Source organism: Halomicrobium sp. HArcht3-1, from assembly GCF_058933345.1.
The window spans coordinates 1-54,736 of record NZ_JBZYDM010000016.1; the positions used below are offsets into that span (position 1 = coordinate 1).

Annotated in this window: 59 protein-coding genes (1 of these 59 cut by a window edge); 38 read left to right on the forward strand and 21 right to left on the reverse strand. The window is 65.6% G+C overall.

Annotated features, from left to right (window positions below; all coding sequences use genetic code 11):
• The coding region (locus AC5FRW_RS18375) for an integrase core domain-containing protein (RefSeq protein WP_493569381.1) at positions 1-119 on the forward strand (119 nt) is incomplete at its 5' end.
• Positions 120-162: 43 nt separating this feature from the next.
• Here the strand turns inward: AC5FRW_RS18375 and purH are convergent.
• Positions 163-1,773 (reverse strand): bifunctional phosphoribosylaminoimidazolecarboxamide formyltransferase/IMP cyclohydrolase, encoded by a 1,611-nt coding sequence (gene purH, locus AC5FRW_RS18380; RefSeq protein ID WP_493569917.1) that lies wholly within the window; start codon positions 1,771-1,773, stop codon positions 163-165.
• Positions 1,774-1,903: 130 nt separating this feature from the next.
• Here purH and AC5FRW_RS18385 point away from each other — a divergent pair, with 130 nt between their 5' ends.
• From AC5FRW_RS18385 to purB, 3 genes are read left to right on the forward strand one after another with little or no spacing between them, the layout of a single operon-like run.
• Positions 1,904-2,467 carry a hypothetical protein gene (locus AC5FRW_RS18385; RefSeq protein WP_493569918.1) on the forward strand — a complete coding sequence of 188 codons (564 nt, stop codon included), beginning with the start codon at positions 1,904-1,906 and terminating at the stop codon, positions 2,465-2,467.
• A 42-nt stretch (positions 2,468-2,509) separates the two neighbouring features.
• Positions 2,510-3,607, forward strand: coding sequence for a PrsW family intramembrane metalloprotease (locus AC5FRW_RS18390; RefSeq protein WP_493569919.1), 1,098 nt, complete (start codon positions 2,510-2,512; stop codon positions 3,605-3,607).
• A gap of 38 nt (positions 3,608-3,645) precedes the next feature.
• Positions 3,646-5,028, forward strand: a complete 1,383-nt coding sequence (gene purB / locus AC5FRW_RS18395) for an adenylosuccinate lyase (RefSeq protein WP_493569920.1) — start codon at positions 3,646-3,648, stop codon at positions 5,026-5,028.
• Between the two features lie 29 nt (positions 5,029-5,057).
• On the opposite strand, the gene AC5FRW_RS18400 is transcribed toward purB, so the two are convergent.
• Entirely contained in the window at positions 5,058-7,121 is a 2,064-nt protein-coding gene (locus AC5FRW_RS18400; protein WP_493569921.1) for a right-handed parallel beta-helix repeat-containing protein, read from the reverse strand.
• Positions 7,122-7,412: 291 nt separating this feature from the next.
• On the opposite strand from AC5FRW_RS18400, the gene AC5FRW_RS18405 reads away from it, so the two are divergent.
• From AC5FRW_RS18405 to AC5FRW_RS18415, 3 genes are all read left to right on the forward strand, one after another.
• Positions 7,413-8,741: an MFS transporter gene (locus AC5FRW_RS18405; protein ID WP_493569922.1), complete on the forward strand. Its 1,329-nt coding sequence runs from the start codon at positions 7,413-7,415 to the stop codon at positions 8,739-8,741.
• Positions 8,742-8,839: 98 nt separating this feature from the next.
• The gene (locus tag AC5FRW_RS18410; protein ID WP_493569923.1) at positions 8,840-10,648 is read left to right on the forward strand and encodes an L-aspartate oxidase; all 1,809 of its coding nucleotides are present in this window, start codon (positions 8,840-8,842) and stop codon (positions 10,646-10,648) included.
• A gap of 153 nt (positions 10,649-10,801) precedes the next feature.
• Positions 10,802-11,419: a phosphoribosyltransferase gene (locus AC5FRW_RS18415; RefSeq protein ID WP_493569924.1), complete on the forward strand. Its 618-nt coding sequence runs from the start codon at positions 10,802-10,804 to the stop codon at positions 11,417-11,419.
• 3 nt (positions 11,420-11,422) lie between these two features.
• Here AC5FRW_RS18415 and AC5FRW_RS18420 read toward each other — a convergent pair whose 3' ends face one another.
• The 7 genes from AC5FRW_RS18420 to dapA all read right to left on the reverse strand — a co-directional run bounded on the left by AC5FRW_RS18420 (position 11,423) and on the right by dapA (position 17,470).
• The gene (locus tag AC5FRW_RS18420) at positions 11,423-12,526 is read right to left on the reverse strand and encodes a M20 family metallopeptidase (RefSeq protein WP_493569925.1); all 1,104 of its coding nucleotides are present in this window, start codon (positions 12,524-12,526) and stop codon (positions 11,423-11,425) included.
• A gap of 5 nt (positions 12,527-12,531) precedes the next feature.
• Entirely contained in the window at positions 12,532-13,785 is a 1,254-nt protein-coding gene (gene lysA / locus AC5FRW_RS18425) for a diaminopimelate decarboxylase (RefSeq protein WP_493569926.1), read from the reverse strand.
• Positions 13,786-13,838: 53 nt separating this feature from the next.
• The gene (locus AC5FRW_RS18430) at positions 13,839-14,228 is read right to left on the reverse strand and encodes a PIN domain-containing protein (RefSeq protein WP_493569927.1); all 390 of its coding nucleotides are present in this window, start codon (positions 14,226-14,228) and stop codon (positions 13,839-13,841) included.
• A complete protein-coding gene (locus AC5FRW_RS18435) occupies positions 14,225-14,473 on the reverse strand; it encodes an antitoxin VapB family protein (RefSeq protein WP_493569928.1) in 249 nt (82 codons plus the stop codon). Before AC5FRW_RS18435 ends, AC5FRW_RS18430 begins: the two co-directional genes overlap by 4 nt.
• 382 nt (positions 14,474-14,855) lie before the next feature.
• Positions 14,856-15,686, reverse strand: a complete 831-nt coding sequence (locus tag AC5FRW_RS18440) for a 2,3,4,5-tetrahydropyridine-2,6-dicarboxylate N-succinyltransferase (protein ID WP_493569929.1) — start codon at positions 15,684-15,686, stop codon at positions 14,856-14,858.
• Positions 15,687-15,770: 84 nt separating this feature from the next.
• Positions 15,771-16,529, reverse strand: coding sequence for a 4-hydroxy-tetrahydrodipicolinate reductase (gene dapB / locus AC5FRW_RS18445; RefSeq protein ID WP_493569974.1), 759 nt, complete (start codon positions 16,527-16,529; stop codon positions 15,771-15,773).
• A gap of 14 nt (positions 16,530-16,543) precedes the next feature.
• Complete coding sequence (gene dapA / locus AC5FRW_RS18450) at positions 16,544-17,470, reverse strand: 4-hydroxy-tetrahydrodipicolinate synthase (protein WP_493569930.1); 927 nt, start codon at positions 17,468-17,470, stop codon at positions 16,544-16,546.
• Between the two features lie 421 nt (positions 17,471-17,891).
• Here dapA and AC5FRW_RS18455 point away from each other — a divergent pair, with 421 nt between their 5' ends.
• The 3 genes from AC5FRW_RS18455 (at position 17,892) to nagZ (ending at position 21,582) form a co-directional block, all read left to right on the forward strand.
• Positions 17,892-18,806, forward strand: coding sequence for a polysaccharide deacetylase family protein (locus AC5FRW_RS18455; RefSeq protein WP_493569931.1), 915 nt, complete (start codon positions 17,892-17,894; stop codon positions 18,804-18,806).
• A 62-nt stretch (positions 18,807-18,868) separates the two neighbouring features.
• A complete protein-coding gene (locus tag AC5FRW_RS18460; protein WP_493569932.1) occupies positions 18,869-19,873 on the forward strand; it encodes a GNAT family N-acetyltransferase in 1,005 nt (334 codons plus the stop codon).
• Positions 19,874-20,004: 131 nt separating this feature from the next.
• Positions 20,005-21,582: a beta-N-acetylhexosaminidase gene (gene nagZ / locus AC5FRW_RS18465; RefSeq protein ID WP_493569933.1), complete on the forward strand. Its 1,578-nt coding sequence runs from the start codon at positions 20,005-20,007 to the stop codon at positions 21,580-21,582.
• A 74-nt stretch (positions 21,583-21,656) separates the two neighbouring features.
• Here the strand turns inward: nagZ and AC5FRW_RS18470 are convergent, their stop codons facing one another.
• A complete protein-coding gene (locus tag AC5FRW_RS18470; RefSeq protein ID WP_493569934.1) occupies positions 21,657-22,034 on the reverse strand; it encodes a RidA family protein in 378 nt (125 codons plus the stop codon).
• A 180-nt stretch (positions 22,035-22,214) separates the two neighbouring features.
• Here AC5FRW_RS18470 and AC5FRW_RS18475 point away from each other — a divergent pair, with 180 nt between their 5' ends.
• Genes AC5FRW_RS18475 through AC5FRW_RS18495 form a run of 5 tightly spaced genes read left to right on the forward strand, consistent with a single transcriptional unit; the run spans position 22,215 to position 27,833 of the window.
• The gene (locus tag AC5FRW_RS18475) at positions 22,215-23,459 is read left to right on the forward strand and encodes a BMP family lipoprotein (RefSeq protein WP_493569935.1); all 1,245 of its coding nucleotides are present in this window, start codon (positions 22,215-22,217) and stop codon (positions 23,457-23,459) included.
• 48 nt (positions 23,460-23,507) lie between these two features.
• Positions 23,508-25,094: an ABC transporter ATP-binding protein gene (locus AC5FRW_RS18480; RefSeq protein WP_493569936.1), complete on the forward strand. Its 1,587-nt coding sequence runs from the start codon at positions 23,508-23,510 to the stop codon at positions 25,092-25,094.
• Entirely contained in the window at positions 25,091-26,221 is a 1,131-nt protein-coding gene (locus AC5FRW_RS18485) for an ABC transporter permease (protein ID WP_493569937.1), read from the forward strand. The genes AC5FRW_RS18480 and AC5FRW_RS18485 overlap by 4 nt, the downstream gene beginning before the upstream one ends.
• Positions 26,218-27,276 (forward strand): ABC transporter permease, encoded by a 1,059-nt coding sequence (locus AC5FRW_RS18490; RefSeq protein WP_493569938.1) that lies wholly within the window; start codon positions 26,218-26,220, stop codon positions 27,274-27,276. The genes AC5FRW_RS18485 and AC5FRW_RS18490 overlap by 4 nt, the downstream gene beginning before the upstream one ends.
• A gap of 59 nt (positions 27,277-27,335) precedes the next feature.
• The gene (locus AC5FRW_RS18495; protein WP_493569939.1) at positions 27,336-27,833 is read left to right on the forward strand and encodes a LabA-like NYN domain-containing protein; all 498 of its coding nucleotides are present in this window, start codon (positions 27,336-27,338) and stop codon (positions 27,831-27,833) included.
• Between the two features lie 25 nt (positions 27,834-27,858).
• Here AC5FRW_RS18495 and AC5FRW_RS18500 read toward each other — a convergent pair whose 3' ends face one another.
• The gene (locus tag AC5FRW_RS18500) at positions 27,859-28,041 is read right to left on the reverse strand and encodes a hypothetical protein (RefSeq protein WP_493569940.1); all 183 of its coding nucleotides are present in this window, start codon (positions 28,039-28,041) and stop codon (positions 27,859-27,861) included.
• A 178-nt stretch (positions 28,042-28,219) separates the two neighbouring features.
• On the opposite strand from AC5FRW_RS18500, the gene AC5FRW_RS18505 reads away from it, so the two are divergent.
• The 3 genes from AC5FRW_RS18505 to AC5FRW_RS18515 all read left to right on the forward strand — a co-directional run bounded on the left by AC5FRW_RS18505 (position 28,220) and on the right by AC5FRW_RS18515 (position 29,906).
• A complete protein-coding gene (locus tag AC5FRW_RS18505) occupies positions 28,220-28,705 on the forward strand; it encodes a PUA domain-containing protein (RefSeq protein WP_493569941.1) in 486 nt (161 codons plus the stop codon).
• Between the two features lie 63 nt (positions 28,706-28,768).
• The gene (locus AC5FRW_RS18510) at positions 28,769-29,161 is read left to right on the forward strand and encodes a nascent polypeptide-associated complex protein (protein WP_493569942.1); all 393 of its coding nucleotides are present in this window, start codon (positions 28,769-28,771) and stop codon (positions 29,159-29,161) included.
• 10 nt (positions 29,162-29,171) lie between these two features.
• Complete coding sequence (locus tag AC5FRW_RS18515) at positions 29,172-29,906, forward strand: tRNA (adenine-N1)-methyltransferase (protein WP_493569943.1); 735 nt, start codon at positions 29,172-29,174, stop codon at positions 29,904-29,906.
• Positions 29,907-29,921: 15 nt separating this feature from the next.
• Here the strand turns inward: AC5FRW_RS18515 and AC5FRW_RS18520 are convergent, their stop codons facing one another.
• The 3 genes from AC5FRW_RS18520 to AC5FRW_RS18530 all read right to left on the reverse strand — a co-directional run bounded on the left by AC5FRW_RS18520 (position 29,922) and on the right by AC5FRW_RS18530 (position 32,097).
• Complete coding sequence (locus AC5FRW_RS18520; protein ID WP_493569944.1) at positions 29,922-30,536, reverse strand: DUF6517 family protein; 615 nt, start codon at positions 30,534-30,536, stop codon at positions 29,922-29,924.
• Between the two features lie 48 nt (positions 30,537-30,584).
• Entirely contained in the window at positions 30,585-30,908 is a 324-nt protein-coding gene (locus tag AC5FRW_RS18525; RefSeq protein ID WP_493569945.1) for a transcription factor S, read from the reverse strand.
• A gap of 151 nt (positions 30,909-31,059) precedes the next feature.
• Complete coding sequence (locus AC5FRW_RS18530) at positions 31,060-32,097, reverse strand: cell division protein CdpA domain-containing protein (protein ID WP_493569946.1); 1,038 nt, start codon at positions 32,095-32,097, stop codon at positions 31,060-31,062.
• Positions 32,098-32,515: 418 nt separating this feature from the next.
• On the opposite strand from AC5FRW_RS18530, the gene AC5FRW_RS18535 reads away from it, so the two are divergent.
• The 4 genes from AC5FRW_RS18535 (at position 32,516) to AC5FRW_RS18550 (ending at position 34,312) form a co-directional block, all read left to right on the forward strand.
• The gene (locus AC5FRW_RS18535; protein WP_493569947.1) at positions 32,516-32,719 is read left to right on the forward strand and encodes a hypothetical protein; all 204 of its coding nucleotides are present in this window, start codon (positions 32,516-32,518) and stop codon (positions 32,717-32,719) included.
• A gap of 90 nt (positions 32,720-32,809) precedes the next feature.
• The gene (locus AC5FRW_RS18540; protein WP_493569948.1) at positions 32,810-33,499 is read left to right on the forward strand and encodes a hypothetical protein; all 690 of its coding nucleotides are present in this window, start codon (positions 32,810-32,812) and stop codon (positions 33,497-33,499) included.
• A 44-nt stretch (positions 33,500-33,543) separates the two neighbouring features.
• On the forward strand, positions 33,544-33,825 hold the full coding sequence (locus AC5FRW_RS18545; RefSeq protein WP_493569949.1) for a DUF5789 family protein: 282 nt from the start codon (positions 33,544-33,546) through the stop codon (positions 33,823-33,825).
• 46 nt (positions 33,826-33,871) lie between these two features.
• Positions 33,872-34,312, forward strand: coding sequence for a DUF302 domain-containing protein (locus AC5FRW_RS18550; RefSeq protein ID WP_493569950.1), 441 nt, complete (start codon positions 33,872-33,874; stop codon positions 34,310-34,312).
• Here AC5FRW_RS18550 and AC5FRW_RS18555 read toward each other — a convergent pair.
• Genes AC5FRW_RS18555 through nreA form a run of 3 tightly spaced genes read right to left on the reverse strand, consistent with a single transcriptional unit; the run spans position 34,309 to position 36,130 of the window.
• On the reverse strand, positions 34,309-34,566 hold the full coding sequence (locus AC5FRW_RS18555; protein ID WP_493569951.1) for a preprotein translocase subunit TatA: 258 nt from the start codon (positions 34,564-34,566) through the stop codon (positions 34,309-34,311). The genes AC5FRW_RS18550 and AC5FRW_RS18555 overlap by 4 nt on opposite strands.
• Before the next feature lie 31 nt (positions 34,567-34,597).
• The gene (locus tag AC5FRW_RS18560) at positions 34,598-34,798 is read right to left on the reverse strand and encodes a hypothetical protein (protein ID WP_493569952.1); all 201 of its coding nucleotides are present in this window, start codon (positions 34,796-34,798) and stop codon (positions 34,598-34,600) included.
• A gap of 48 nt (positions 34,799-34,846) precedes the next feature.
• On the reverse strand, positions 34,847-36,130 hold the full coding sequence (gene nreA, locus AC5FRW_RS18565; RefSeq protein ID WP_493569953.1) for a DNA repair protein NreA: 1,284 nt from the start codon (positions 36,128-36,130) through the stop codon (positions 34,847-34,849).
• 190 nt (positions 36,131-36,320) lie between these two features.
• Between nreA and AC5FRW_RS18570 the strand changes: the two genes are divergently transcribed.
• Entirely contained in the window at positions 36,321-36,701 is a 381-nt protein-coding gene (locus tag AC5FRW_RS18570) for a hypothetical protein (RefSeq protein ID WP_493569954.1), read from the forward strand.
• Between the two features lie 71 nt (positions 36,702-36,772).
• Here AC5FRW_RS18570 and AC5FRW_RS18575 read toward each other — a convergent pair whose 3' ends face one another.
• Positions 36,773-37,693 carry a M48 family metallopeptidase gene (locus AC5FRW_RS18575; RefSeq protein WP_493569955.1) on the reverse strand — a complete coding sequence of 307 codons (921 nt, stop codon included), beginning with the start codon at positions 37,691-37,693 and terminating at the stop codon, positions 36,773-36,775.
• A 97-nt stretch (positions 37,694-37,790) separates the two neighbouring features.
• Between AC5FRW_RS18575 and rnhA the strand changes: the two genes are divergently transcribed.
• Complete coding sequence (gene rnhA, locus AC5FRW_RS18580) at positions 37,791-38,384, forward strand: ribonuclease HI (RefSeq protein ID WP_493569956.1); 594 nt, start codon at positions 37,791-37,793, stop codon at positions 38,382-38,384.
• The gene (locus tag AC5FRW_RS18585; protein ID WP_493569957.1) at positions 38,377-39,024 is read left to right on the forward strand and encodes a DUF7108 family protein; all 648 of its coding nucleotides are present in this window, start codon (positions 38,377-38,379) and stop codon (positions 39,022-39,024) included. The genes rnhA and AC5FRW_RS18585 overlap by 8 nt, the downstream gene beginning before the upstream one ends.
• Positions 39,025-39,042: 18 nt before the next feature.
• On the opposite strand, the gene AC5FRW_RS18590 is transcribed toward AC5FRW_RS18585, so the two are convergent.
• Positions 39,043-39,402 (reverse strand): PadR family transcriptional regulator, encoded by a 360-nt coding sequence (locus AC5FRW_RS18590; protein WP_493569958.1) that lies wholly within the window; start codon positions 39,400-39,402, stop codon positions 39,043-39,045.
• Between the two features lie 244 nt (positions 39,403-39,646).
• Between AC5FRW_RS18590 and AC5FRW_RS18595 the strand changes: the two genes are divergently transcribed.
• The 3 genes from AC5FRW_RS18595 (at position 39,647) to AC5FRW_RS18605 (ending at position 41,950) form a co-directional block, all read left to right on the forward strand.
• The gene (locus AC5FRW_RS18595) at positions 39,647-40,180 is read left to right on the forward strand and encodes an inorganic diphosphatase (RefSeq protein WP_493569959.1); all 534 of its coding nucleotides are present in this window, start codon (positions 39,647-39,649) and stop codon (positions 40,178-40,180) included.
• Between the two features lie 198 nt (positions 40,181-40,378).
• On the forward strand, positions 40,379-40,531 hold the full coding sequence (locus AC5FRW_RS18600; RefSeq protein WP_493569960.1) for a hypothetical protein: 153 nt from the start codon (positions 40,379-40,381) through the stop codon (positions 40,529-40,531).
• 75 nt (positions 40,532-40,606) lie between these two features.
• Entirely contained in the window at positions 40,607-41,950 is a 1,344-nt protein-coding gene (locus AC5FRW_RS18605; protein ID WP_493569961.1) for an alkaline phosphatase family protein, read from the forward strand.
• 626 nt (positions 41,951-42,576) lie between these two features.
• On the opposite strand, the gene AC5FRW_RS18610 is transcribed toward AC5FRW_RS18605, so the two are convergent.
• Positions 42,577-43,653, reverse strand: a complete 1,077-nt coding sequence (locus AC5FRW_RS18610; protein ID WP_493569962.1) for a tubulin/FtsZ family protein — start codon at positions 43,651-43,653, stop codon at positions 42,577-42,579.
• Between the two features lie 80 nt (positions 43,654-43,733).
• On the opposite strand from AC5FRW_RS18610, the gene AC5FRW_RS18615 reads away from it, so the two are divergent.
• From AC5FRW_RS18615 to AC5FRW_RS18630, 4 genes are read left to right on the forward strand one after another with little or no spacing between them, the layout of a single operon-like run.
• Complete coding sequence (locus AC5FRW_RS18615; protein WP_493569963.1) at positions 43,734-44,306, forward strand: DUF7310 family coiled-coil domain-containing protein; 573 nt, start codon at positions 43,734-43,736, stop codon at positions 44,304-44,306.
• Positions 44,303-44,758: a DUF7311 family protein gene (locus AC5FRW_RS18620; protein ID WP_493569964.1), complete on the forward strand. Its 456-nt coding sequence runs from the start codon at positions 44,303-44,305 to the stop codon at positions 44,756-44,758. Before AC5FRW_RS18615 ends, AC5FRW_RS18620 begins: the two co-directional genes overlap by 4 nt.
• Positions 44,759-44,780: 22 nt before the next feature.
• Complete coding sequence (locus tag AC5FRW_RS18625) at positions 44,781-46,631, forward strand: ATPase, T2SS/T4P/T4SS family (protein ID WP_493569965.1); 1,851 nt, start codon at positions 44,781-44,783, stop codon at positions 46,629-46,631.
• A complete protein-coding gene (locus AC5FRW_RS18630; protein WP_493569966.1) occupies positions 46,628-48,322 on the forward strand; it encodes a hypothetical protein in 1,695 nt (564 codons plus the stop codon). Before AC5FRW_RS18625 ends, AC5FRW_RS18630 begins: the two co-directional genes overlap by 4 nt.
• Before the next feature lie 5 nt (positions 48,323-48,327).
• Here the strand turns inward: AC5FRW_RS18630 and AC5FRW_RS18635 are convergent, their stop codons facing one another.
• Entirely contained in the window at positions 48,328-49,248 is a 921-nt protein-coding gene (locus tag AC5FRW_RS18635) for a calcium/sodium antiporter (protein WP_493569967.1), read from the reverse strand.
• Positions 49,249-49,333: 85 nt separating this feature from the next.
• Between AC5FRW_RS18635 and AC5FRW_RS18640 the strand changes: the two genes are divergently transcribed.
• The 6 genes in view from AC5FRW_RS18640 to AC5FRW_RS18665 are tightly spaced (at most 33 nt apart) and all read left to right on the forward strand, a layout consistent with a single transcriptional unit that may run on beyond the window.
• On the forward strand, positions 49,334-49,798 hold the full coding sequence (locus tag AC5FRW_RS18640; protein ID WP_493569968.1) for a DUF7283 family protein: 465 nt from the start codon (positions 49,334-49,336) through the stop codon (positions 49,796-49,798).
• Entirely contained in the window at positions 49,779-50,168 is a 390-nt protein-coding gene (locus AC5FRW_RS18645) for a DUF7285 family protein (protein WP_493569969.1), read from the forward strand. The genes AC5FRW_RS18640 and AC5FRW_RS18645 overlap by 20 nt, the downstream gene beginning before the upstream one ends.
• Positions 50,165-51,046, forward strand: a complete 882-nt coding sequence (locus AC5FRW_RS18650; RefSeq protein WP_493569970.1) for a DUF7284 family protein — start codon at positions 50,165-50,167, stop codon at positions 51,044-51,046. The genes AC5FRW_RS18645 and AC5FRW_RS18650 overlap by 4 nt, the downstream gene beginning before the upstream one ends.
• Entirely contained in the window at positions 51,046-54,165 is a 3,120-nt protein-coding gene (locus AC5FRW_RS18655; protein ID WP_493569971.1) for a DUF7286 family protein, read from the forward strand. Before AC5FRW_RS18650 ends, AC5FRW_RS18655 begins: the two co-directional genes overlap by 1 nt.
• Before the next feature lie 33 nt (positions 54,166-54,198).
• A complete protein-coding gene (locus AC5FRW_RS18660; RefSeq protein ID WP_493569972.1) occupies positions 54,199-54,630 on the forward strand; it encodes a DUF5791 family protein in 432 nt (143 codons plus the stop codon).
• On the forward strand, positions 54,627-54,736 hold the 5' end (the start) of the coding sequence (locus AC5FRW_RS18665) for an SDR family oxidoreductase (protein ID WP_493569973.1). Its footprint extends 784 nt past the window's final position; 110 of the gene's 894 nt are visible here — the first part of the coding sequence; its start codon is at positions 54,627-54,629; the stop codon falls past the right edge of the window. Before AC5FRW_RS18660 ends, AC5FRW_RS18665 begins: the two co-directional genes overlap by 4 nt.

Sequence of the window (54,736 nt, forward strand, 5' to 3'; positions counted from 1 at the left end):
GGCGGGGCAGTCAATCCAGCGCCAGACGGTGGTTACAACGCTTCAAACACCATTACAACCACGAACGACCCAATCAAGCGCTCGACGGACGAACGCCGGCTCAGGAGGTCCAGAACTAGACAGTGCCTCAGAACGAGTTCTGACGTACTGTAGACACTCCTTTCAGTCGTGTCTAAAGGACCGCTGGCCGGTCATGACCATCGCGATGTCGTGTTCGTTGGCGGCCTCGATCACCATGTCGTCGTTCTTCGAGCCGCCGGGCTGGATGACCGCCTCGATGCCGGCCTTGGCGGCTTCCTCGACGCCGTCAGGGAAGGGGAAGAAGGCGTCGGAGGCCATCACGGCACCCTCGGCGTTCTTGCCTTCGGCGTGCTCGTCGGCCTTCATCGCGGCCAGTCGGACGGCGTCGACGCGGGAGACCTGACCCATGCCGATGCCGACCGTCTCCGTCCCTTTGGCGAAGAGGATACCGTTCGATTTCACGTGTTTGAGCGTGTGCCACGCGAACAGCATCGACTCGATCTGCTCGTCCGTTGGCTCGCGCTCGGTGACGACTTCGAGGTCGTCGGCCGTGAGGTACTGTGTGTCTCGTTGCTGGACGAGTCGGCCCCCGACCAGCGGCTTCTCGGTGAGTTCCTCGGTCACGTCGTAGTTGCTCGGCCGCCCGGACTCGTCCGTCCGGCCGTCTCCGACATCGAGCACTCTGAGATTCTCCTTCTCGAAGAGCACGTCGAGCGCGTCGTCGGTGTAGCCGGGCGCGACGACGACCTCCTTGAAGGAGTCGATGATCTGCTCGGCGGTGGCGGCGTCGCACTCGCGGTTGAGGGCGACGATGCCGCCGAAGGCGCTCATCGGGTCCGTCGAGAGAGCTTTCTCGTAGGCGTCGGCGACGGAGTCGCCCGTCGCACAGCCCGCGGGGTTGGTGTGCTTGATGACCGCGGCGGCTGGCTCCTCGAACTCCTTGATCAGATTCAGCGCGCCATCGGCGTCGTTGTAGTTGTTGTACGACAGGGCTTTCGCCCCCTCGTTTAGCTGGTCGGCGTGGACGACACTGGCCTCCTCGGTCGTGCGGTCAGCGTAGACGGCGGCGTCCTGATGGGGGTTCTCGCCGTACCGCAGGTCGGCGGCGCGGTCGTTGCTGACGAGACGGCGAGCGGGGAACGAGCCGCCGTCGTCACCCTCGATGTCGACGCTGTGGTCGTCCCAGTCGATGGTGACGCGGTCCTCGGCGAACCACTCGACGGCACGGGGGTACGCGGCGAACTCGCCCTCGTAGAGGACGCGCTCTTTCAGATCGGACACGTCGTCGCCATCGTAGACGGGGATCGGTTCCTGCGTGACGATGGGGCCGTTGTCCACTTCCTCGTCGACGACGTGGACGGTACAGCCAGTGGTCTTGACGCCGGCGTCCAGCACCTGCTCGTGGGCGTCCATGCCGGGGAAGGCAGGCAGCAGCGACGGGTGGACGTTGATCGTCGTCGGCACGTCGCCGAGGAAGGTCTCGGTGAGGATTCGCATGTAGCCGTCCAGACACACCAGTTCGAAGTCGTAGTCCTCGATGGCGTCGAGGATACGAAGCTCGTGGGCCTCGCGTTCCTCCTCGTCGTCGCGCTCGACGACTTCGGTCGGAATGCCGCGCTCCTCGGCGGCGTCGAGGACGGGCGCGTCGGCGTCGTTCGTCAGGACGACGGCGAGTTCGGCCCCACCGGGCGCACGGTCCGCGATGTTCATCAGATTCCGGCCACGGTTGCTGGCTAAACCGGCGATTTTCATAGTCGAGACCGGGCGGGCGGCGCGCAAAGTAATTGCGATGTTGGGTCGACACAATCGACACTACCTGGCGGCAGGCGAGCGCGCGCCACCGACAGTAACGTTTTCACCGCGGGGGACCCAGCGACGAGATATGACTGACGACGAGCGGCCATGGGCACAGGCGACGCTCGCAGTGGGTGGGCTTGGCTGGATCGGCTGGTGTCTGGCGATGTTCACCAGCGGACAGACCGACGGTCTCGTCCGCCTGCTCGTCGGTGGCTCGGGGTTCGTCCTCGCGGTCGGCCTGCTGGGTATCGTCTTTCGGCTCCCGTGGATCTATCAGTTTCCGGGCGGCGAGGGCAGCGGCATCGCGATGCTCGGCGGTCTCGTCTTCGCCGTCGGCCAGTGGCTGACGCTGCCTCTGTCGGTCGACAGCGTCGTCACGCAGACCATCGTCGGCATCGGCGTGCTCGGACTCGTCGGCGGCACCCTCCTGCTCGCCGTCGGAATGGTGCGGGCGCGCCGGACGCCGCCGTGGCTCGGGGTCGCGCTGGTCGTCGGAACCCTCCTGTTTCTGGGCTTTGGCGACGGTGGCGGGCTGCAGACGCTGCTCGCACTCCCGCTGGGACTGGCGTGGCTCGCCGTCGGCGGCTATCTCCTGCGCTTTCCCGAGCAGCCGACGGGCCACCTCGAACCGAGTGCCATCAGTCGATAAAGTGACAAAAATCACTCCACCGAGGGGGGCGTTGGCACGTTCATGTCGGATCGCGACCCCGTCCAGCAGGGGCTGAGTGACGAAGACCTCTACGACGTGGCCGACTGGAACCCCCGGTCGGCACTCGACGGCGTCGCAGTGTCGCTCGCCGGGCTGTTGCACGCGAGCAAGCGCTGGGTGTTGATCCTGTTTGCCCTCTTTCTGTTCGTCGTCCAGTTGAGCTTCGCCGGACTGCTCGTCGTCCGACGACCAGCGCTCGGTATCCTCGCGCTGCTCTCTGCCGTGCCCGCCGTCGCGCTGGTCGCCTACGTCTGGTACGGCGATCCGACGCGTCGGGAACCGATCGATACGCTGGCGGTCACGTTCGTCCTCTCGGTACTCTTTGCCGCGATCGCTGCACTCGTCAACACGCTGCTTGGCGGTCTCTTTCAGCTGATTCCCGTCGTCGGGACGGCACTGTTCTTCTTCCTCGTCGTCGGTCCCATCGAAGAGACCGTCAAGTGGCTCTCGATCCGCGTCCACGCCTACGGAACCGGTCACTTCGACGCCGTGATCGACGGGGCGGTCTACGGTGCCGTCGCCGGACTGGGCTTTGCGACCATCGAGAACACCCTCTACATCGCGCAGGGCTACATGCAGGCCGCGAGCATGGGTGATCTGGCACAGCTCCAGCAGGCGATCGGCACGTCCCTGAGTCGCGCACTCGTCGGGCCGGGCCACGTGCTGTACTCCGCGTTCGCGGGCTACTACCTCGGACTGGCGAAGTTCAACCCCGACAACAGGGGACCCATCGTGGTGAAGGGCTTGCTCGTCGCTGTCCTGATCCACGCCACGTACAACACGCTGGTCTCGACGCTCCCGGCCGTGCTGCCGGTCTGGAACGTCGCGACGCTGCTTGGCTTCGTCCTCGTCTTCGACGGGGTCGTCGGCTACCTGCTGTATCGGAAGCTCTCGCGCTACCGCTCGTACTACAGACGGGCGGGCGGGGATACCGCCGCTGCACCGGTCGGCGACGCCCCAGTCGACGAAGAGACGACCGATGCCACGGGAACGACGGAGACCCCGAACGCCACCATCGAGCAGTCCGACGAGGGAGATGCCGAAACGGCCGACGAGAAGCCGGACAGCGGCGAGAACTGATCGACACGCTTTTTCGCCGGCCTCGCACATCCACGGACATGACCGACCGGGGACCACTCGACGCCGTTTCACCGCTCGACGGGCGCTATGCTCGGTACACTGAGTCGCTCGTTCCGTACGCCAGCGAGCGGGCGCTAATGGGCGCCCGCGTGGAAGTCGAAGTCGAATACCTGCTGGCGCTGGCCGACTTGGACGAGACGCCACTGGTGATCGATTCGGAACAGCGTGAACAGCTTCGGGGACTCTACCAGGAGTTCGACAGCGATGACGCGAGCGTCGTCAAACAGCTCGAAACCGAGGGCTACGGGGAGTACAGCGCGACGAACCACGACGTAAAGGCAATCGAGTACTTCATTCGACTCCACCAGCCCGACGATCTGGACGCGGCCAACTGGATTCACTTCGGACTGACCAGCGAGGACGTGAACAATCTCGCGCATCGACTGCTCGTCAAGCCCGCCGTCGAGGAGGTTCTCGTGCCGGAACTGCGCGAGATCAGGGACCAGCTCGTCGCGTTCGCCCACGAGTACGACGACCTCCCGATGCTGGCTCGCACGCACGGCCAGCCCGCGACGCCGACGACGTTCGGCAAGGAGATGGCCGTCTACGCCGCCCGCCTCGGGAAAGCCATCGCCCGGATCGAAGCGGCCGCCGAGGACCTCTCTGGGAAGCTGGCCGGGGCCTCCGGTACCTATGCCGCCCACCACGCCGCCTACCCGGACGTGAACTGGCCGGCCTTCGCTCGGCTGTTCGTCCGCGATCTGGGTCTCTGTCACGAACCTCTGACGACGCAGGTCAACCCCTGTGACGACCTCGAAGCCGTCTTCGACGCGCTCCGCGGGGCCAACAACGTCCTGCGCGACCTCGATCTGGATATCTGGCTCTACGTCTCGGATCGCTACCTCGGCCAGCAGGCCGTCGAAGGTGAGACTGGGTCCTCGACGATGCCCCACAAGGTCAATCCGATCGACTTCGAGAACAGCGAGGGCAATCTCACGAAGGCCAACTCCGACCTCGTCTTCCTCGGCGACTACATCACGACCTCCCGACTCCAGCGCGACCTCTCGGACTCGACGGTCAAGCGCAACATCGGGTCGGCCTTCGCCTACTGTCTCATCGCCTACCAGAAGTGCCAGAACGGTCTCGACAAGGTCGTCCCCAACGAACAGGTCATGCGCGAGGACCTCGACGCGACCCCGGAGATCATCGGCGAAGCCGTCCAGACGATCCTCCGCCGGGAGGGCCACGACGACGCCTACGAACAGGTCAAGAAGGCCACCCGCGGAAAGTCCGTCACCATCGACGACTTCCACGAGATGATCGAGGACCTCGACGTGAGCGAGTCGGTTCGTGAGGAACTGCTCGCGCTGACGCCTGCAGGCTACACTGGCGTCGCCGACAGGCTGACCGACGAAGTCTGATCGACGGGCAGTCCCCCAGAGACCACCGCTTATCTGTCGAGTCGTCGCCAGCCGAACAGACCGGCCAGCACCGCAGCAGCCAGCGTCGTCAGCGGGCCGAATCCGGGACCGCTCCCGCTGGTGGTCGCCGTCGGCGTTTCTGTGGGCGTGATCGTTGACGTGGGGGTCGCTGTGGGCGTAGGCGTGATCGTTGCCGTCGGCGTTTCTGTGGGCGTAGGCGTGATCGTTGCCGTCGGCGTTTCTGTGGGCGTAGGCGTGATCGTTGCCGTCGGCGTTTCTGTGGGCGTAGGCGTGATCGTTGCCGTCGGCGTTTCTGTGGACGTGCCAGTGTGACTGTCACCGCTCTGGGTCGCGAACACGCCGACCGTCGAGTACGACGTGAGGTTCGCGCCGACGCTGGGGACGCGTGGGTCGACGCGCGAGGTCGTCACTTCCGACCAGCCAGTCCCGTCGTGGGTCCACAGCGCCAGCTGAGCTTCGTCGACGCTCGATGCGACATCGTTCCCGTAGTGGACCCGCACGTCGAGGAACGTCGGCTGTCCGAGTGCGTCGGCATCGAAGTAGTGTCCCGACGGGAGTGCGTGTGGGTTCTTCGGCGCGCTCGCGTTCGCACTGATCGCGACGTTGTACGCGCTCGCAGAGAGCGTCACGTTGGTCGTGCTGGGCGAATCGACGCCCAGACGTTCGACGGTCGTGCCGCGAGCGTTCGCAGTGAAGAACGCCCACGACGAACTGCCCGCGTTCCACACCGTGTTGTCCGTCAGGGTGTTGCCGTTCGCGGAATCGTTGATCTCGATGCCCCGGTAGCTGTTCTCGATTCGATTGTCCACAAGCGTATTGTTGTCTGCCGTTCGGAGCCGGATCGCCGTCGGGAACGTGATGGTGTGTGATCGCGGGTACGAGAGGACCGTGTTGTCGACGACGGTGTTGTTCGCCGACCCGCTGACCATCCGTACGCCGCCGTTGCCGACCGCGTCGATCCGGTTTTTCGACGCTGTCGAGCGGTGGGCGTCGTAGAAATTGATGCCGAACCGATCCACATCGCTGATGTTGTTGGCTCGGACGACGTGACCGGACGAGCGCTGGAGATTGATGCCGTGAGCACCCGTCCCGGAGATATCGTTGTCCCGGATAGTGATGTTCGTCGCACGATTGACGCGGATGCCGTTGTTGTCGATGCCTCGGATCGTGTTGTTCACGAGCGTGAGATTCGTGCCGGCCTGCGACATCGAGACGCCGTGGGCGGCACAGCCGGAGACGTTGTTGTGTGCGAAGTAGAGGTGTGAGGCACTCTGTGAGATCGTAACGCAGTCCTCGGTCCAGCTCGTCGAGTGGATCTCGTTGTTCGTGAACGTGTTCCGGCTGGCAGTCCAGGCCAGTCGGACGTTCGCGCTGCCCGAGCCGGCAATCTCGTTGCTGTCGAACGTGTTGTCGTGTGAGTTGTGGACCAGGATGCCGCGCGAATCAGATTGAGTGATCTCGTTGCCGAAGAAGTGATTTCGATTCGAGTCCGCTTCGACGTAGAGGCTCTCGTCGTCGGTCTGTGACAGATCGTTGTTCGAGAACGTCGAGTCGGTGACGTTCGTCACACGAAAGCCGTAGTCACCGCCGACGACCGTCACGTCCGAGACGATGGCGTCGTCGACGGCCGTCATCGAGAGACCGGTGCCCTGTTTGCCGAAGCTGTTCCAGTACCAGCCGTCGAGGACGACCTGCCTGATACTGACGTTCGAGAGCCGCGCCGAACCGTTGACCTCGATCCCGATCCCTTCGTGGTTCGTGGCGGCGTCGCTGATAGCGTAGCCTTGCCCGTCGAAGACCACGTCGCTGGCGGTGATCCCGATACAGGTACCGTTGCCCGAGATGTTGTTCGCGAGGTGATACCGTCCCGGCTGATCGATCACAGTACACGCCGTGATCGGCGTCACGTCGTCGGTAGTCTGTGCAACTGCTGGCTGGCCGGCGACGGAGTCCGAGGTGGCAGTCACCACGCTCGGTCCGGCGGCCACGCCGGTCGAGAACGCAAACGCGACCGTCGAGACGAGCAACAGTACCGAGAAAACGGTGCTGAGGAAACGCGTCGTGGCCGTCATCGGCGCTGCTCCGAACTGTCGTCGGTCCTGACCGGGTGGCCGTTCGATACCGCGTTCGTGCCGTGTCTCGGCCACTGCGGCCGGAGTTGGGTTTCCATACTACTTCTCAGGTCACCCCTAGCTGTTAAAAAACAACGCATTAGACGGCTGTAACTCCGTGGCGACGGTCCAGCAAGCGAGACGCCGTCGAAATCGAAGCGACGAGGGCGGCCACGAGAAATCATGTCACGAAGCACTGGCTATCGAGAGAGAACACAACGCACAGGATGCTCCACACCGAGTGGACAGTAGATGGTACTCGGTACCGACCGGCGCGTTCTGACGCTCGCGTTCGCACGCATGGCCGACGCGCTCGGGAACTCCTTCCTGATCATCGTCCTGCCGCTGTACATCGCCAGCGGCCAGATCTCGCTGTCGGGTATCGCCGGCACCGAGGTGCTGGGGTTCGTCCTGCGCGAGGAGACGCTGATCGGACTCGTTCTTTCGCTCTTTGGCCTGCTCAATAGCTTCGGCCAGCCCTTTACCGGCCGGGTCTCGGATCGGACCGGCCGCAGGCGCGTGTTCGTCCTGATCGGACTCGGCATCTTCGCGGTCGGCAGCGCGACCTATCCCTTCGTCACGAGCTACTGGGCCGTTCTCGGTGCGCGTGCGCTGCAGGGGATCGGTGCGGCCTTTACCATCCCGGCGACGGTCGCGCTGGTCAACGACTATGCACGGAGCGACCGCGAGCGCGGGGGGAACTTCGGCGTGTTCAACACCTTCCGACTGATCGGCTTTGGCTTCGGGCCGATCATCGCCGGGGTCGTCATCACTGGGGGCCTGAGCGGCGACACCGCCGTCACCTACGTCCTCCCGGCGTGGCTCGGCCCGCTCGCCGGCGTGTCGTTCTCGGGCTTCAACGCGGCCTTCGCAGTCGCCGTGCTGGGTGCGATCGTCAGTTTCGCGCTCGTGACCGTCCTGATCGAGGACCCGCCGACCGTCGCCGATCAGGCGAGCAAGGACCTCTCTGTCGCCGTCCTCGACCGCGAGGGCAACGGTCTCGATCCCGTGTTCGTGCTGGGGATCGGGACCTTCTTCATGGCGACGACCATCGCCCTGTTCGCCACGCTCGAAGGGCCGATCCGCGGGCGACTCGACGAAGGGACATTCCTCTTTTCGGTGCAGTTCGCCGCCGTCGTTATCGCCAACGTCGTCTTTCAGGTGCCGATCGGGCGGGCCTGTGACGAGTACGGCCGGCGGCCGTTCATCCTCGCGGGCTTTCTCGTCCTGATTCCGTCGGTGTTCGCACAGGGCGTCGTCACCGATCCGTGGACGATGCTGGGCGCGCGCTTCTTACAGGGCATCGCGGTCGCGCTCGTGTTCGCGCCCGCGCTCGCGCTGGCCGGCGACCTCGCGACCGACCGCGGGTCGGGGACGACGCTGTCGGTGCTGACGATGTCGTTCGGTCTCGGCGTCGCGCTCGGGCCGCTCGCCTCCGGGGTGCTGTACAACCTCGGCGGTCTCGCCGCCCCCTTTACTTTCGGCGCAGCGCTTGCGGTACTCGCGCTCGTGCTGACTTACGCCGAGGTCGAAGACACACTGGACACTGGGGCACAAACGGGACCGGCGGCACAGGATTGAAACGTGTGCAGCCCTACGCGAATCAGCCGTCTTAGCGCCTGAAAATCCGAATTTCGGCAAAGGTTCAAACGCGTCCAGCCCCTACTTCTGGGTACGAGATGACAGATAAATCAGCCACAGCCACGTCGGCGGAGACACAGCGTGCGGACGAGGTCGTCGAGCTGTCGACCCTGATCGTCGGTGCCGGTGCCGCCGGGGCACGCGCGGCGATCGAACTCGCACAGCGGGGCGTCGACACCGACGAGATGCTCGTCATCGGGAAGCGAGACCACGGTGACGCACACACGACGTGGGCTCGTGGTGGGATCAACGGTGCGCTCGGGACCAACGACCCCGAGGACGACTGGACGATCCATGCCGCCGACACGATCAACGAGGGCCACTTCCTCAACGACCCGGCGAAAGTCGAGACCGTCACGCGCGAGATGCCCGACCGCCTCCGGGAACTCGACGACTGGGGGATGGCTTTCTCGCGCACGCCCGAGGGCGACATCGACCAGCGCTACTTCGGCGCGCAGTCGTTCCGGCGGACGGCCTTCGCGGGTGACCACACCGGCGAGTCGATCATGGCGACGCTGGTCGGCCGCGCACAGGAACTCGGGATTCCCTACCGCGAGAACGTGATGGTGACACAGCTGCTCGTCGACGACGGGCGGGTCCTCGGTGCGGCAGCCTACGACATGGACGACGGCCACTTGCTCCTGTTCGAGGCCGATACGGTCGTCCTCGCGGCCGGCGGCTACACGAGCGTCTACAGTCGCCACTCCTCCCGGGACGAAGAGAACAACGGCGACGGGCCGGCACTGGCCTACGAGGCCGGCGCGCGCCTCATGGACATGGAGTTCGTCCAGTTCCACCCCACCGGGATGGCCGTCGACGAGTCCGACCCCAAGTGGGCACCGTGGGCCGGCCGTCTCGTGACGGAAGCGGTCCGTGGCGAGGGTGGTCGCCTCTACAACACCGACGGCGAGCGGTTCATGGAGCGATACTCCCCGGACCAGATGGAACTCGACGCCCGCGACGTGGTCGCCCGAGCCATCGCCAGCGAGGTCGCGGCCGGTCGCGGGACCGACAACGGCGGCGTCTACCTCGACATCAGCCACAGGGACCGGGCCTTCATCGAGGAGCGACTGCCACGGATGTGCGAGCGCTTCGCGGATCTGGGCGTCGACTTCGCGACCGAACGGGTCGAGGTCGCACCGACCGCCCACTACGGCATGGGTGGCGTGCTGGTCGACGAGACCGGCGAGACCGACATCGACGGGCTGTACGCCATCGGCGAGACGATGGCGGGCGTCCACGGTGCGAACCGCCTCGGCGGGAACTCGCTGGCCGAGACGGTCGCCTACGGCCGCGTGGCCGGGGAGGCAATCGCCGACCGAATCGAAAGCGAGCGACTCCCCGGGCGAGACCGTGCACGACTGGTCGAACTGGCCGATGCGCAGTTCGCCGACCTCGAAGCCCTGACCGACCGAACGGGCGAGCACGACCCCGAAGCGTTGCTCAGCGACCTCCGGGACTGTCTCGAAGCCAGCGCCGGGATCATCCGCGACGAGGACGGGCTTCAGGCCGGCCTCGACAGACTCGCGAGACTCCGCGAGCGAGCCAGCGAGATGGCCGTCGGCGACCGGACGAGTCGCTCGTTCGAGTACGCCCTCGACGTGGGGTTCTCGCTCACCGTCGCCGAAGCGGTCCTTCGCGGGGCGCTCGAACGCACGGAGTCCCGCGGTGCACACTATCGGCGGGACCGCCCGGACATCGACGAGTCGTGGCAACGCAACATCGTCTACGGGCGCGACGACGTGGGTTCGATGCGCCTCGATTTCCACGCCGTCGACCTGCCCAGCCCGCAAGTCCAGAACGCCCTCGACGGGGAGTACGAACTGGACTATCACCAGCTAGAGTGATACTGCCGGCTGTAACTGTTGCAAGACATTCGCGACCCCGGGTCGCGACATTCTTCACAAGTAGTATGAGGACAGTCCGGTCCGTGACCGGCAGCGATCCCGACGCCAAGGCTAGCACCAGCGGTCAAGTGACTGGCAGCCCTACCCTCGGGTATGTTCCGCGACCGGACCGACGCGGGCGAGCAACTGGCCGACGCCTTCGCCGCCCGGGACCTCGAACCGACGATCGTGCTGGCGATCCCCCGGGGCGGCCTTCCGCTCGGTCGGGCCGTCGCCGATCGGTTCGACGCGCCGCTCGACATAGTCGTCGCGAAGAAGATCGGTGCACCGAACAACCCCGAACTGGCGCTCGCTGCCGTCGCCGAGGACGGGAGCATCTGGCGCAACGACGACCTGATCGCACAGCTCGGCGTCAGCGAGGCGTACGTCGAGTCCGAGCGCGACCGCATCAGCGAGGCAGCCAGCCAGAAGGCAAAGCGGTACCGCGACGCCCCACTCCCCGAACTGCGGGGCGAGCGCGTCGCCGTCGTCGACGACGGCATCGCCACCGGCGCAACGATGCGTGCCTGTCTCGCCCGTGTGCGTGCCACAGACCCGGAACAGATCCTCGTCGGCGTTCCGGTCGGCCCGCGCGAGACGGTCGAGGACATCGCGGCGAGTGCTGACGCCGTCGTCTGCGTAGAGACACCGGCAGCGTTCCGGGCCGTCGGCGCGTACTACCGGAACTTCGCACAGGTCAGTGACGAAGAAGCGATGACGTATCTGTCGTAGTCGCTACCGGAGCAACTGCTCGACAGTCGCCTCGACCGCCTCGGCGGCGGTGTGGATCGCCGAACGGTGGACGTACTCGCGCTCGCTGTGAGCGACAGCGCCCTCCTCGTCGGCCAGCACGCCGGGACCGAACACGACCGTCGGCGCGTCGGGCGCGAAGTGGGCGGCCTCCGTCGCAGCACCGAAGGGCCGAATCCCACCGTCGCTTTCGGAAGCGAGCGTCTGAACGAGTTCGGCGTCCTCGTCGGTCTCGAACGCCTCGGGGAAGGGCGTGTCCGGGCGGACGAGCGACACCTCGACGGTCATGCCCTCGGGAAGCCACTGCTGGAGATGCGCCTGTAGTTTCGGCGCGAACTCGTCGCTGCGCTCGGGCGGGACGCTGCGCCGGTCGAAGGTGATCGTACACTCGCCGGGAATCTGGTTCGGTGCCTCGCCGCCCTCGATCATCGACGGCGTGAGCGTCGGGACGCCGAGGGTGTCGTGCTCCCCGGGGCCGTGTCGGTCGTTGTAGGACTCCATCGCCTGCATGATCGGCGCAGCGGCCCGGATGGCGTTCAGGCCGTCGGCCGGATCGGAGGCGTGGGCGCTCTCGCCGCGGATCGTCACGGTCCCCTCGAACTGGCCGCGGGCGGCCGTACACACGTCCAGATCGGTTGGCTCGCCGACGATGTAGCCGTCGGCCGAGAGTGTCTCTTTCAGGTGGCCCGCGCCGGTCTGGAGGGTCTCCTCGTCGGGCGTGATCGCGAGCGTCAGTCTGCCGTCGCCAATGTCGGCCCGAAGGAAGGCAGCGAGCAGCGCGGCCAGTGGTCCCTTGGCGTCACAGGCCCCGCGACCCCACACCACGTCCGCGTCCGGGTCGCTCCGGTAGGGGACGTGCGGTGGGACGGTGTCGATGTGGGTGTTCAGGACGAGGTGTGTAGCGGCGCTGCTCGCCTCGGTCGCGCCTGCGCCACGGTGGGCCAGCACGTTCCCGGCTTCGTCGACGGTGACCTCGTGACCGGCCGCTTCGAGCGTCTCGACGAGGAACGCACGCATCTCCTCGACCCCGTCGTGTGAGGGTGTCTCGATGGCCTCACGGTGGAAGGCATCGATGTCGAAATCGGTCATAGTGGCTACTCCGACGACCCGTCGCCGGCCTCGTCCTCGACACGGACCACGTCGGCCATCGTCTCGCGACGCCGGACGACGCGGACTGCATCGTCCTCGATGGCGACTTCGGCCGGCCGGGGCTGGGAGTGGAACTGATTGGCGAGTTCGTAGCCGTAGGCCCCGGCGTTGCCGATCGCAAGCAAGTCCCGACGCTCGGGGCGGGCGATCGGCCGGTCCGTCGCGAACACGTCGGCGCTCGTACAGCACGGCCCGCCGATGGCGACCGGGTGGTCGCCGCGGTCGGGCGCACTGACGTTGCGGATCGGGTGATAGGAGTCGAACATCGCGGGCCGGATCAGCGTCGCCAGCGAGGCGTCGACGCCGACGACGGTCGTCCCGGGCGCTTCCTTGATCGTGTTCACTTCCGTGAGGATCAGTTCGGCGTCGGCGACGACGTACCGACCCGGTTCGAGTTTGATCTGAGCGCCCAGATCGCCGACGGCCTCACGGACGTTCTCGCCGACGGCTGCCATGTCCAGTGGCTCGGTCTCCTCGTGGTAGGGGACGCCAAAGCCCCCGCCGAAGTCGACGAATTCGAGGGCGTCGTCGCCCACGTCGCGAGCCAGATCGGCGACCTTCCCGATGGCGCGACAGTGATCGTCCAGATCGTCTCGCAGGACGCCACTGCCCATGTGTGCGTGGAGACCGACCAGATCGAATCGCTCGCGCAACTCCGCGGCCAGTTCGGGCACGTCGTCGTAGGGAATGCCGAACTTCGCGTCCTTGCCCGTCGCGACCTTCTCGTGGTGGCCCGTCCCGATGCCGGGGTTGATTCGGATGGCGACGCGGCCGTCGTACCCCCGGTCTTCGAGGCGGTCGAAGGTGTCTCGTGCGCCGCCGGTGATCGTCAGCCCCGGATTGTCGGCCGCCAGTTCGACGGCGTAATCGAGGTCCTGCGACGGCGGATTGACGGCGGTGTACTGGAGCGTGTTCGGATCAGCACCGGCGTCGATGGCGCGCTTCAGTTCGCCCGCGGCGGCACACTCGATGTCCGCGCCGGCGTCGAGCAGCCCCGAGAGGACGGCGCGGCCGGTGTGGGCCTTCGCCGCGTACATGACGTGTGCATCGGGGAACGCCGCCGAGAAGCGCCGGTAATTCTCTTTGACGCGGTCGACGTCGAGGACGTAGAGCGGCGTGCCGTGCTCGGTCGCCAGCCGTTCGAGACGATCGTGGTCCCAGTCCGCCAGCCGCCGGACCGGGGGCGAGTCGTGACTCATTGACTCCAACACGGTGACGGGCGATAACAAGGGTTCTGTTTCGGTCGGGCCGATCAGTACGACACCACGTCGAGACCCTCGATCCGATCGAAGTGGTCGACGTTGCGGGTGACGACCGCCTGCTCGTGGTCGAGCGCCGTCGCGGCGATCATCACGTCGGCCACATCGATGCGCTCACCAGCCGACACGAGGTCCGCATTGATGCGACCCGCACGCATCGCACAGTCGCGGTCGAACGGAAGTTCGATCAGGTCTGTCAGTAACTCGTGTACGGCGGCTCGTTCTTGTTCGGAGGCGTCGGCGAGGTGCACGCACTCTGTGAGTTCCATCACCGTGACCGAACTCACGAACGCCGTCCCCGACGCGTCGATGTCCTCGATCAGTTCGGCGACGCTCCCGTCCCCACGCAATACGTCGATGAGAAACGTCGAATCCAGGATCATCGATCGAACTCGTCGGCCAGTTCGCCGATCCGCGAACGATGTTCCGCCGCCCGGTCCTGACTACGCTGGTCGACGATGTCTGCGAGTTCGTCCGCGGTCCCATCGTCGAGGACACCGTGGTACTCGGCCAGCGTCACACCACCTGCGAGCCGTCGAACGACATCGCTGAAGCTCTCTCCCTCGCGTTTGTGGGCCTTGAGCTTCTCGTAGGCGTCGTCTGCCAGTGAGATGGTCTTCGTACCCATACGTCTGTGTACGTGCACGTACACAGAAAAAGACTCGGCCGAGTCTGCTGGTAGTGTTCAGATAAGAGATCGAGAGAAGTCAGGACAAGGCACCGAAAGCCCTCGCGTCGTTGCGGTCCCGCGACTCGCTGCGCGCGCTTCGCGTGCTTGCGTCGTCGGGGTTCCCGCAACGACGCTCGCCCTTTCATCCACCAGGGTATAGACGGCTGAACAGCCGACTCCTGGCGGATGAAAGGGCGAGGCGCGCTCTGGGATTCTGCGGCGGCACTATCCGAACGAAGTGAGGATATCCGCCACAGAATCCCAGAGCGTGCCGAGGGCTTTCGGTGTCTCCAAGTCCGAGACTGGGGTTGCTTATCTGAACACTGCGAGTCTGCTCCGACTATTCTCGCAGCGCGTCTTCTCGCTCGGTCGCTTCGAGCGTCTCTTCTTCCACGTCCGTCGCGACCACGGCGGGCTTGTACGCGCCGCCCTCGAACAGGTCGTGGTCGCTGACACTCGATTCGACGAAGCGCGTGAAGGCACGTCGTTCCGGCGGGAGTTCGCCGTAGATGATCTCCTCCTCGACGAGGTCGTAGATCGGGATGCGCGGCGTGAGCAGCGTGTTCTCGCCGACGATGGAGTTCTCGCCGACGACGAATCCGCTCGTCACCCGGCAGCCAGCACCCAGCGAGACGCCGTCCTCGACGATGACGGGCGTGCTCTCGACCGGTTCGAGGACACCGCCGATGAGTGTGTTCGCGCCGAGTTTGACGTTGTCGCCGATCTGTGCGGCCGATCCCACGGTGTCACAGGAGTCGACGAGGGTGCCGTCGCCGACGTACGCGCCGATGTTGACGAACGCCGGGGACATGAGGATGGCGTCGCCGCCGATGTAGGCCCCCCGGCGGATGACGGTGCCGTCGGGCGTGTTCCGGGTGCCACGCTCGTTCAGGTCGGCAGTCTCGCGCAGCGGGAGCACGTCGTGGTAGGTGACGCCGCCGTGCTCGCGCGCCTCGGTCTCGCGCAGTCCGAAGTTCAGGAGGATACCCTGCTTGACCCACGCGTTCGCTTCCCACTCGCCGCCGGATTGCTCTGCGGCGCGGATCTCGCCGGCTTCGAGTGCAGCGAGGAACTCTTCGAGTGTCGCGAGGTGGTCGTCGGTCGCGTCCGCTGCTGTGAGGCCGTCCTGCTTTCGTGCCCAGAGGTCCTGCACGTCGGATTGAAGACTCATTACGACGGCGTTGCGCCTCCGGGGATATATCGTCACTGGGTTTCGGATCGCTCGGCGGTCGCGAGCAGAAACGACGACGGGCGATCAGGCGTCGTCGATGACCTCGGCGAAGTCGTACCAGCCGGGGTCCCGACCCACGAGCCACGTCGCGGCGTCGAGCGCGCCGGCGGCGAAGACGCCCCGATCCTCGGCGCGATGGGAGAGCGACAGTACTTCGTCGTTGTCTGCAAGGACGAGTTCGTGTTCGCCGCGGATGTCGCCGGCACGGCGGGCGAACACGCCGATCTCGTCTTCGGCGCGGGGGGCGTGTCCCTCGCGTCCGTACACCGGTTCCACGTCGCGTTCGGCCTGCACGGTTTCGAGGATGGTGTTGGCCGTCCCGGAGGGCGCATCGACTTTGCCGTTGTGGTGGCTCTCCAGCAGTTCCAGATCGTAGCCCGGGAGCGCGCCGACGGCTTCCCGGACCGTTCGCAGGAGGACCTGAATGCCACGCGAGAAGTTGGTGGCCTTCAGCATCGGGATCGACTCGCTCGACTCGCGGAGCCGGGCGAGTTCGTCGTCGTCGAAGCCCGTCGTCGCGACGACGTGGGGAACGCCCGCCTCGACACAGGCGTCGAGGACGGCGAGCGTCGCGGCCGGCGTCGAGAAGTCGACCACGGCGTCGACATCGAACTCGGCGATCATTTCGGCGGCCTCGCTGGTCGGTCGGAGGGGGACGCCAGCAGTCTCGCCGCGTTCACTGGCGAACCCGACGACGACCTCGATGTCGTCGCGGCCCTGCCCAGTCTCGACGACCGCGCTGCCCGAGCGACCCGTCGCACCGCAGACCGCGATCCGGGTCATCGCTCCGTCGCCGCTCATCGTTCGACCGCCTCGTACTCCGCTTCGAGGTCCTCGTCGGCCAGATCGGCCAGCACGGCTTCGAGGTCATCGATGTGTTCCTCCGAGAGTCGCGTCAGGGGCTGGCGCATGTGCGCCGGGCCGTACCCGCGGATGCGCATCGCCTCCTTGACCGGGATGGGGTTGGTCTCGACGAACAGCGCCCGGAAGAGCGGGCCGAGTTCGTGGTGCAGCGTGCGGGCGCGCTCGTAGTCGCCGGCGACGGCCGCGCCGACCATCGCGCAGGTCCGTTCCGGCTCGATGTTGGCGGTGACGCTGATACAGCCGTGTCCACCGACCGAGAGCAGCGGCAGGGTCATGCCGTCGTCGCCGGAAAGCACCGCGAAGTCCTCGTCGCGCGTTCGTTCGACGATCTCTGAGATCTGGTTCATGTCGCCGCTCGCAGCCTTGAATCCCGCGATGTGTTCGTGACTCGCCAGTTCGACGGCGGTGTCCGGTGCGATGTTCTGGCCCGTCCGGGACGGGACGTTGTAGACGATCTGGGGGCAGTCCACGGCGTCGGCGATAGTCCGGTAGTGGTCGACCAGCCCGCGCTGTTCTGGCTTGTTGTAGTACGGCGAGATCAGGAGGAGCGCGTCCGCGCCGGCGTCGGCCGCCCGCTGAGAGAGCGAGAGCGCTTCGCGGGTGTTGTTGCTGCCCGTGCCGGCGATGACCGGCACGTCGTCGACGGCGTCGATGACCGCCTCGACGACCTCGATGTGCTCGTCGTGGGTCATCGTGGCGGATTCGCCGGTCGAGCCGGCGGGAACGATGCCGTCGACGCCAGCGGTTTCGAGCCGTTGGGCGTCCGCACGGAGTGTCTCGAAGTCGATGCTGCGTTCGTCGTCGTCGTTAAAGGGCGTGGGGATCGCAGGGAACACGCCGGTGAGGTCGATCTGTGTCATGTGGTGTGTGGTCGGTTGCTCGTTCGGTCGGTGCCAGAGTGGAAAAGGAGTCCGACCCGAGACGGGAGCGCCAGGCCCGCCGCGAGTCGCTAGAACGGGCGCTTGCGCTTCTTCGGTGGCGCGGACACTCGGCAGATCGAAACGGCGAGGCCAGTCGTGTCCGGTCGCATACGCAATACCGGTCCGTGAATCGACTTATGCGTTGTGTTTGCCGGTGTCGTCCCGGTCGTGGACGAAGATCGCACGACGGGGCGGGCGTGCCGTCGTCGTAAGCGGTCCATAACAATGCCGTCGTCGGCACTTCTTAGGAGTGCAACACAGATGGCAGCGACTCAACGAACGGGAACACGTCGGATGCTGACGATGGGGCTGTCACGACCATCCGCGAACCGGGGCGCCGACCTGCGGTGGGAGGGGACGCATGAGTGAATGGGTGCCCGACGACGCCAGTTTCGCGCTCTGTCTCACGCACGATGTCGACCGCCCGTACAAGACATACCAGTCGATCTACTACACGCTCGCGGAACGCGATCCATCGCATCTGCTGGACCTCCTTCCGTGGCGGAATCCGTACTGGACTTTCGAGGACATCGTCTCGCTGGAAGAATCACTCGGGGTGACATCGGCGTTTTACTTCCTCTCCGAGCAGTCACTCTTTCGTGACCGCTCGATCACGGAGTGGACAGACATAGAAAGCTGGCGGCTGTACGCCGGCCGATACGATCTGGGTGATCCAGACATCGAAGCCCTCGTCTCGCACCTCGACGAGCAGGGCTGGGAGGTCGGGTTACACGGGTCCTACGAATCCTATCGTGAGCCAGCGATGCTCAAACGCGAGAAGCGCTGGCTGGAGGAGGCACTCGGGCAGGACGTGACCGGCGGTCGCCAGCACTATCTCAACCTCGACCGACCGGCGACGTGGCGCTACCAGCGTTCGACCGGTCTCCAGTACGACGCCTCGCCCGGATCGTCCGCCGAGTTCGGGTTCCAGAACGGCTATCACCCGTTTCGGCCGTTCGACGACCACTTCGCCGTCTTTCCAACGACGCTGATGGAGTGTTCGCTGCCGAACCCCGGCGACGAGTACGACCTCGCGTGGAAGGCGTGTCGACAGCTACTGGACGAGGCGCTGGATCACGAGGGCGTGATGACCGCGCTCTGGCACCCGCGATACTTCAGCGACGATTACGAGGGATACACCGAACTCTACAGGGACCTGATCGAGTGTGCGCTGGATATGGGTGCCTGGGTCGGCCCGCCGGGCGACCTCTACGACCGGTGGGCCGCCACCGACAAGCGAGAAGTCGCTGCAGAGACCGACCGCGCGACACAGTGACGATCTCGGTGCCTAGGCGGACGATAACTAAGCCGGAACCGGCGGCCTATCCGATGAGATAGATGCAGATCGAACATCTCGATATCGACGAGTGGGCCAGTGCGCTGCCGGACTCGGGGATCGAACTATTTCACCAGCCAGCGGCGCTCAACGTGCTTGGCGAGCACGTCGACGGAGAGCTAGAACTGTACGGGGGATTCAAGGGACAGCAGCCGATCGGACTGCTTCCCGTCGTCACGAGCTCGAAGCTGGTGGGGACGACAGTCACCTCGCCGCCGCCGTCGATGAACGTGCCACGGCTCGGTCCGGTAGTGATGCCGACCAGTCCGAAACAGCGAAAACGCGAATCGGTCAATCAGACGTTCACCGAGGAGGTCTTAGACGAGATCGACATCGGCGGTTCGCTGTCGCTGTTTCGGATGATCTGTAACAGCCAGTATCTCGACCCACGGCCGTACGTCTGGGCCGACTACGATCTGACGACGCAGTTTACCTATCTGCTAGACCTCGAATCGACGACGGCCGACGAGACGATGGCGGCGTTTTCCAGTGGTTTGCGCCGCGAGATTCGATCGGCGAAGGACCTCGACCTGACCGTCAGCATCGAGGGACTCGACGGCGCTCGACAGATCTACGACGCTACGCGCCAGCGCTACGAAGAGCAGGACCGAGCCTTCCCGGTGGAGTGGGACTTCGTCCGTGACCTCGTGACGGCCCTCGGTGAGCATGCTCGGCCGTACGTCGCGCGTGACCCCGATGGGGAGTTCGTCGGCGGGATCACCGCACTGTACTCACCGGACGCGGGCTACTTCTGGCAGGGCGGGACCAAGAGCACGTACGAGGGCGTCAGTGTCAACAGTCTCGTCCACTGGCGGATCATCGAAGACATCATCGAAGACGAGACGCTCGCGTCGGTGACTGGGTACGACCTGATGGGCGCCAACACCGAACGGCTCTGTCGGTACAAATCGAAGTTCGGGGCCGAACTGATCCCCTACTACATCGTCGAGTCCGACAGCATCGGGATGGACGTCGCCAAAGCGACCTACAGCACGCTAAAACGGTAACACTACCCATACACTGTCGTGTGATTCAATAGATGGAGAAGATTCGGCACAAATTTCATTTCGTCCACCACTGTGAAATCATCTCGATCACGCCGATAGAACTACGAGGATGGCCCCGAGAATGAGTGAGCATGTCGCTTCCAGACGTGACCGAACTCGACCTGGCGACGAAGGTCGGACAGTTGTTCACCGTCGGCTTCGACGGATACGAACCGACAGACGATCTCCGGGAACTTATCACCGACTACGAGTGTGGCAACGTCATCTACTTCAGCCGAAATATCGACACGCCCGCACAGGTGGCTGCCCTGAGCGCGGAACTGCAGTCACTCGCGATGGAGGACGGCCCCGGCATCCCGCTGTTCGTCACCGGTGATCAGGAGGGTGGCGTCGTCTCGCGCATCGACTGGGGAACGGAACTGCCAGCACAGATGAGCATGGGCGCGAGCGGCGACGCAGCGCTGGCCCGCGAGGCCGGCGGTGCCGTCGGTGCGGAACTGCGCTCGATCGGTGTCAACTTCGATCTGACACCGGTGCTCGACGTGAACAACAACCCCGAGAACCCCGTGATCGGCGTCCGGTCGTTCGGCGAGGACCCCGAGATGGTCGGCGAACTCGGTGCGTCGATGGCGGCCGGCATGCAGGACGTGGACGTGCTGGCCTGCGGGAAGCACTTCCCGGGCCACGGCGACACGAGCGCCGACTCCCACCTCGAACTCCCGGTCGTCGACCACGACCGCGAGCGTCTCGACGCCGTCGAACTCGCTCCCTTCCAGTACGCCATCGACGAGGGCATCGACTCGATCATGACGACGCACGTCTCGTTCCCGACGATCACGGGCGACGACGAGATTCCGGCGACGGTCTCGAAAGCAGTTCAGACGGACCTGCTGCGCGACGAACTCGGCTTCGATGGGCTGGTCGTCACCGACGGCATGGAGATGAACGCCATCGCCGGCTCGATGGGAACACCGGAGGGCTGTGTGCAGGCGATCGAAGCCGGCTGTGACCTGCTGCTGGTGTGTCACACCCCCGAGACGCAGAAAGCGTCCGTCGAAGCGGTCATCGAGGCCGTCGAGTCGGGCCGCATCGACGAGTCCCGCATCGACGACGCCGTCGAGCGAATCCTCGACTACAAGGAACAGCGTTCGATCGGGTCGGAGACGCCGTCGGGCGAGCGCTGGGAAGCGACGGCCGACCGCTCGCGCGAGACGGGGCGCAAGGTCGCGGCGGCCGGCATCACGCTCGCAGCGGACGACGGGACAGTCCCGTTCGAGACGGACCGGCCGCTCCACCTCGTCGGCTTCCCCGGCGGGCGCGCCTCGCCCGCGGAGGACGACCGCTACGAACCGGCACTCGTCGCCGACGCCCTCGACGAGGCGGGCTTCGACGTGCGACACCACGAGGTCGAGACGGCGGACGACGTGCCTGTGTTCGAGCGCGACGAACAGGTCGCGCTCGCAGCGTACAACGCCGCTGGCGACGACGAACAGGTACGTGCGGTCGAGCAGCTAGACGAGACCGTCGACGACTTCGTCGCGCTCGTCCTCCGCAATCCCTACGATCTGGGTGCCTTCCCCGACGTGTCGACGGCGCTCTCGACGTACGACTACACGCCCGCGACGCTGTCTGTGACGGCCGAAATACTGGCCGGCGACCGCACCGCGAGCGGCACGCTACCGGTGACGGTGCCGGGCTTCGAAAAATAGGGCGGCGCTGACCGAAGGGAAGGGCCGCCAGAACTGCGAACGGGGAACGGAGTGACCCGTGAGCAATGTCGTCGTTACTCGACGCTCGCGATCGCTTCGATCTCGACTTTGATGTCGACGGGCAGTTTCACCACTTCGACCGCACTGCGGGCGGGGTACGGTTCGGACATGTAGTCGCCGTAGATTTCGTTGACGGCGTCGTAGTAGCGCATGTCGTTGACGAAGACGGTCGTCTTCACCACGTCGTCGAGCGAGAGGTCCGCCGCTTCGAGGACGGCTTCGATGTTTTCGAGGGTTCGTTCAGTCTGTTCCTGCACGTCCTGACTGACCACGTCACCGCTCTCGGGGTCGATCGGTCCCTGCCCGGAGACGTAGACGGTGTCGCCGTCACGGACTCCTTGCGAGAACGGGCCGATACTTGCCGGTGCGTCGTCGGTCGATAGTTCTTCCATAGGCGTCGTTCTCGAAAGGGGCGGATAAAGATTACCGAATCGCACTGACTACACGGGCCGTATAACAGAACCATTACACTGTTATGTGCCCTCAATTCTCTACTGGTTTACTGGAAAGAAACAACCCACGGGACTACTTCAGGGTAACAAGTTATATGTCTTGATGATAACTATCTCTGTATGCCAACGGATAGCGAACCAACAACTGACGACGAATCCAAATCGGCGAACCGAAAGCGAGTGACAGCCGACACGATCAGACGCCGCGACATCCTCCGGTCGGGTGCAGCAATCGCACTCGCGGGCGGCGTCGCTGGCTGTCTCACCGACGGCGGCGACGGCGACGGTGGTGACGGCGGAAGTGGCGACGGCGGCGACACGAACGAGAGCGGTGACGGCGGTGACGGTGGCAGTACCGACACCACGAGCGGCGACGGCGACAGCGGCGAGACGACGAACATCGCCATCGTCTCCAGTTCGGCAGGCTTCGGCGACAAGGCCTTCAACGACCTCGCGTGGGACGGCCTCCAGAACGCGGCCGACGAGTACGACATCGAACTCCAGCAGGTCGAGGAGACCAATCAGTCGAACTTCGGGACCGTCCAGTCACGGCTGGCAGAAAGTACGAGCCCCGACTACGACCTGATCGTTCTCGTGGGCTATCAGCACACGCAGGCGCTGACGACCAACGCCGAGGAGTACTCCGACCAGCGCTGGATGCTGATCAACGACCACGTCGATCAGCCAAACGTCGGTGGCTACATCTGGGCCAACCACGAGATGTCCTTCCAAGCGGGCGTCCTCGCGGGGACGATGACGACACGCGAACTCACCCACGAAGGGAACTCGAACGACCCGGACGGAACGACGGTCGGGTTCGTCGGCGGTGTCGACGGCGCGCTGATCAACGCCTTCGAGCGTGCCTACGTCGCCGGTGTGGAGTGGGTCAACCCTGATGTCGACGTTCGGGTCGGCTACATCGGGAACTACACCGACACCCAGACCGCGGCCAATATCGCGTCCTCGCAGTACGACGCTGGTGCCGACATCGTCTACCACGCCGCTGCAGCGGCCGGGCAGGGCGTGTTCCAGGCCGCACAGGACGCCAGCAGTTTCGCCATCGGCGTCGACGCCGACCAGTCCGTGACACTGCCGGACTATCAGGACGTCATCATGGGATCGGCGATCAAGCGGATCAACGAGGGGACCTATCTGGTCGCCGAAGGGATCGTCAACGACAACTGGGAAGACGTCAGCGGCCGGAACGTCCTCGGTCTCGAAGAGGACGCCGTCTCGGTCGTGCTGGGTCAGGCCATCGGCGACAAGCTCCCCGATGTCGTGAACGAGAACCTCGAAGAGTCAAAGCAGGCGATCATCGACGGCGACATCACCGTCCCCTGTACGGCATCGGGCTGTCAGAACTGATCGACGCGCCACATCGGTTTTTATGCGACACGACAACAAGCAACACCAATGAGCGACACTACCGCACCCGCCGTCGACCTCGCCGGGATCACGAAGCGGTTCGGCGATGTCGTCGCCAACGACGGCGTCGACCTGACCGTCGAGCGTGGGACAGTCCACGCGCTGATCGGCGAGAACGGCGCGGGGAAGACGACACTGATGAGTATCCTCTATGGGCTGTACGACCCCGACGGGGGAGAGATACGGATCGACGGCGAACCGCGGACGTTCGACTCGCCCCGGGACGCCATCGACACGGGCATCGGGATGGTCCATCAGCACTTCGAACTCGTGGACACGATGACCGTGATCCAGAACGTCATCCTCGGGCAGGAGCCGACCGCGAACGGACTGGTCGACGAGGACAGCGCCCGAGCGACGATCGAGGAAGTGTGTGACCGCTACGGGTTCGACGTGGATCAGTACCTCGACGACCGGGTCGAAGACCTCGGCGTCGGCGTCCAGCAGCGCGTCGAGATCGTCAAGAGCCTCTATCGCGGGGCGGACACGCTGATCCTCGACGAACCGACGGCCGTCCTCACGCCACAGGAGGTCGAGGAGCTGTTCGAGGTGATGGACGAACTGACCGCGAGCGGGCGCTCGCTCGTCTTCATCACCCACAAACTCGACGAGGCGATGGCCGTCGCCGACGAGATCACGGTGCTACGGGACGGCAAATCGGTCGGGACCGTCGACGGTGACGAGACGACCGAACAGGAACTCGCCCGGATGATGGTCGGGCGCGACGTGCTCTTCGAGGGACAGGAGCGCACGACCGAACCCGGCGACGTGATCCTCGACGTGGACGCCCTGTCGGTCCGGGACGACCGCGATCTGCGGCAGGTCGATGGGATCGATCTGTCGGTCCGCTCCGGAGAGGTGCTGGGCATCGCCGGCGTCGACGGCAACGGCCAGTCGGAACTGGTCGAGGCGATCACCGGTCTCCGGGGGATCGAGTCCGGTCAGATCGTCTTCGACGGCGCGGACATCGCCGGGACGAGCAGACGCGAGCGTATCGAGTCAGGGATCGCCTACATTCCCGAGGACCGGCAAGAAGAGGGGCTGGTACAGGAGTACGATCTCGTCCGCAACGCCCTGCTGGGCAATCAGACGATCGAGCCGTTCGTCGAGGGTGGCTTCGTCGACTGGGACGCGGTCCGCGAACACGCCGCCGACATCGTCACCGAGTACGACGTACAGCCACCCCACGTCGAGGCCGAAGCCGGGTCCCTCTCCGGCGGGAATCAACAGAAGTTCGTGGTCGGACGCGAACTCAAGCACGACCCGGACCTCGTGGTCGCCTCCCACCCGACCCGTGGGGTCGACATCGGCTCGATCGAGTTCATCCACAACCGCCTCCACGAGATGCGCGACGAGGGGCTGGCGATCCTGCTTGTCTCCTCGAAACTCGACGAGGTCCAGAAACTCTCGGACCGCCTCGCCGTCATGTACGAGGGCGAGTTCGTCGACATCGTCGATCCCGACGACGTGACCGAGGAGGAACTGGGGCTGTTGATGGCAGGCCGTGACCGGGGCCGGGCCGGCGCGAGCGAGACGGCCGAAAGCGCCGAGGCCGACGGAGGTGCCCAGTCGTGAGCGCGACGGCCGAGCGCGCCCGCGCTGTCGTCGACCGGATGGCCGACCGGATGCTCCGGGCGACCGTCCTCGAACGCTTTGCCCTCGCCATCGCCTCGACGCTCCTGGCGTTACTGATCGGCTCCGTGATCGTCTGGGCGACCGGCTACGACGCCGTCGAGTTCGCCTCCTCGCTCGTGTACGGCGCGGTCGGGAACCTCTCGAACCTCGCCTTCACGCTGCGCCAGTCGACGATGTTGATCCTCACCGGCGTCGCCGTCGCCATCGCCTTCCGGGCTGGCGTGTTCAACATCGGCGTGCAGGGCCAGTTCGTCGTCGGCGGCTTCGCGACGGCGCTCTCGATCCTCTTTCTCGCGCCGCATCTCCCGGGCGGGACCGTTGGCGGGATCGTCCTCATGGTCCTCGGGACGATTGCGGCCATCGTTGCAGGCGGTGCCTACGCGGCCCTGCCGGGCCTGATGAAAGCCTACGCCGACGCCAACGAAGTGATCACGACGATCATGCTGAACTTCATCGCCTCCGGGGTCGTCTACTTCTTCATCGACGCGTACCTCCGGCCGGGCGGGACCTCGGCACCGAACACGGAGTCGTTCCCCGACTACGTCGGTCTGCCGGGCTTTGCCTTCGGTAGTAGCTCCTTTTCGGTCATCGGACTCACCGTCGCACTGCTGGCTGCGGTCGGCGTGTTCGTGGTCATGGCCCGGACGAGTTTCGGGTACGATCTCGTGACCAGCGGGTATCAGGAGGCTGCGGCCGCCTATTCTGGCGTCGATCCGAAGCGAACCGTCGTCACGACGATGACGTTCTCGGGGATGGTCGCCGGTCTCGCCGGTGCCATCTTCGCGATCATGATCCTCGGGTACTACACCGATCCGAGCACCTTTCCGACGTTCGGGTTCGACGCCATCGCGGTGAGCCTGCTGGCGGCGAACAATCCGCTGGGCGTGATCCCCGCCGGCCTGCTCTTTGGCGGACTCGACGCCGGCGGCCAGTACATCGGCTTCACGCTCGACGTGCCGGCCGAACTGGTCGACGGCGTCGTCGGTCTGATCGTCCTGTTCGTCGCCGCCCCGGAGCTGTTCCGCATGAGCGCGCGACGGTTCGGACTGGGTGGTGAGGACCGATGAGCGTCGCCGACTACGCCGCAGAGAACCGGATCACGGTCGGCGGTGCGGTCGCCGTCATCGTCGCGCTCGTCGCGGCGATCACGCTGCTTGACCTCCCCGGCGCGGAACTGCTCACGGTCGGGGCCGTCCAGCGGTCGCTGCAGGCGGCGATGCCCATCGCACTGGCCGCCATCGGCGGCCTGTACGCAGAGAAAAGTGGCGTGTTCAACATCGGGCTGGAAGGGTTCATGATCTTCGGCGCGCTGACGGCGGCCGCCGCGGCGTGGCTTCTCTCGGGCAGCGGCTCGGTCTCACAGGGCGACCTCTGGCTTGGCATCCTCGTCGCGATAGTGGTCTGTTCGATCCTGACGGTCTTCTTTGCGGTCCTGACGATCCGGTACAAGGCCGATCAGATCGTCACCGGCCTCGCCGTGTGGTTCATCGGGCTGGGCTTTGGCCCGTTCACCGCGACAGTGATCTGGGGCGGCGTCTCCAGTCCGACGCTCCCGAACGTGAACAACCTCGTGATCCCCGGTCTCGCAGAGCTTCCGGTCGTCGGTCGGCTACTGTTCGACGCCTCGCCGCTCGTCCTCCTGACCATCGTCATCACGATTCTAGCGTGGGTCGTCCTCTACCGGACTCGCTATGGCTACTGGATTCAGGCGGCCGGCGAGAACCCCGAGGCGCTCGATACGGCCGGCATCAGCGTGAATCGGGTCCGCTACGCTGCCGTGATCTTCTCCGGTGCGATGTCGGGACTTGCGGGCGCAGCGCTGTCGGTCGGCATCGGCAGTGGCTTCACCGGCACCGGCGTCACGATGGTCGACGGCCGGGGATGGATCGCTATCGTCGCCTACCTCTTTGGCAACTACAACCCCATCGGGGCCTTCCTCGCATCGCTACTCTTTGGCGCGATGGACATGCTCCAGATCCAGTTGCAGACGGTGGGCATCAACGTCCCGGGGTCGATCACTGGCCTGTTCCCCTACGTGGCCGTACTCGTCGTGCTCACCTTCGTCGGGTACACGCGCGTGCCCGCAGCCGTCGGTGAGGCCTACGAGACGGAATCCGAGTAGGTCCTCCAACGAGGGTGTGACCCCAAAAGCCTATTCCCGACGCTCTTCGACAGGTGAGTATGGTCGTTTCACATCCGGGGCAGCGCGTTGGCGTCCTCGCCGACGCCCAGAACCTCTATCACACCGCCCGGAGTCTGCATACGCGGAATATCGATTATCAGGCACTGCTCGACGAAGCCGTTCAGGGTCGTGATCTCACTCGTGCCATCGCCTACGTCATCCGGGCAAACTCACCCGACGAGGAGACCTTCTTCGAAGCACTCGAAGACATCGGCTTCGAGACCCGGATCAAGGACATCAAGACCTTCGGCGACGGCTCGAAGAAGGCCGACTGGGACGTGGGCATGAGCCTCGATGCGGTCTCGCTCGCGCCCCACGTCGACACCGTGGTGCTGTGTACCGGCGACGGCGACTTCGCACGCCTGTGTCGGTATCTTCGCCACGAGGGCGTCAAGGTCGAAGCGATGGGCTTCGAGGAGTCGACCGCAGAAGAACTCGTCGAGGCCGCCGACCACTTCAGGAATCTCAGCGACGACTCCGAGCAGTATCTGCTGTAGTTCGAAGCATCCGAGAAAACGTCGTTCAGACCGGGCGGGCGTCTTCGGAGGTCCCGACGAACAGCGCGCCAGCGGCCATCCCCAGCGCGGCGACTGACATCGCCCAGGCGGGCATACCGCTGCCGAGCTGTCCGGTGCCGAGGATGATCGCGCTACTCGCGACGAGGAGGAGCGTACCCAGAACCACCTTTCGTGTGTCCGTTGCCATAAGGGGAGCTTAGAATTCATCCGGTATAAATTTCCCCAAAACCACTGGACGATGGTACGATAAATCATGGCATGCTCGGTGGGTAGGACCACGTTGCCGACGGCAGCGACCGCCAGCGCCCGGTGGCGACCCGGCGAAGAACAGTCGACTTTTGGTCGGGCGTATCGACCATTCGGCAATGACTGACAGAACCGCCGCCTTGCTCACGCGGGTCGCGACCTACCAGTTCGGCCCCGGCGCGGACGCGGCGCTGTTCCCCGATGTCGAAGCCCTCGACGTGGAGACGACCAGTTCGGGCCGGCCGCGACAGGTGTACGACGACGGCCAGCGCCTGCTGGAGTACGGCAGCGACGGTCGCTTCACCCTCGGTGTCGCCGGTGGCCGACGACTCCTCGCAGGCCTCGACGAGCCCCGACACCGCGTCGTCGTCGGCGACGACAGCGAGCCGTTCGTCCGCGAGGGCCGCAACGCCTTCGCGAAGTTCGTCCAGTCGGCCGACGAGGGAATCAGGCCCGGTGACGAGGTGCTGGTCGTCCATCACGACGGCGACCTGCTCGCGGTCGGACGGGCCGAACTCCCCGGCGAGGCGATGCTCGGCTTCGAGACCGGGATGGCCGTCAAAGTCCGCCACGGGGCCGGTCCGGCGGACGAGACGGCCGAGTGAGCGGCGACCGGCGAGACGAGCCAGTTCGGTGTCCTTTTGACTGCGGACCACGCACGGACGGGTATGTTCGGAGGAGGCGGCGGCGGACTCAACCCCCGCAAGATGAAGCAGATGATGGAACAGATGGGCATCGATATGGAGGATATCGACGCCGAAGAAGTGATCATTCGGACTCCCGACAAGGAGCTGTACTTCACCGACGCCGAAGTCCAGCTCATGGAAGCCCAGGGCCAGTCGACCTATCAGGTCGTCGGCGAACCCGAGGAGCGCGCGCTGGACGCCGGTGACGCTGGCGACGAGGCAGACACGTCGGCCGACGACGACACCGGTGGCGCAATTCCCGATGACGACGTGGAACTGGTCGCGATGCGGGCCGGCGTCGACGAGGAGACGGCGCGCGACGCGCTCGAAGCGACCGACGGCGACCTCGCGGCGGCAGTCGAGCGCCTCGAATAGTGGGCAGCGAATGAGCTTTCTGTTCGTCCACGAGGCCGAAGACCGCGAATATCTGCTCACCCCCGGCGAGACCCTCGAAACGGACCTCGGCATCCTCGAAGTACCCGACGAACCGACGCCGGGCGAGGTCGTCGAGACGCATCTGGGCGAACCCTTCACCGTCCGCGCACTGCGCGGGCCGGACCTGTTCAATCACCTCGAACGCACCGGCGCACCGATGATGCCCCGCGACATCGGCATCGTCGTCGGTAAGGCTGGGATTCAGTCGGGTGATCGCGTTCTCGACGCCGGGACCGGAACGGGCGTCCTCTCTGCCTACCTCGCTCGCATGGGCGCGACTGTGACCACCTACGAGCGCGACGCAGACTTCGCCGAGGTCGCACGCGAGAACATGGCGATGGCCGGCGTCGAAGACAGCGTCGAGGTACGGACCGGCGACGTGACAGACGACCTCGATGCGCTCTGTGAGGGGGACTTCGACGTGCTCACGCTCGACACCGGCGACGCGGCAGCGGTCGTCGAACACGCGCCCGACCTGCTCGTCTCCGGGGGGTTCGTGGCGGTGTACTCGCCGTTCGTCGAGCAAGCCCGCGAGGCGATACAGACGGCCCGAGACGTGGGGCTACGCGACGCCGAGACGCTGGAGACGATCCAGCGCTCGCTCGACGTGAGCGAGCGTGGGACCCGTCCTTCGACAAGAGGTGTCGGTCATACCGGCTACCTGACGTTCGCGCGCAACCCCTGATCCGACGCCGACCGACTACGCGACGGCGCGGATCAGGTCCAGCAGTTCGTCGCGGTACTCCCGACTCGTCTTCGTCAGCACTGCGGGCGGGTCCTCGATGTCGAGAATCTCGGCGATCGGTCGCACGGGATACGCGCCGGCACCGATCCGAAAGCCCTCGCCGTGCCAGACACCGACCCACCCACTGACCGGGAGGGTCGTATCGTGGTCGTCGAGCGGGAGTTCGGCGCGATACTGGGTCAGTTTCGCCCGGTCGCCCGAGTCGACGCGGATGCGCTCCCTTCGACCGCGGCTGATCGACTCGAAGCCCCGATCACGAAGCTCGGATTTGAACGTCCGGTTGGCTTCCGAGCGGACGCTGGGCAAGATCATCGCCGGCCCGACGCCGGGCGAGAGCGGCGGCGTAAAGGAGAGTTTCGTCGCGAAGAAAAAGCGCCAGCGCTGGTCGAGACCGCCGTACTCCGTGGCGGCCTCGCGGGCCTGTTCGTCCCCGTACACGAGCGTCGCACCCTCGACTTTCGTCCCGGGTAACTGAAACACTGTCTCGACGGATTCGTCGGTGCGGGTCCAGCCCCCCTCATCGAGTTCGGGTTCGGGGACCGACGGGAACCGCTCGTCGGAAGGTGACACACGTCACAGTGACGGCCGAATCCACCTAACAGTTCCGTCGAGAACGGTTTAGTGGTCGTCCTCGCGCCACTTGTGATCACACTCGGTACACGTAAAGAAGCGCGTCTCGGACTCGTCGGCAGCGCGGATCTGTTTCATCTCCCAGAACGCGCGGTCGTTGCCACACTCGTCGCAGTGGGCCTCGGTGGTCGGTCCCATGTCCTCGGCGTCGACCTCGGAGGTGTCGACAATCTCGCTCTCTTCTTGGCCCTGCGTCGTCACCATCGACTGCTCGGCCTCGGTGTCACGTGCCTTCTCGGCACCGCAACTGCCACAGACCCAGACGCCGTCCTCTGCTTTCATCATCGAACCGCAATCGTCGCAAAACTCCATTGTTGCTTGGCGTTGCCATCGAAGTGGTTTAAATTCGCGGGTTCTGACTCAGAGGGATCATCGTCGCCGGTCGGCGGTCCGACGACCCTCGACCGGCCACGGTCGTTGATTCGGATCAAACCGACTCGATGGACTTCGACGATGATTCCTCTCAGCGCTTGAGCCAGTTCGAACACGCTTCGAGGTCCCCCATCGTCCGGTCGTGGAACCCACAGTACGGGGTCGGTTCGCCGTCCTCCATCACGTACTCGAAGTGCCGGCAGTTGCCACAGTACTGCTCGACATCGCCGTCACCCTGTGCCGACCTGAGGAAGTCGTTGCTGAAGGCTGCAGCCCCGTCGCTCGGGCCAACCCCGTCGACGATCGCCCCGCCGTCGGCGCTTGGCTGCGTCCGGCTGACGGTCGTCTGGCGATCCGACTGGTCGACCGTCCGCTGGGACTGATGCTGGGCCTGCGCACTACGCCGGTCGGAGGGTGCCTCGTTCCGGTCCGGTCCGCCGCCGACTTCGTCGATGCCGCCCGTGCCCGTCGCACCACCATCACCGACCGCACCGGCCGTCGACTCGACGCTCGCACCGTCGTGGTCGGTCGTGGTCGTCTGGCGGTTCGTCTGGGTCTCGACGGAGCCATCGAGGTCGGTCCCGAACATCCCGATGCCGCCGAAGCGACCGACCGATCGGGCTTCTTCGACGAGTTCGATCGTCCCCTCGCGGGTGATCTCCATGCGCGCCGAGCCGCCGGGATCGTTGCGCGTCTTGAACGTCGCCAGTGCGACGAACAGCGACCAGAACACCGTGACGATCCCGAAAAAGTACACCGCTGTCGTCGTCAGCGCCAGCAACGGTGCGGCGACGATCCACTCGTAGGGATAGGCGTACTGAAAGAGGACGACGCCGACGGTCGCGATACTCGACCCGATCAGCGCCGTCGCCCGCACCGCCCGCGATGCTGGCAGGACGGCGAAGACCCCCAACAGGACCGCCGGTAACCCGAGCCCGGCCAGCACGCCCGCCAGTTCTCGCGCCGGATACCGGCCCATCGACTGGACACCCACGTTCGTCGTCGCCAGTCCGATGGCACCCACGACCATCGCCACACCGGCGAGGAAGAGTCCAGTCCCGAGGAGCTGCTGGCGTCGGCTCGCCACCCGGCCGACGTTGCCCTCGTAGACATCTGTGAGACTCGTCATGAATCGTATTAGCGGCGCTCCCCTCAAAACTATGCGTCAGACGAGTGGCATACGGGAGGGCCGTCGTGATCGGAGCGAACGACGGCCCTCCGAACGAGCGAACGGGGAACGAAGTGACCCGTGAGCGCAGCGACACGCGAGCTCTGCAGGATGGAAGCGGAGCGAGTCGTGTCATCAGGGCGCGCCGACCAGCGGGAGGCGACCGCCTCGGAACCGGAGAGACGACAGGAATCGACACGCGAATCACACCCCGATACGTGTGAACGGAATCGAGAGAGAAGGAAAGGAGCCACTACGCGATCACAAACTGAGATTTACTGGACAGACACCACTGGAAAGACTGTCCTACCGGCCGTTTGCACCGATCTGAACAGAAGGTTTTTAATATATTCGACCGAATCCTCGTCGTAAGCAGAATATGAACGATAGCAGTCTGCGGTGGCCGCTTCGCGGTGCGTACGCACTCGGACTCCTTCTGGTCGGCATCTGGGTTTTCGAGATTTTCGGCGGTGTCAAACTGTTCGACTTCGGCCCGAAAACACTCGCTGCAGGGATGGGACTGCTCGTGATCGGACTCAACATCAACGCGACGGTCGACGACGAATACAACGATACTCGGTAGTTGCCCTGTGGTATCGACTCTCAATAAACGTTTTACAGAGCGGTAAATATATCTCTGTCGTAGCCGGGATCGAAGGTGGCGTTGTGATCGATGCTCTACTCAGACCCATTGCTGAAGTTCTCGCTTGCGGTGCTCCTCGTCGCCCCGCTCGTCATCCGGGGCGTGAGTTACTTGTACTTCAAGCTGACGCTGTACCATCCGCTCGAAACGCCGGCGGAAAAGGTCGCAAAGTGGGTCCAGCGGACGTTCGGTCTGGACCTCGATATCGAGGGTGGGACAGGTGGGGCGGACAAGGAAGGGCTGTTGCGCAAGATCGGACTCGTCTATCTGTTCAACATCGTCGCGACGCTCTCGATCGCGACGCTCGTCTACACGTACTACGTCGTGCAGGGGATGGATGTGGACATCGGCGTGTTGTACGCGATCACGATCTTGGCCGCGATACTGAACACGGCACTTCGGCTGGCCGCACTCGCCAAACCGTATCGTCTCCCACAGAAGAGTGGGTACGTCGACATCCGAAGCTTCGGCTTTTCGTTCGTCATCTCGATCTTTTTTCTCGAAGTACTGCTGATCGGCGTTCGGATCGTCCAGGCAGAACAGGGACACATCGATCTCGGCGGGCTGTCGGCCCAGCGAGGGATCGACTACGCACTCGGGATCTTCATCTGGCCGCTGGTACTCGCGGCGCTCAGCGAAGTACTCTTGCTCCTGTTCGAGGTGCCAGAGGTACTCAAGGGCGAGCACGGGCCGGACCACGGCGGGGGAACGGACGCGTAAGCGAATTCGAAAACCCTAATCACGGGCACTCGGAAGTGACGGGTATGAGCGACGACGAGAGCGAGGACGAGCCAGCAGTCGAACTCGGCGAGGGTGAGGCAGTCGCCGGTGCGCCGCTGGCGCGCGTCGGCTCCCGACTCACCTGGGGGATCGAGCACAGCACCATCGTCGACCGCGAGGGCGACACCGAGATCCGAACGCCGGACGGACCGCAGGAACTGGCGACGCTGATGGACGACGTCGACGTGCCGTACTTCGAGCACCGCCGGGAGTTCGAGGCGGCGGTCCGCGAGGTTATCGGCGACGGACCGATCCCGACCGAGTGATCGGCGTCCGGGTACGTTTTTATCCCGACGCACCCAAACAGGAGCTATGAGTCTCCCGATCGATCCGACAGCACTCGCGAGTGGCGATATCGGCGAAGAACGAGCGACCCTCGAGATGGGTCACGAAGAAGCGATCGAGCACGTCCGCGAGGTGTTTACCGACGCAGGCTTCGGGATCGCGACGGAGTTCTCACCATCGGAGATGTTGAACGAGAAGATCGACGCGGACCGCGATCCCTACTACGTGCTGGGGGCGTGCAACCCCGAGATGGCCGACCGGGCGCTTTCGGCCAGCGACAACCGGATCGGCGGACTCTTTCCCTGCAACGTCGTGATCTGGGAGGAAGCGCCGGGCGTCCAGACCGTCTATCACGTCTCGATCATGCGCATCGCGCGGCTGGCCGGGATGGCACCCAACGACGAGACGATGGCGAACATTATCGCCGACACGGGCGAACTGGTAGACGAGGCGTTCGCCAATCTCTAGGCGTCTGTAGACTGGTCGGCCGTCGTGTCAGTGCTCTCGGCCGCGTCGTCGTCCTGCTGTCGACGGAGGTGTTCGACCTCCTGTTCGAGTTTGGCGATCCGCTCGTCGGTCTCGTCGTCGCCGGACAGCCGCCGGAAGACGAACAGCACGACGACGATGATAAGCACGACAGGAGCGACGAGAAAGAGGAACATCAGGAGGATGATGAACAGCTCCGTGACGCCGGGGAGTCCCATCTGGAGGGCTGAAAGCATGCTGATCGATAGACAGTCTGCTGATAAGAAACTACTCCTCTAGCCTGTCGACGCGTCGCTGGAGTTGCTCTAGTTGGTCTTCGAGTCGGTCGAGCCGTTGTTTGTCCGGCGAGCGGTCTCGTCGCACGAGGATGAAGCCCCCGATGATGGCGAACAGGACGGCGATGAACAGCAACATGATCGCACCGATAAAGAGCAGTTCCACGCCACCGGGAAGCTGAAGCAGCGTCATATCGGCGTCTCGATGGCGACGGTCCTAAACGTTCTGTCGGGTGCCCGATCAGAAGTCCGCAAGCGTCGACTGGAGGCCAGCGACCATGTCGGACTTGCGGCGGAGTGCCCCCAGCGAGATCGGAAGCTGTTCCGTGACGGCGGTGACAGCATCGCGGAAGCTCTCGGCGACGGCAGGCTGATCGTGATACCGGTGATTCGCGTCGCCAGCGCCCTCCTCGAAGGCGTTTCGGACGCCTTCGCGGACCTGCCAGACGCCGACGGGTGCCCAGTAGTCGTCCGTGACTTCCCGGAGGACGAGACACTTGGCTTGCCGGTCTCGCTCCTGGAGGTGTTCGAGGACGCCGAGTCGGGAGGCGTAGTACGCGCCGGCAGTCTCCTCGACGTAGCCGGTGCGGCCCTCGTAGCCCTCGTTGGCGCTGGCGAGGTAGTGGGTCTCGCCGGTGGGGTTCCAGACGCTCTCTGGGGCTTTCATCTCGACGAGTTCGAACTCCCACTGGCCCGGCGAGAGCAGGACCCAGTAGCGGTTGCCCATGTACTCGTTGTACCACACCTCGGTCTGGTCGATGGTGTCGCGATTCAGGATCGTCCCGCGCAGATACTGGCCGACGGTGTCGTCGACGGCGGTGATCGACCATCGCGTCGGGACGAGTTTGCGCTGGCGAGTCTGTCCCAGCGCGCCGGCCGAGAGGATGGTGTTGACCTCGTACACGTCGAATCCGCGCCGATAGAGGTAGTTCATCGCGCCTTCGGCCTGCCAGTCGTCGTCCTCCAGCGTCTTCTCGACGGCGCGGGGGACGTGGGGATTCTCGGCGAGGTCGGCGTTGGTGGCGCGAGCGCGTGGCCCGGTCGGGGTCCCGATGTCGTCGAAGCGCACGTCCAGATCCGGCGTGCCGTCCAGTCCGACCTCCACGTCGACGGGATGGTCGGCGATGGCGACCTCCCGCTGGGTGCCGACGAAGCCGTCCCACACGTCCGAAACGTCGACCTTCGCCGAACGTGTGGAGTTGAGCATCCCGGTCCGGCGCTGGAGCACGTCGTCGATGCCAAGCCCGTTCTGGTACCACTGTCCACTCGTGGCGAACGTCTCGGCGTCGGCGTCGGTCGCCATCGGGGAGAGCACGCCGGTCGAGATGTTCGGGTAGCCCGAGCGCCCGACGAAGATTTCGGGCGCAGTGGAGCCAAAGAGTGCGTCGCCCTGCACGGTCTCCTCGAACTGCCGTTCGACATCTTCGAGGTGGTCCGTGATCGCGTAGGACTTCTCCTCGGCGAGACGACGGCGCTCTGCTGCCTCGTCGCGCTCGAACCCCTCGATAAACTCGTCGAGACGCATCTACGCCCCCTTGGACGGTCGGCGGTATAACAGTGACTCCCGCGACTGGCAGTTCCGGTCGACGACGGGAATCACTGCGGAGACGTTCACGCCCGAACCGAGTTCAGCGCGAGCAGGAGGAACTATTACATACCATGCGTTAGTAACTACAGCTGTAATACCTATGTCACGCATCATAAAGGTGGCTGCCGTGTCCGGGACCGTCGTCAGCATGGCGATGGTGTTTACGCCGGCGTTCTGGGCGGTGGGCCACACGCAGGCGCTGGTAAACGTTCTGCTCGGGCAGTTCGCTGCGATGGCGATCGGTCACACTGCATACCGGGTCACGTCCGGGAAGCGCCCGGACATGCGTGCAGCGCTCGCCGGCGTCGTCTGCGGTGCCGGTCTCGCTGCCTCACCGATTCTCCTCGAACTGGTCACCGGATTCACCACGGTGACCATGGTTGGTGGCGCCCTCATCGCGGCCGTCGGGCTGTACGGTATCGTGGCGAACTTCACCGGCGAGGACGAACAGCGCATCCCAGACCTCCGAACGGATCAGGCACCCGACGACAGCCCGAAGGCAGCCTGACCCGTCGTTTTCCGTCTTCTCGAACCGCTGTCGTTCGACGGTCGATCACCGTCGCCACCAGCGCCCACAGATCAGGGATGTGTCTCGTCGACGAATTCGTCGACCGTGACCCCGTAGCGTGCGAGTCGACGCTCCAGTCGTGGGTGGGTCGCGGTCGCCCGAGCGACGAGTCCGCGACCCTCGCTGGCGGAACCGACGGTTTCCTCGTGGCGCGGACCCTCGCCTGCCGCCGTGGTGACACGGACGAGACCGCGACAGAACGACCGTACGTCGGTCGATGCGACGGCTCTGTCGTCGGCCTGTAGCTCCTGGAGCCTGTGTGCAGTACCGATCAGTCCGAGGGGGAGCAAGACGACGCCGAGACTGGCACAGAGATAGTACAGTTGTGGCAACGCCGAGGCTCTGAAGACGCCCGCGCCGACGTAGGTCGCCAGCCCTGCCAGTGACAGCGCCGGATCGAGATGCTGACCGACGGCGACCCAGAACACCGTCGCACCCACGACGTGTGCGACCGGTTCGCGACTGTCGAGTGGGCCGATGTGATTCCGGTCGAGGTGGGCGAGTTCGTGGGCGATCACGCCCGAAAGCGCCGCGTCGTCGAGGTCGTCACGGACGGATTCCGAGAGCACCAGCACGGGTCCACGCGCGCCTTCGAGGACGGTGACGGCGGTCCCGAGCGATTCGTCGACGACGATGCGCGGCGACGACACTCCCATCCGGGTGGCGAGATCGGCCACCAGTTCGCGAAGCCGCCGATCCGGTGCCGGGCCGGTGGTCTCGGCCGCTTCGAGCAGTCGCCGACGCGTCGTCCACGCGACGCCGTGTTCGAGGACGAACGACGCCACGACGAGCAGCGTGAGGGCGGTCGGCGACAGGCCAGTGAGCCAGCAGACGAGGATCGCTGCGAGCAATCCGGCGAGGAGGAGACCGTCGACGACACGGCGCGCCGTGTCGAGGGCCATCGAATCGAGCAGCCAGCCAGTCCCGACCATCGTCAGTACCCACGCTACGCGCCGGTGCTGGAAAAGGCCGTGGGCCGGGGTCATCGAGACAGAACCGTTATGCGAGTCGGTCGGCGACTGTCGAACGATGCCGACGATCGAGTGTGACGAAGCGACGGCACGCGAGCGACTGGAAGCCGCAGGGGTCCCCATCGAGGCGGGCAACACCGACCACGAACGGTGGCGGGCGAGCTACGGCGGCGCGACCGCCGTCGCCTACGACGGGAAAGTCGTCGTACAGGGGGGCGACACCGCCCAGCTAGAGGGACTCCTCCGCGAACACGGCGGGCGGGTCCACGCCTACTTCGACGGCGCGTCGCGTGGCAACCCCGGCCCGGCGGCAGTCGGCTGGGTACTCGTCACCGACGACGGAATCGTCGCCGAGGGCAAGGAGACCATCGGCACCGCCACGAACAATCAGGCCGAGTATCGGGCGCTGCTCCGGGTGCTCGCGGTCGCCAGCGACTACGGCTTCGACGAGATTCGCCTGCGAGGCGACTCGGAACTGATCGTCAAGCAAGTCCGGGGCGAGTGGAACACGAACGACCCCGACCTCCGGGAACTGCGCGTCGACGCCCGCGAACGATTGCTTGACTTCGACGAGTGGTCGCTCGAACACGTTCCGAGAGAGATTAACGCACGCGCCGACGAACTGGCGAACGAGGCACTCGACAATGCGTGAAGACGATCCAGTAGACGGTTCGATCGAGGACGATGCGGACGGGACCGCCGACGACTCGACAGACGGCTCGGCCGACGCCCTGCCCGAGCACGTCGTCGAGGAAGCCGAACGACTGACCAAGCTCGCGCACGACGCCGTCGACGACGCGGCAGCACGCGCCTACCGCGACGACCGCGACGCACGCCTGGCCGAGTACGACTACACGGCACGCGTCCGCGAAGACGACACCCGCGAGGTACTCGTCTGTCACCCGGTCGAATGGGTCGACGACGGCCAGATCCACCCAGACCGGGTCGAAGACATCGACAGAGGGATCGAACGGCCGCTGTCCGGTCCGGGCGAGGGCGCCGACTGGGACGAGGTGGCAACGCACAACGACGAGATCGTGACACAGGTCGCCGAGGCCGACGGCGAGGTGCACGGCCAGACCGCCCGCGCACTGGCCGACTTCGCGAGTAATCACTACGCAAAGCCCATCAGCGATCTGACGCGCGAGGAGCTGATCGAGTTCCGAGACGACTATTTCGAACGGAACGCCTGGCCCAGCGACGAACAGCAGGCGCTTCTCGACGAGTCGCTTCGTGTCACCTTCGAAAAAATGGACGTGCCGTTCCCACTCGACAGCGGTCGTCCCGAGTGATTCGGGACGCCGTGTTTCTTACTCGTGCTGCTGGACGAGGTCCCGGAGTTCTTCTGCGCGCGACTCCTCGGTGACGAACTTCCCGAAGACCCACGAAAGCTGGTCGAGGACCGCTTCCTTCCCTTCTTCGGTCAGTCCGTACTGATTGGTTCGCTTGTCGAGTTCACTCTTCTCGACGAGGTCGAGTTCGACGAGGTCGTCGAGGTTCGGGTAGAGTCGCCCGTGGTTGACCTCGTCGTCGTAGTAGGTTTCGAGTTCTCGCTTGATAGCCAGACCGTACCGTGGCTCTTCGGCGAGGATCACGAGGATGTTCTGCTGAAACGCCGTCAGTTCGCGTGCGATGCCGGGTGTGTCAGTTTTCGTTTGTGCCTCTGACATGGTTAGCTGAATGTCATCAAGCTATTTAACACTTGTTAACTCGCACTCAGGTTCGCGAATTTCCGAGAGACAGCGCCGTCACACTCTTGTGGCGGGTATATCGGAAATCTTCCAAACAACAGCTGTTGTTATGAGTTAGTAATATTACTACAACCGTTGTCACGGAGGCCCGACGTACCTGATTGCTGCACTGTCGTAGTTGATTACGAAAGTACTTTTTGGACGCCCATCGGAGTCGGCGGTGATGACGAACCTCTGGGAAGATCTGGAAACCGGACCGAACGCACCCGAAGAAATCTACGCAGTCGTCGAGTGCCTGAAAGGTGAGCGTAACAAGTACGAGTACGACAAGGACATCCCCGGCGTCGTCCTCGACCGCGTGCTCCACAGCAACGTCCACTACCCCTCCGACTACGGGTTTATCCCGCAGTCGTACTACGACGACGAGGACCCCTTCGACGTGCTCGTCCTCGTCGAGGACCAGACGTTCCCCGGCTGTGTCATCGAGGCCCGCCCGGTCGCCCTGATGAAGATGGACGACGACGGCGAACAGGACGACAAGGTCATCGCCGTCCCCAGCGAGGACCCACGCTACGACCACATCGAGGACTTGGAGGACATCCCCCAGCAGGAACTCGACGAGATCGACGAGTTCTTCGAGACCTACAAGAACCTCGAAGAAGGCAAAGAAGTCGAGACGCTGGGCTGGGAGGACAAGCAGGCCGCCTACGACGCCATCGAGCACGCACAGGACCTCTACGAGGAGAACTTCGAGTAACCCCGCGAGCGGTCACGACCGGCAAGGACACGCAATTGGTGGGGTATCCTCGGCTTACGCACCCCGCGCCGACGCGTTTTCTCCCCAAATCTGGCGAACCGTCCACCAGCGCGCCCCACGAGAACGTCCACAACCGTGACGACACCTCGCCCGATGCTCGGGAGTAATCACGGCTGGTCTTGCCGATTAATTATGAGCATGGGTAATTACTTGAGGGATGGGACCGAAGTAACGGTCGTGATGGCGACCAAACAAGCAACCGGCATGGACCATCTGACGGTCGTTCCAGCGAACTTCGACCCCGAGACCGAGCACCGCTCGGACGAGGACGAGCGAACACCCCAGCAGTGATTGCCGGTTTCAGTGACGAGCAGGAACCACGGCCGCGAAAAGAAGCTTCTTGTCCCCGAACGCTGAAAGCCCCCTATGGGCCTGTTCGACCGTATTCGCGGCGACGAAGGACCCCGAGTCGCCTTCTTCGGCATCGACGGGGTGCCGTACAGTCTGATCTCGGAACACTTCGACGAGTTCGAGAACCTCGCAGCGATCGCTGAGGAAGGCAGTTCGGGACCGATCGACAGCATCGTACCACCGGAATCGAGCGCCTGCTGGCCGGCGCTGACCACCGGCGTCAACCCCGGCGAGACCGGCGTCTACGGCTTCCAAGATCGTGAAGTCGGCTCCTACGACACCTACGTCCCAATGGGACGAGACGTGCAGGCCACGCGCCTGTGGGACCGTGTCGCCGACGAGGGGCGAGACGCGACAGTACTGAACGTCCCCGTGACGTTCCCACCCCAGCGCAACGTCCAGCGCATGGTCTCTGGCTTCCTCTCCCCCGGCGTCGACGACGCTGCCTACCCCGACGAACTCGGCGAGTATCTGGACGGCATCGACTATCGCATCGACGTCAACGCCAAACTCGGCCACAGCGAGGACAAAGAAGAGTTCATCGAGGACGCCCACCGCACGCTGGACAAGCGTTTCGAGGCGTTCAAACACTACATCGAGGAAGACGACTGGGACCTCTTTTTCGGCGTCTTCATGACCACCGACCGGGTGAACCACTTCCTGTTCAAGCACTACGAGGAAGACGGCGAGTACAAAGAGGAGTTCCTCGACTTCTACCGGAAGGTCGACGACTATCTCGGTCAGTTGCGCGAGATGCTCGACGACAACACGACGATGGTCGTCGCTTCTGACCACGGTTTCACCAGCCTCGACTACGAGGTCCACTTCAACGAGTGGCTCCAGCAGGAAGGCTGGCTCACCTACGAGGACGACGACCACGAGACACTGGGCGACATCGACGAGTCGACCGACGCCTACTCGCTGATCCCCGGCCGCTTCTACATCAACCTCGAAGGGCGCGAACCGCGTGGGTCGGTCCCACAGGAGGAGTACGAGACCGTCCGCAGCGAACTCAAGGCCGAACTGGAAGCGCTGGAAGGACCGAACGGGAACAAGGTGGCCGACCGCGTCGTCACCAACGAACAGGCGTTCCGCGGCGACCACGACGACATCGCACCCGACCTCGTGGTGATCCCCAACCACGGATTCGACCTCAAGGCCGGCTTCAAAGGCTCCGAGGACGTGTTCGGCGTCGGCCCGCGAAACGGGATGCACAGCTTCGACAACGCGACGCTGTTCGTCGACGACGACAACGCACGCATCAGCGACGCCGACCTGTTCGACATCGCCCCGACGATTCTGGACCTGATGGACATCGACTTCGATCGAACGGAGTTCGACGGCTCCAGTCTGGTCTGAAACGCCCGTTTTACGCTTCGAGCGGATCGCTTTTCGGTGTGCCACGAGCGAAGCGGCCATTCAGTCCGCGTGCCCATTGAGTGGGTGGTTCGATTTGTTCTGTGGTAGAATGAAGTCGCTGCTGTGACTGTGAGAGTGACCGACAACTGAACGCCCTCGGCCCGCTCGACGCCATCTATGGCGGATATCCTCGTTCCACTCGGATAGTGCCGCCCCAGATGGCGCGACCGCGCCTCGCCCGTTCATTCCACCAGGAGACTCGCTTCGCTCGACTCCTGAGCCCTCGTTTACTTCGTTCACGAGGACACCAGGAAACACCACAGCACCGCAGCCACACACCTCCCCAACCGATTCGCTCCTAATAGTCGCTCATCCCTCGCACAATGGTGTCGCTCGACGGAGCGAGCGACAGCGCGCGCCACCGCAGTCTGGTCAGTCGGTCGGTTGTATTGACCACAGCTAGGCGGTTTGCATCCGGGCGACCGAGCGGTCCGTTAGGACCCGGCAGGTCGCCCGGTTCACTACTCCGAGCGTAGCGAGGAGTAGCCTTTTTCACCCATGTTTTTGCTCAAGCGGTTCGAGCGCGGTGAAGCCGCGCCTCGAACCCGCCGAGCAAAAAGATGGTCTCACATCAGGTCGTCGAGTCCCTCGCTTTCGAGGCCTTCCATCGGATCGATCTCCTTGTTCTTCTCTTTTTCGGCCTCGCGTGCGCGCTCCATGAACTGCTCGACGCGGTCGGAGCGCTCGACACCGCCCAGTACGACGAGCGCGGCCAGTTTCTCGCTGCCGATCGGGAAGTCCCCGCCCCGTACTTCGAGACTCCCGGTTTCCTCTTCCATCCACTTGCGGGCGCGTTCGACGCCTTTGCGCGAGATGCGTTCGGGGTGGCCCGCGATGACGAGGAGACCACGCTCTGCTTCGACGGCGCTCGGGAGGCTCATGCTCGTCAACAAGGCGTTCCGGGTGACGCTCGTGATCGTGTTGATGTTCTCTTCGGGATCCTCGCTGGACTCGACTGCGGCGTAGCCGACGGAGGCGATGCCACCGCCTTTGAGGGTATTGATGATCTCCGAAGAGTCGACGACGCTCTCGCCGACGCCTTCGACGGCTTCGCCCGAGGCAAAGAGCAGGCCGATGCGCTGGGCGATCGCGTCGTTGATGCGCTCGTATCCGTCTTCGAGGCTGTCGCCGGAGGCTTTCCATCCGTCGTTGTCGATGAGGATCACCGAGTCGGATTCGCGGGCGCAGGTCTTGACCGAGCGGCCGGCGTTGGCCTGATAGAGGCCACCCTCGTCCTGCCCGGGGAGGACGCCGAGCACGTAGACGGGGATGTCGTAGATGCGCTTGAGTTCGCGGGTGAGCATCGGCGCACCACCAGATCCGGTGCCGCCGCCGAGACCGGCGACGACGACGATGCCCTCGGCTTCGGTCGTGAGTTTGCCATCGAGGTTATCCATCACCTCGGTAGCGTGCTCGGACATGATCTGGGCACCGAGTTCGTTGTCGCCACCGACGCCGTGACCCTTGACCCGATCCTGGCCGATGAGTTGCGTCTCGATATCGAGTTCTCTGAGATCGGCTTTCGCTGAGTTGACTGCGAGAGCGCCTTTCACAGCATCGAAACCCATGTCATAGTCGAACTCGGCGAGTGCCTGCGTTATCTTCCCCCCGGCTTGACCGACACCAATCAGGACGACCTTCATACTACAGGGGTATGCGGGGCGGTTAATCAACGTTACCCCGTTCCGAGGGTTCAAGTGGGATGACAGGACCAGCGCCGAGCATGCCAGAACGAGACCGACTGGATCGACGGCTGCGCGCCGTCGAACGGGCGTTGACCGGTGACGACCACGATCTGGATGCCCTCGCACAGCAGGGCGACTTCGCTCGCCGTCTCGACGAGGTCGAGGACCGCCTGCACGACATCGAGCGCCGCCTCGACGAACTCGATGCGACGACACAGGCAGTGCGTGGCTACGTAGGCAACATTCGGTCGGTCAACGAGGACATCGCAGAGCGTGCCGACGCGGCGCTCGCAGCGGTGGATCGACTGGAAGACCGTCGCAACGCGGACGAATCGGGCGGGCCACAGACGACCGGACACACCACGGAACACCACCGCAATACGTCCGAGACCACGACGCCAGCGCAACAGCCCACGCGGCGAAGCGAGCGAGGGCAACGTCGGGACGGGGCATCGACTGGGCGGCAAACGAGCAGCGATGTGCGCGCGGACGACGCGTCACGCGACGTGTCGGACATACACGACGGTGAGCACGCCAGGACCGACGAGCGTCCCGAGCAGACCGACGCGGACGATGCAGGCGTCCTCGAACGCATTCGAGCGCGGCTGTGATCGTTCGAACGGTGCTTGCCGTCCTGCTCGCCAGCGCACTGCTCGGAGTGACACTGCCGGCGCTGGACGATGCCCGTCGTGATCGTGCATCGGTGGCCGTCACGGAGCAGGTCGACGCCATCGAACGGACGGCGACGAGGCTCCACCAGACCGACGACCCGACGGTCGGTCCCGGTGCCCGCCGGATCGTCACGCTGTCCCTGCCCGCCAGTGACTGGACGACAGCGGGCGTCGATCGGTTCGCGATCAGGCCGGACAGCGGCGACACACCCGGCGCAGTCGTCTGGCACGTCCCGAGTGGAACCACGCACGTGCGAGCACTCGACACGCCACCGATCAGAACCGTCGACGGCGATCCGCTGGTCCTCGTCTCGTCGGGCCAGCACAGGGTCGTCCTCGCATTCGACGACCGATCGGGGACCCCCGTGATCACCGTCCGGCGGTTGAAGTGAGATGACGGTCCCACGGCCGGCTATGCGAGGCTGGTTCGACCGCAGCGAATCGACTGCCGACTGTGCGTGTACCGCGCGACACGAGGACGACCGACTCGTAGTCGACGCGGACGACTGTCCGGGCGACGGACGGCTGGATCGAGCACCGGCGTGTCGCGAAACGGTCGTCGAGACGCTGCGTGCAGGCGACGCGGAGGCGATCGTGGTCCGGCAACGCGGTCGCGAACGTGTCTATCTGGACGAGGACGCTGCACTGCTCTGTGCCGCTGGGCGGTTCGTCGACCGGTGTGCGATCCACGACGAGCGGCTCGCAGCACGAGCCAGCACCGATCCGGTCGCCGCGGCGACCGAGGCGACCGGCCGCGCCGGTCCGGTCGCGACCGTCGCAGCCGAGACGGGGCTGGCGCTGTGTGCCCGGCGTCTCGGTTCGATCGAGGCACTCACACCCCACGTCGGGCCGACGATCGGCCACGTTCGCATCGCCGTCGATCCCCCCGTCGACGGACGACTGCGCGACAGTCGCGACCTCTCGACGGGCGCGACCGTCAGGCGATACGACCGCGACGACGCGCTCCCGATGTATCACCTCGAACCACTGTCGGCGACGCTCGACGACGGCGAGATGGCGACCGTCCGGCGTGCCAGCGAACTGATCGCCGACGGGACGGCCATGGGCGAACGTGCCGCCTGGCGTGCGGTCGAGACGGTCGCAAGTGGGGACGATCCGGTCGAGCGACTCGGCCGGGTCCTCGACCGCCACACTGCCGGCTACGGCCACTTCGTCGATCTGTTCGACGATCCGCGGGTCGGGGACGTGTTCGTGACGGCGCCCGCCCACGAGAACCCGATCCGTGTGAGTGTCGACGGCGAACTGGCGACGACGAACCTCCGCGTGAGTCGGCAGGGTGTCGAGGCGCTCGCCTCACAGTTCCGTCGCGAGAGCGGGCGCGCGTTCTCGCGGGCGACGCCGACGCTCGACGCCACGACGACCATCGGCGACCGGCGAGTCCGGGTCGCCGGAACGACCGACCCGGTGAGCGACGGCCCAGCCTTCGCCCTGCGTGCCCACGATCGATCGATCTGGACGCTGACGAGACTGGTCGACAACGGGACGGTCCCTGCCGGCGCGGCGGCGCTGCTGTCGCTCGCGGTCGACCGCGCGGCGGCCACGCTCGTCGCCGGCCCGCGCGGTGCGGGGAAGACGACGCTGCTGGGCGCGCTCCTCTGGGAGTTCGACCCCGGCGTTCGGACGGTCGTGATCGAAGACACACCGGAACTCCCGGTGGCACAACTGCAAGCCGACGGCCGCGAAGTCCAGTCACTCGTCAGTACGCGGGGCGACGGACCGGGATTACCAGCGGACGAGACGCTTCGGACGGCGCTGCGCCTCGGCGAGGGCGCGCTCGTCGTCGGCGAAGTCCGCGGCGAGGAGGCTGCGGTGCTGTACGAGGCGATGCGTGTCGGTGCCGGCGGGAGCGCGGTACTTGGGACGATCCACGGCGACGGCGGCGAGGACGTGCGCGAACGCGTCGTCTCAGATCTGGACGTGCCGGCCTCGTCGTTCGCGACCACCGACCTCGTGGTGACGATGGAGACCGTCGGGGACAGCGATGACGGCGAGCAACGCCGTCGCGTCGCCGCGATCGAGGAAGTCGTCGACCACGGGGGCAAACCGGGCTTCGAGACGCTCTATCGGGTGACTGACGGGCGATTGCGCTCGACCGACCGACTCGAACGGGGCAACAGCGAACTGCTCGCCGGCCTCGCCGAGAGCGATGAATCGTACGCCGAGGTGCGCGAGGTGCTGGCGGCCCGAGAGACGGCAATCCGTCAGCGTGATCGGCGCTCGACGCGACGGGTGCGTGAGACATGACGACCCGGTTCCTCGCCGCCGCTGCCCGATGCTGGCCCGTCGAGACCGACGAGCGACCGACGCTTCGGCGCGCACTCGCCTTCCTCGACTGGGAGATCCAGCCCGGCGACCTGCTCGGTGCGAGCTACGCGGGCGCGGTGGCTCTAGCCGGTCTCGGACTGCTCGTGACGGTGACTGCCGGCGGGCTAGGCGGACTGGTGATCGGAAGCGGGACACTGGTGCTCGGCGCAGTGGCGCTCGGAACGCCACGGCTCGTCGAACTCGTCGCGCGAACGCGTCGGTCGAGCGCGCTCGGGACCGCGCCGGCGTTGCTCACGCGCACGACCCTTCGGATGCAGTTGATGCCGGCACCGGAGGCGGCCGCCCGGTTCGGCGCGGACGCGACGCCCGGGCCGCTCGCCGACAGCCTCCGCAGTCACGTCCGCCGAACGGCGAACGGGCCACGGAGTGCGCTCGCGTCGTTCGCCCGGGCGTGGCGTCCGTGGGCACCCGAACTCGAACGCGCCTGTTCGCTCGTCGAGAGTGCGAGCCACGAACCACCGGCGGGCCGGACCGAGACGCTCCGGCGCGCTCGGCAGGTCGTTCTCGATGGCGTCCACGACCGGACGGCCGCCTTCGCCACGTCGATCAAGGGACCAGCGACCGCGCTGTACGCCTTTGGCGTGTTGCTGCCGCTGTCGCTGGTCGCGCTCTTGCCGGCGCTCTCGACGGCTGGTATCCCGGTCTCGCCCGCGCTGATCGTCATCGTCTACGATCTCCTGTTGCCGGGTGTCATCGTGGCGGCCAGTGGCTGGCTGCTCGCGAAGCGCCCGGTCGCGTTTCGACCGACACCGATCCCGCGGTCACACCCCGCAGTCACGACCGAGCGCTGGCACGCCGTCCTCGCTGGCGCCGCCGCGGGTGGTCTCGCGTGGGCAAGCCTCCGCTTTTTCCTCCCGGCGTGGATGGCGTCGCTGGCCGGGGTCGGTACCGCGCTGGGCACGGCGCTGGTCGTGGCATGCTATCCGATGCAGACCGTCAGAGAGCGTGTCGAGGCAGTGGAGGCGGGGCTTGCCGACGGACTGGCGCTCGTCGGCCGGCGCGTCCAGCGCGGCGAGGCGACCGAACAGGCACTCGACGCTGCGGCGGATGAACTCCCCGGAGCACTCGGCGACGTGTTCGCGACGGCGACACGCCGGCAGCGCCGCCTCGGACTGACGGTCGAGACTGCCTTCACCGGACCAAACGGCGCGTTGGCGACGCTCCCGAGCGACCGCGTGGCGAGTGCGGCCGCCCTGCTGGCGCTGTCGGCCAGAGAGGGCCGTCCCGCCGGCGAGGCACTCGTGGCGATGAGCGACCACGTCGAGACGCTCGACGACGTTCGAGCGGAGAGTCGCCGCGCCGTCGGGCAGGTGTCGAGCACGCTCTCGAACACGGCGGCCGTCTTCGCGCCGCTGGTCGGCGGGGCGACAGTCGCCCTGACCGACGTGCTGGGATCTGACGGCCCGCTCGGTGGTGGTCTCGCCGTCGACGCACTCGGACTTGCGATTGGCGGGTACGTCCTCGTGCTCGCGGTCGTTCTGACGGCGCTTGCGACCGGACTGACCCACGGTTTCGACCGGTCGCTGGTGGGGTATCGCGTCGGTCTCGCCGTCCTCGCCGCGACGACGACGTACGTCACGGCGGTCGTCGGGACGGGACTGGTCGTCTGAGAGTTTTACCCGAGCAACAGTGAGGGCACGTACAGTGCGAGACAGACGATGGCGGCGCGCCGGTCGATCCCACGCCGCCAGTAGAGGATGGCGAGGACGACAGTCGAGACGGCGAGCATGTACAGCAGCGACGGTGCGATCGCGGCCGGCTGATCGACAGCCACCTCGAAGAACACAGCCCCGATTCCGAGCGAGAAGACCGGATCGGTGATGTTGCTCCCCAGCAGCGACCCGATCGAGATGCCACCACGGCCCTCCGACGCCGCGATACCGGCGACGACGATCTCGGGCATCGTCGTCCCCAGCCCGGTCAGCAGGCCGATCAGGTACTCGGAGATGCCGACGAGACGGGCCAGAGCGACGCCGTTGGTCACCATCAACTGTCCGCCGACGACCACAGCCAGCAGCCCACCGAGGATCCACGGGAGGGTGTCCCGCGGTTCCCTCGGTTCCTCGATCACTTCGTCGGTGATCTCCCGGCCGCCCTCGTTCGTGTACAGCGTGTAGATGAACTGGACGTACGCGAGCACCATCAGAAAGCCCTCCGAGCGTCCGACCCGACCGTCGTCCAGTGCGATCATGAGGATGATCATCGCGAGCAACATCGCCGTGCCGTAGACGAGGACGTTGCGCCGCGTCGTGACGATCGGCGCGATCAGTGCGACGATGGCGACGGCGAGCGTGATCTGTGCGATCTCGGACCCGACGATGTTCCCGACGACGAGATCACCGGCGCCGTAGTAAGCGGCATAGATCGAGGTGACCATCTCCGGGACCGACGTACCGACGGAGATGACGGTCACGCCGATGAAAAACGGCGAGACACCGTAGTAGAGGGCCAGATCACCGGCCGACGTGACTGCTCGGTCCGCGCCGAAGACGAGACCGGCGAGACCGAGGAGGAACAACCCAATCTCGACGAGCATCCACTCACGTGTTCTCTCGCCAACAGTAAAGCGTTCGCCCGCGCCGACGGGAGGTTTACAAACGGGGACGAGCGCAAGCGCGGCCATGTTCGATGTCCCAGTCGACACGATGTACGTCTGGCTCGGCGTCGCGGCGGTCAGCGTCGTCACTCTCGGTGTCGTCGCCGCGTTCCCGGCCACCGTCCCACCAGAGACGACGACCGTCGCAGACGCCGTCGACCGCGTCGCCGTCGAGCCGGCAGGCGCACACGAACGCGTCGGAATCGACGCGGCCGCGATGCGACTCGGTGCCCACCGGATCGCCCTGCGCAACGACGGCGGCACGGCACACGCGACGTTCTTCTTCGGCCCAGTTACCCCCGCCGTCGCCGACGACCGACTCGAACTCGTCCTCCACGGCCACCCGCCCGACGACGTGTTCGAATCGCACAGAACGTTCCGAGACGCCGTCGACGAGGCACAGACGACGGGCGAGTGGCGACCCGCACCCGAACAGATCGACGTTCGCCGAGTGAACTGGGGGGAGACGGATGTCACGCTCGTGGGATAGGGCACAGACGGAGCCGCTCGCCGCGCTCGTCGCCGTCGCGATGGTGTCGCTGGCACTGGGACTGTACGCTGGCGTCCTCGACGCCGAACTGCCGGGCCAGCACGACCGCCAGATCGCCGAGACGGCGCTGTCGGCCGTCGAGGATCGTCTCGCACCCGCAGGCGTCGTCGAGCCGTCTCGGACGAACGGGGGCGCGGCCGCTGGCCCGGCGGGCTACGAGACCCACGTCGTCGTGACGACGGGGGACGACCGCTGGGTCGCCGGACCGGTTCCCCCGGAGGGCGCGAGGCAAGCGAGCGAACGGGTCGCGGTACAGGTCGGGCCGGGACGGATTCGGCCCGGCACGCTCACGGTGGTGGTCTGGCGATGAGAGCGATCAGCACCGTCGTCGACACGACGGTCTTCCTGTTCTTGCTCGGCGGGGCTGTCGCGACGCTCGTACTCGGGACCGGGAGCGTCGGGGCACCACCGGCGACCGGGGACCCCGCCGACGAGACGGTAGAACAGCTCGCGACGACGACCCAGTCGGTCGAGTACGAGCTACGGCCGACGGCAAACGAGAGCGACGCTATCAGTTACGACGAGGCGACGGCCGACTTCGAACGCTCGGCCCACGGCACGACGGCGGGACTGCTCGCCGCTGGCGCACGGGCGAACGCGACGCTTTCGGGCGAACGGCTCGCACCGGCCAGCGGTGGCTTCACCGAGCGCGTCCGAGCGGGGACCCGCACGCTCGTCCAGCGGCGCGACACTGCGGTCGCGGTGACGGTTCGCTGGGAGCCGTACGCCGACGCACCGATCGATGGCCGATTCCACGTCGGACCGACACCGCCGGCACGGGCCGACGTTCGCGCCGCGACACTGACCGTCGACAGCGGCTTCGCTCCAGCCCGCGAGCGCGCACTCACTGCCGCCAGCGAGAACGGGACCAACGGTGTCGCGCGCGCCATCGCCGAGTCCATCGTGGACAGCTACTTCCCGCCCGCCGAGACTCGCGTCGCGTTACGGGGTGACGCGCCGGTCGACACGCTCACCGCACACCGCTATCGGCGGGTAGCACGTCTGACGAACGCACCGCTGCTCGACATCGAGAACGACCCAGTCACGTCACTAAACGAGGACCTCACCGACGCGCTCGCCCGACGGCTGGCGACAGATATGCGAGGGCGCTTCTCCTCGCCGGGGGCGGCCGCACGGGCAGTACAGACCGACGAGACACGGATCGTAGTCAGGACGTGGTCACCGTGATGGACGACCGCGCCCGCGTGCCGTTCGCACTGATCGGCGTCCTCCTGCTGGTCAGCAGCGCCACGCTGACGACGACGATCGATCCCGCACGGCCACCGGCCGACAGCGAGACCGAAGTCGTCGTCGAGCGAACGACGGCGACGACCCAGACCGCACTCCGTGAAGCGGTCTCGGCGGCGGGACGGACGGCCGCAGCCAATCCCGTGATCGAACCGGCGAACACGACATCGGGGCGCGTACTCAACGACTCCACGCCCTTTCGCGACGCGCTTCGACTGCGGATCTACCTGCAGGCACGCGAGCGCCTGTCCGGGGTCGACGTACGGCAGAGCGACGTGACGGGGACGGTGTCGCTCCCGCCGACCGAGACCGAAGCAGGGCTTCGAGCGGCCAAACGCCGCGTCGAGATCGAACGCGCCGACGAGAACGGAACGGCGATCCGAGTTACTATCGAGAACGTGACGATCCAGACGAAAGTGGACGGTCGGGTCCGCTCACAGACGACCATCTCGCCGACCGTCGTCGTCGCGACGCCCGTGCTCGCGGCTCACGAGCGCGTACAGGCGTACCAAGAGCGCCTCGACGCCGACATCACGAAGCCCGGACTCAGCCAGCGTCTGACCGCACAGCTGTACGCACTGGCGTGGGGCCGGGGGTACGCCCAGTACGGCGGTGCCCCGATCGACAACGTCGTCTCGAACCAACACGTCGGGGTCGCGACCAACAACGCTTTGCTTGACCTCCAGCGGGCGACGATCGGCCACAGCGACCCCCGCGGTCGCCGGACGCTGGCGGTGGCGACGACGAAGACGGCAGCCAACGATCTGACGGCGCAGGCGGGAAAGCACAGGGCGATCCTCCAGACGCTCGTGGGTGGAGCGACGACGCCGACCGACAGCGAGATACAGGGACTCGATCCGCCCCAGCGGTCGGGACCGGGCGAGACGCGCCGGATCGGGATCAACGAGACTGCATTCGAGGCGTTCGTCGGGATGCTCGACGACGAGCGCATCGCGACGGCGGCCGCGTCGGCCTACACGGTCGAAATGCAAACCCTCGGTCGTGTCGACGGGGACCTCGCAGTCGATCCGACGCCACCGAGCAGTCCGGGCGAGAACTGGTCACAGGTCGCACAGTGGCGTGACGAAACCACGCGAGAGCGCGCTGTCAGCGTCGCGCCGCCGGCGACCCCCGAAGGCTGGCACCGCTTCGAGACCGATAGTCGCCAGTTCGTGCGGACGGTGACGGTTCACCGGACGTGGGTACGCGAGAGCACGGGACCGAACGGGACGACCGAGACGCTCCGGCGGACCGCCAGTCGCACGACCACGGCGCGCCAGAACGTCAGCGTCGCCGTCGTCGGCCGCCACGACCTGCCCTCGCCCGCGCCGAACCGTCCGATCCGAACCGCCCACGAGCGCGGCACTGGACCCCTCGACGGCCCGAACCTCGCCGACGCGCACGGCGTCGCCAGAGCGCAGTTGCTGAGCGACCGAAGAGAGCAGGCAGTGCGGCTCGGCCCCGGCGCGAACGGAGGTGTCGACGAACGGACCGTACGGTACACGCTCGACCGGCCGGCGGATCTCTCCGAATGGATCTATCGCGATCTGATGACGCTTCGCGAGCGTGTCCGGGACATCTCCGTCACCGTCGAGCAGGGCGGTCTCGGCTCGTTCAGCGTCAATCCGCCGGCGGCACTCGCCGACCGACTGGCACAGCGCCGGGCCGAACTGCTCGACGCGCCACGGACCTACGACAGCGCCGCGACGAAAGCCCGCATCGCCGCCCGATCGATGTATCTGGACCGCGTCGAAGCCCTGCTTCGAGACCGGGCCGAACAACGCCGCGAGCAGGGCAGCGCGTTCGAGCAGGCACTCGACGAGGCCGGCACCTCGATGACGACCCTCTCCGAGAGCCTCGAAGCCCGCGAACGCCCCGTCCCTGATCGCCAGCCCAGAATCTCGGGCATCGGTGGCGAGCGGCGGCTGACTGCCGATGCCGCCCCGGCGTACCTGACACAAGCCCAGCTAACACACGATCAGATCCCCGCGATCGACGGGCGGTCGCATCCGCTTTCGGCGCGCAATACCAACGTCTTCTCGGTCCCGTACCAGACCGCGACGGACGGCCTCGTCGACGGGCTGTTCGGGACGAACAGCGGCGTCCAGTTGCAGGCCGCCGCCAACGAACTCAACGCGACCGAGACGGCACTGGCGGCGGTCAACTTCTCACGGGTGTACAGCGATAGATGGGAGCGGAATCTGACGAGACGAGAGGAACAAAAGCGGGAGGACCGGGCGGCCAAGGTCAACGCGCTCCTCGGACGACGTAACACCCTCGAACGGCAGGTCGCAGACGCCATCGACCACCTTCGAGAGGGCCAGCAAAACATCCTCGAATCCCAGCAAATCGGCCGCGACGACGGGGCCAGAAGTGCGATGGTCGAGGACGCACTCGCGCCGTGGAACACCACGCACGGGCGGGCGCTGGCACTCGCAAACGGCACCGTCACGCGTCGGCTGACGACGATTGCGACCCATCGGGCAGACCTCACGGTCGCCGAACGTGATCGGCTGGCGATTCGCCTGAATCGGACGCTGGCGACGAATCTGACCGAGAAGGCAGCACGGCCGAACGTGGACGCCGTCAACGAGAGCCGGTCGATGACTCACAGGGTCGTCCGTGACCTCGCCCGCGACGCGGCCGGACGGGCGGCCGAGCGAGCGACCAAGAAGGGATACAGCAAGCTGATGAAAAAGTCGTTCAGTGCGATGCCGGCGGGCCTCCCGCTCGCACCGGTCCCCGGCTACTGGTACGCGACGACGAACGTCTGGCACGTCGAGGTTCGCGGGGAGTACGCCCGCTTTGGCGTCCGGGTCTCACAGGGTCGGCCGACGACGCCGGGCGGCGAGTTCGCGTACGTCCGCGACGGCGAGAACGTCACGCTCGACGTGGACGGCGACGGCGCGGCCGAACGACTGGGACGGTCGACGCGAGTCGACTTCGACGCGACGGCGACCGTGATGGTCGTCGTCCCGCCGGGACGGACCGGCGTCGGCGACACGAACGGCGTCACGGTCGAATCGTCCGCCGGGTGGTCACAAACGGAGTCGGAGTGATACTGACTTGTACGGCGACGGTGTAGGGGCGGTATGCTCAGAGGCGAGTTCGAGGACGCGGGCGAGCGGACGCCGGAGTCGTTGCGACAGGCCTACGAGACGACGCTGGCAGAGACCATCGAGACGGTCGGCATCGAGACGGTCGCCGACGAGACGGGCGTCGACCAGGCGACGCTCGACGCGCTCGTCGACGGCGAGTCACCGACGGTCGATCTGACCGACGCGGCGGCGATCCTCGCACTCGGTGAGGATCGCCCGCCGGCCGACGCCATCGCGGCCGAAGCGCGTGACATCCTCCTGATGGGGATGACGACGGCAGTACTGGACGTGGAGACGCTGGCGTCGGGCGTCGACGGCGAACTGGAGCCAAAGGAGATCCAGCAGAAGATCGAAGGGCGGTTTCCGATGACCATCGCCGAGTTCGCGCTGCTGCACCAGTGCATCGAGCAGCGAAAGGGCCGATGAGGGTCGCCATCCTCGGCTGTGGCTACGTGGGACTGGCACTGTGTCGGCAGTTGGCCGACGACGGACACGAGGTCGTCGGCGTCCGGCGCTCCGAGGAGGGGATGAC

Excerpts from the sequence above, each read along its gene's own strand:
- AC5FRW_RS18610 (WP_493569962.1), bottom strand. The coding sequence starts at position 43,653 with ATGAAGGTCGTCCTGATTGGTGTCGGTCAAGCCGGGGGGAAGATAACG.
- AC5FRW_RS18420 (WP_493569925.1), bottom strand. The coding sequence starts at position 12,526 with ATGACCGATTTCGACATCGATGCCTTCCACCGTGAGGCCATCGAGACA.
- AC5FRW_RS18400 (WP_493569921.1), bottom strand. The coding sequence starts at position 7,121 with ATGACGGCCACGACGCGTTTCCTCAGCACCGTTTTCTCGGTACTGTTG.
- AC5FRW_RS18500 (WP_493569940.1), bottom strand. The coding sequence starts at position 28,041 with ATGGCAACGGACACACGAAAGGTGGTTCTGGGTACGCTCCTCCTCGTC.
- AC5FRW_RS18630 (WP_493569966.1), top strand. The coding sequence starts at position 46,628 with ATGACGACCCGGTTCCTCGCCGCCGCTGCCCGATGCTGGCCCGTCGAG.
- AC5FRW_RS18480 (WP_493569936.1), top strand. The coding sequence starts at position 23,508 with ATGAGCGACACTACCGCACCCGCCGTCGACCTCGCCGGGATCACGAAG.
- AC5FRW_RS18460 (WP_493569932.1), top strand. The coding sequence starts at position 18,869 with ATGCAGATCGAACATCTCGATATCGACGAGTGGGCCAGTGCGCTGCCG.
- AC5FRW_RS18655 (WP_493569971.1), top strand. The coding sequence starts at position 51,046 with ATGGACGACCGCGCCCGCGTGCCGTTCGCACTGATCGGCGTCCTCCTG.
- AC5FRW_RS18505 (WP_493569941.1), top strand. The coding sequence starts at position 28,220 with ATGACTGACAGAACCGCCGCCTTGCTCACGCGGGTCGCGACCTACCAG.
- AC5FRW_RS18390 (WP_493569919.1), top strand. The coding sequence starts at position 2,510 with ATGTCGGATCGCGACCCCGTCCAGCAGGGGCTGAGTGACGAAGACCTC.
- AC5FRW_RS18540 (WP_493569948.1), top strand. The coding sequence starts at position 32,810 with ATGCTCTACTCAGACCCATTGCTGAAGTTCTCGCTTGCGGTGCTCCTC.
- AC5FRW_RS18405 (WP_493569922.1), top strand. The coding sequence starts at position 7,413 with ATGGTACTCGGTACCGACCGGCGCGTTCTGACGCTCGCGTTCGCACGC.
- purB (WP_493569920.1), top strand. The coding sequence starts at position 3,646 with ATGACCGACCGGGGACCACTCGACGCCGTTTCACCGCTCGACGGGCGC.
- AC5FRW_RS18475 (WP_493569935.1), top strand. The coding sequence starts at position 22,215 with ATGCCAACGGATAGCGAACCAACAACTGACGACGAATCCAAATCGGCG.
- AC5FRW_RS18435 (WP_493569928.1), bottom strand. The coding sequence starts at position 14,473 with ATGGGTACGAAGACCATCTCACTGGCAGACGACGCCTACGAGAAGCTC.
- purH (WP_493569917.1), bottom strand. The coding sequence starts at position 1,773 with ATGAAAATCGCCGGTTTAGCCAGCAACCGTGGCCGGAATCTGATGAAC.
- AC5FRW_RS18650 (WP_493569970.1), top strand. The coding sequence starts at position 50,165 with ATGAGAGCGATCAGCACCGTCGTCGACACGACGGTCTTCCTGTTCTTG.
- lysA (WP_493569926.1), bottom strand. The coding sequence starts at position 13,785 with ATGAGTCACGACTCGCCCCCGGTCCGGCGGCTGGCGGACTGGGACCAC.
- AC5FRW_RS18545 (WP_493569949.1), top strand. The coding sequence starts at position 33,544 with ATGAGCGACGACGAGAGCGAGGACGAGCCAGCAGTCGAACTCGGCGAG.
- AC5FRW_RS18410 (WP_493569923.1), top strand. The coding sequence starts at position 8,840 with ATGACAGATAAATCAGCCACAGCCACGTCGGCGGAGACACAGCGTGCG.
- nagZ (WP_493569933.1), top strand. The coding sequence starts at position 20,005 with ATGTCGCTTCCAGACGTGACCGAACTCGACCTGGCGACGAAGGTCGGA.
- AC5FRW_RS18525 (WP_493569945.1), bottom strand. The coding sequence starts at position 30,908 with ATGGAGTTTTGCGACGATTGCGGTTCGATGATGAAAGCAGAGGACGGC.
- AC5FRW_RS18430 (WP_493569927.1), bottom strand. The coding sequence starts at position 14,228 with ATGATCCTGGATTCGACGTTTCTCATCGACGTATTGCGTGGGGACGGG.
- AC5FRW_RS18645 (WP_493569969.1), top strand. The coding sequence starts at position 49,779 with ATGTCACGCTCGTGGGATAGGGCACAGACGGAGCCGCTCGCCGCGCTC.
- AC5FRW_RS18530 (WP_493569946.1), bottom strand. The coding sequence starts at position 32,097 with ATGACGAGTCTCACAGATGTCTACGAGGGCAACGTCGGCCGGGTGGCG.
- AC5FRW_RS18590 (WP_493569958.1), bottom strand. The coding sequence starts at position 39,402 with ATGTCAGAGGCACAAACGAAAACTGACACACCCGGCATCGCACGCGAA.
- AC5FRW_RS18495 (WP_493569939.1), top strand. The coding sequence starts at position 27,336 with ATGGTCGTTTCACATCCGGGGCAGCGCGTTGGCGTCCTCGCCGACGCC.
- AC5FRW_RS18605 (WP_493569961.1), top strand. The coding sequence starts at position 40,607 with ATGGGCCTGTTCGACCGTATTCGCGGCGACGAAGGACCCCGAGTCGCC.
- AC5FRW_RS18555 (WP_493569951.1), bottom strand. The coding sequence starts at position 34,566 with ATGCTTTCAGCCCTCCAGATGGGACTCCCCGGCGTCACGGAGCTGTTC.
- nreA (WP_493569953.1), bottom strand. The coding sequence starts at position 36,130 with ATGCGTCTCGACGAGTTTATCGAGGGGTTCGAGCGCGACGAGGCAGCA.
- AC5FRW_RS18660 (WP_493569972.1), top strand. The coding sequence starts at position 54,199 with ATGCTCAGAGGCGAGTTCGAGGACGCGGGCGAGCGGACGCCGGAGTCG.
- AC5FRW_RS18440 (WP_493569929.1), bottom strand. The coding sequence starts at position 15,686 with ATGAGTCTTCAATCCGACGTGCAGGACCTCTGGGCACGAAAGCAGGAC.
- AC5FRW_RS18415 (WP_493569924.1), top strand. The coding sequence starts at position 10,802 with ATGTTCCGCGACCGGACCGACGCGGGCGAGCAACTGGCCGACGCCTTC.
- AC5FRW_RS18585 (WP_493569957.1), top strand. The coding sequence starts at position 38,377 with ATGCGTGAAGACGATCCAGTAGACGGTTCGATCGAGGACGATGCGGAC.
- AC5FRW_RS18455 (WP_493569931.1), top strand. The coding sequence starts at position 17,892 with ATGAGTGAATGGGTGCCCGACGACGCCAGTTTCGCGCTCTGTCTCACG.
- AC5FRW_RS18515 (WP_493569943.1), top strand. The coding sequence starts at position 29,172 with ATGAGCTTTCTGTTCGTCCACGAGGCCGAAGACCGCGAATATCTGCTC.
- AC5FRW_RS18560 (WP_493569952.1), bottom strand. The coding sequence starts at position 34,798 with ATGACGCTGCTTCAGCTTCCCGGTGGCGTGGAACTGCTCTTTATCGGT.
- AC5FRW_RS18635 (WP_493569967.1), bottom strand. The coding sequence starts at position 49,248 with ATGCTCGTCGAGATTGGGTTGTTCCTCCTCGGTCTCGCCGGTCTCGTC.
- AC5FRW_RS18385 (WP_493569918.1), top strand. The coding sequence starts at position 1,904 with ATGACTGACGACGAGCGGCCATGGGCACAGGCGACGCTCGCAGTGGGT.
- AC5FRW_RS18575 (WP_493569955.1), bottom strand. The coding sequence starts at position 37,693 with ATGGTCGGGACTGGCTGGCTGCTCGATTCGATGGCCCTCGACACGGCG.
- AC5FRW_RS18600 (WP_493569960.1), top strand. The coding sequence starts at position 40,379 with ATGGGTAATTACTTGAGGGATGGGACCGAAGTAACGGTCGTGATGGCG.
- rnhA (WP_493569956.1), top strand. The coding sequence starts at position 37,791 with ATGCCGACGATCGAGTGTGACGAAGCGACGGCACGCGAGCGACTGGAA.
- AC5FRW_RS18625 (WP_493569965.1), top strand. The coding sequence starts at position 44,781 with ATGCGAGGCTGGTTCGACCGCAGCGAATCGACTGCCGACTGTGCGTGT.
- AC5FRW_RS18550 (WP_493569950.1), top strand. The coding sequence starts at position 33,872 with ATGAGTCTCCCGATCGATCCGACAGCACTCGCGAGTGGCGATATCGGC.
- AC5FRW_RS18595 (WP_493569959.1), top strand. The coding sequence starts at position 39,647 with ATGACGAACCTCTGGGAAGATCTGGAAACCGGACCGAACGCACCCGAA.
- AC5FRW_RS18640 (WP_493569968.1), top strand. The coding sequence starts at position 49,334 with ATGTTCGATGTCCCAGTCGACACGATGTACGTCTGGCTCGGCGTCGCG.
- AC5FRW_RS18535 (WP_493569947.1), top strand. The coding sequence starts at position 32,516 with ATGAACGATAGCAGTCTGCGGTGGCCGCTTCGCGGTGCGTACGCACTC.
- AC5FRW_RS18470 (WP_493569934.1), bottom strand. The coding sequence starts at position 22,034 with ATGGAAGAACTATCGACCGACGACGCACCGGCAAGTATCGGCCCGTTC.
- AC5FRW_RS18510 (WP_493569942.1), top strand. The coding sequence starts at position 28,769 with ATGTTCGGAGGAGGCGGCGGCGGACTCAACCCCCGCAAGATGAAGCAG.
- dapA (WP_493569930.1), bottom strand. The coding sequence starts at position 17,470 with ATGACACAGATCGACCTCACCGGCGTGTTCCCTGCGATCCCCACGCCC.
- dapB (WP_493569974.1), bottom strand. The coding sequence starts at position 16,529 with ATGACCCGGATCGCGGTCTGCGGTGCGACGGGTCGCTCGGGCAGCGCG.
- AC5FRW_RS18615 (WP_493569963.1), top strand. The coding sequence starts at position 43,734 with ATGCCAGAACGAGACCGACTGGATCGACGGCTGCGCGCCGTCGAACGG.
- AC5FRW_RS18490 (WP_493569938.1), top strand. The coding sequence starts at position 26,218 with ATGAGCGTCGCCGACTACGCCGCAGAGAACCGGATCACGGTCGGCGGT.